We start from the raw sequence: 55,068 nt of genomic DNA, 5'->3' as shown, positions 1-55,068 counted from the left end.
GGCCTCTAACCCGCCGGACTTGATCAGGCACTGAACCTCGATGTCTTCATAATTGGCTTCGGTCCTGAAATCACCGCCGAAGTCAGTTTCGGGATAGAACCTGAAAATCGGCGTATACAGCTCGCCGCGATAACTGGCGACGATCGGTTTGTCGTTGGCCAGAAACTCAGCCATCAAAGACAAGCCGAAGAGGATGCAAAATAGGATCAGCGACCAAAAGGAACGGCGGTTTTTACGAAAGTTACGCCAGCGCCGTTGGTTAAGAGGTGACATCGCCATGATCAGACCTCGCGCCCTTCAAAGTCGATCCGCGGATCGACATAGACATACATGAGGTCGGACAGGATGCCGACGATCAAACCGATTAACCCAAAGACAAAGAGCGTGCCGAAAATAACCGGGTAGTCGCGTTGCAGGGCGGCTTCAAAGCCCAGTCGACCCAGCCCATCAAGCGAGAACAACGTCTCGATGATGACCGAACTTCCGAAGAACACGCCCAGAAAAACGGCCGGAAATCCTGCGATCACGATCAACATTGCATTACGGAATACATGGCCATAAAGAACGCGGTTCTCGGACAAACCCTTGGCGCGCGCTGTCACCACATATTGCTTTTTGATCTCATCCAGAAAACTGTTCTTGGTCAAAAGAGTCAGCGTCGCAAAGCTCGCGATGGTCGATGCCAGAACCGGAAGTGCGATGTGCCACAGATAGTCGGTGATCTTGCTCCAGAACGGCAACTCATCCCAGTTATCCGATGTCAGGCCTCGAAGTGGGAACCATTGAAGATAGGACCCACCCGCAAAAATCACCAACAGCATGATGGCGAACAGGAAGCCTGGGATTGCATAAGCCACAATGATCGTGCCTGACGTCCAAGTGTCAAAGCTTGTCCCGTCGTGAACCGCCTTGCGAATGCCCAGCGGGATCGAGATCATGTAGGCAATCACAGTCGACCACAGCCCCAGAGTGATCGAAACCGGCAGCTTCTCGGCCACCAATTCGAAGACGCCTATAGATCGGAAGTAACTTTCGCCAAAGTCGAAACGCAAGTAGTTCCAAAGCATTGAGAAGAAACGCTCGATCGGGGGCTTGTCGAAGCCAAACTCCTTTTCAAGCTCGGCGATGAAGTCGGGTGGCAAACCCCGCGCACCCAAATAGTTGTCCTCTCCGCCGCCGCCATCAATACCCGCGTCACCTCCGCTGCCCGCGATGGTTTCAAACACATCACCACCGCCCTCCATCTGGGCAATGATCTGTTCGATCGGGCCGCCGGGGACAAACTGTGTCAGCGAAAAATTGATCACCATGATCCCGAACAGCGTCGGGATGATCAACAGCAGCCTGCGCAGGATATATGCGCCCATATGGGTTTCCTTCGTGCTCTTTCGGCGGGGTTGGCCCGCCGGCTCTTATTATTTTATCGCGCCGGATGCTTTAAGTGCTTCGGCCTTTTCTTCGTTAACCCACCAGAATGACAGCTCGCCCAGCGATAACGGAGGCAAGTTTTCCGGGTGTTCCAGCATGTCGTAATAAGCAACCGTGTGCACGTTCTTGTACCATTGTGGCACGGTAAAGCCGATAGAGCGCAGGACGCGATCTAGGGCGTGCACGGCCGTTGTAAGTTCTTCAAGGTTGCTGGCTTCGACAACTCTGGGAATCAACGCGTCAACCGCGGGGTTGCGAAGACGCATGAGGTTGCGTGAGCTGTCATCCGCGGTGCTGGAATCGAACCATTGCTTAAGCCCGGCACCGGGTTCATACCCCAGTCGGATCGAGTGGGTGGTGACGTCGAAGTCACCCTCGCGTTCGCGTTCAACATATTGCGCGCTGTCGACCCGTTCCAGCCGAGCTTGGACCCCAAGTCGTTGAAGGTTCTCGATAAACGGGTTGATCACGCGGTCAAACGAGGGTTGGAAGCTTAGGAAAACGAGCTCAAGTGGTTTACCGTCTTTGCGTCGAACACCATCATCTCCGATGACCCATCCGGCTTCGTCAAGGAGTTTGCCAGCGGCCCGCAAGGCCCGCCGCTCTGGCTGATTGCGCTTTTCGTCGCTGACAGGCGGCAGAGCCGCGTCATCTGTCAAGATAGAAGCGTTCAGCAACCCTTGATCCACCAGCGGCTTCAGAAGCGCCGCTTCCCCATCGCTGGGGGGGCCAGACGCAGCAAGCTCAGAGCCGGGCCAGAAGCTGTCCACGCGACTGTAAATGCCATAGAATAGCGCCTTGTTGGACCATTCGAAATTGAACATCAATCGGACGGCTTCACGCACATCCGGATTTTGCCATGTCGGACGATCCATGTTGAAGATGAAGCTCTGGGCCAAACCAACAGAGCCGTTTGGCAATTCCGCCTTGATCACGTCCCCGCGTTGAATGGCTGGAAAATCGTAGCCGGTCGCCCATTGTTTCGACGTGTTTTCAGTTCTGAACGTGTATTCGCCGGCCTTGAATCCTTCGAAGGCTGCAGAGCTGTCGGCGAAATAGACCACGCGGATCAGGTCATAGTTGTTTTGACCAATGGACAATGGCTGGTCGGCGCCCCAGTAGTCAGGATTGCGCTTGTATTCGACGTATCGGTTATATTCGAAATCATCCAGAACATAGGGACCTGTGGACATGAAGGGGGCATCGTTGCGTTCATCCAAGCGGACGTTATTTTCTTCGAACCAGTTTTTGGACAGGGCCAGTGTACCTCCAGCGAAGCCAATGCGTTCGCGCAGTGGGGCGTCGTCATTAAACTCGAACTTGATACGATGGTCGCCGAGAACTTCGACTGATTTCAGATAGGCCGACACCACCGCGCGATATTCGGCAATACCCTGTTCAAGCACGATACTGTTGCTGAACGCGATGTCTTCGGCCGTCAGCGGGGACCCGTCCTGAAAGGTTACGTCATCTCGCAAGTTAAAGATGACCCATGACAGGTCGTCCGGGTACTCCATGGTTGTGCACAGAAAACAATACAGGCCGTAGGGGTCATCGGCGGTCGATACAAGGATACGTTCCATCCCAATGGTGGTCAGCGCCGCCGGGTTTCCTTTGCGGGTAAACAGGTTGAAACTGTCAAAGTTGCCGATGGAAGACAGCGATATTTTGCCCCCTTTCGGAGCGTCCGGGTTGACGTAGTCAAGATGTGCAAAACCCTCCGAATATTTCAGGTCGCCAAAGTTTGAAAAGCCGTGGCTAATAGTTGTCTCTGCACGCGCGGCAAAAGGTGTCAGTAGCAATGCGACACTCGTTGCCAGCCCCAAGGCAAACATCTGCGGTCGGCGATCCCGTTGATCGATAACACCGGTCTTTGCACTGTTCATTCGTGTAACCTCCGTCCGCGAGTGATCTATCGTTACCCGCAAGCTAATGGCCCCAAGCGATAAACTGCAAGGCGCGATTTGGTGATCGGTTCGTGCGATGTGCGCCGATTTGGGGTGAAATCAACAAAAAAGGGCCGCCCCGGTGTCGGAGCGGCCCTGAAATGCGGTCGACTTAGCGCTTAGCCGCCGATTGTCTGCAAATAGGCAATCAGGTTTGCGCGATCAGTTTCTTTCTTCAGGCCCGAGAACGTCATTTTGTTACCTGGTGCGAACTCTTTGGGCTTATGCAGCCATTCGTTCAGTGCATCGATGTCCCAGCTTTCACTGCTTAGACCGGCCAAAGCGTCCGAATAGTTGAACCCCTGAACGCTTGCGATTGGGCGATCCACAATGGCATAGAGGTTCGGGCCTGTACCGTTCGCGCCGTCCTCAAGCTTGTGACAGGCCTTACACTTGCCCCAGACCTTTTCGCCCTTCGCTACGTCGGCGCTGGCCAGAAGTTCGGTGAACGGGATGATATCTTCTTTGTTCTCTTCGCCGCCATGGCTGTCTCCGCCGGTTTCGATCAGATAGGCTGTCTCGGCGTGTTCTTCACCGGCATGGCTTTCGCCTGCGGTATAAAGGATATCTGCCGCCCAATTGCCGAGCATGAAGATTAGCAGGGCGCCGATTGCAGCGGCGCTGGCTTTAGTCATAGTCATTGTGTCGAACATGTCGCGTTCCGTCTCATCCAAAGTCAAAAGCCTTCTAGCCGCTTCCATTGCCATGTTTCAAGCGATATGAGGCGCGACCAATTGCACTTTAGCGCTATTCGGCGGAAAGGGTCAGTGAAATGTCCAAACGTATCGCCTTTCAGGGGGAGCTTGGCGCCTATTCCCACGAGGCTTGTCTTGCGTCCCGTCCAGACTTTGATCCGATGCCATGTGATTCTTTCGAAGAGGTGATCGAGGCGGCGCGCTCTGGTCAGGCTGAACTGGCCATGCTGCCGATAGAAAACACGACCTATGGACGGGTGGCGGACATTCACAGGTTGTTGCCCGAAAGTGGTCTGCACATTTTGGACGAGGCCTTCGTGCGGGTGCGGATCAGCTTGTTGGGACTTCCCGGGGCGCAGATATCTGACATCGACGTTGTGCGCGCGCATTTGGTTTTGCTCCCGCAGTCTGCGACATTTTTGAACAAACATGGAATTCGTGGCATCGCTGCGGCTGATAGTGCCGGAGCCGCAAACACGCTGTCACAGACCAAGACAGTGGGCGAGGGCGTGTTGGCTTCGTCCCTGGCTGGCGAAATCTATGGGTTGGATGTCTTGGCTGAAGACGTTGAGGATCACGGCCACAACACCACCCGCTTTGTGATCATGGGGCGCGAGCCCAATCACACCCGCCGTGGTGATCATGGGATGATGACCACGTTCGTATTCGAGGTGCGCAACATCCCCGCCGCGCTTTACAAGGCCATGGGGGGCTTCGCGACCAATGGTGTGAACATGACCAAGCTGGAAAGCTATATGGTTGATGGGTCTTTCAGTGCCACCCGCTTTTATGCGGATATCGAAGGGCATCCGGATGATCGCAGTGTGCAGTTGGCGTTGGAAGAACTGGGTTATTTCACATCGACGTTGGATATCATTGGTGTTTACCCACGCGATCCAGCGCGGGACTAAGGCTCACATCATCGGGTGTTTGCCCGGACCAAAACGGTCTTCGATGCTTTCCGCGTACTTGGCCACTCGTTTTCGAAATTTGCGCACCAGTGACGCGCGCGCCAACTTCATTGATTGCAGCAGCAGCCGTGCTGGGATGGTTTTTGGACGCATGTCCACGCTTAGGTTCATCCGCGTGCGGTTGCGCGATAGTGACAGAAGCTCGATTTCTACGGTTGCTTCGATCCCCGATACTTTTGTGAACAGCTCCAACTGGTGCGGTGCCTCGTAAGAAATCAGCTCCATATCCGCGCTACGGGTGCGGTTGCGATAAGGGAATTTTGCATTCCAACGCATGCCCGGACCGGGCTGGCTGAGCGAATCTAACCGCGAGACATCGGCCCCACGGCGCAGGGCTGCGCGTTCCATCCCGTCGAAATCAGACACGGCCTCAAAAACCTGCTCTATCGTGGCTTCGATGTCTTCGCGGGTTTTGAATTTCATGCGTGATCTCGTTCTTTGGCGTTGGGCCAGACTTTTGTGGTCTTAATCAAGCCGATCTGCAAGCCAGTTTGAAAGCAGAAACTGCGCAATTGACCCTTTTCGAGCCGGGAAAACATCGCGATTGCGCCCTGCAAACACGTCCAGCATGTCTTCGCGGGTCATCCAGATCGCATCTTGCAGCTCGTTTGGGTCGAGCCGAATGTCCGTCGTAAGAGCTTCACCCCACGTGCCGATCATCAAGGATGACGGATAGGGCCACGGCTGAGAGGCAAGATAGCCCACACGCCCGACCGCGACGCCGGTTTCCTCAACCACTTCGCGTCGAGTGGCGGCTTCAATGGTTTCGCCGGGTTCCATAAATCCTGCCAAAAGCGAATACATGCCCTCGGGCCAACCTACGCCACGACCGACGAGGACCGAGTTTCCATGGGTGATCAGCATGATCACAACCGGATCGGTGCGCGGGAAATGCATACGTTCGCAGCTTGGGCAATTGCGCTGCCACCCTGCTTGTGCCTGCACGCTTTTTTCACCGCAGTTGGCACAAAAGCCGTGAATTCGGTGCCACTCAAGAATAGCGCGGGCGGTGGCCGCAATCTCGGCGTTCAGGGGAGAAAGCAGCGACATAATACCCCGAATCTCCGCAAATCCGTGATTTTCGGGCGTGCCCGGCAGATGCTGCCAGGTGGTGTCCAAAAAATGCGCGGGGTCGGGAATATCCCCGTCTGGCTGCCAGCTGGATATGTCTACCGCAAAAGTGGGCTCATCCTCGCACACGCCAAGGAAAACAAATCTATCCCGGCGGTCCCGGAGCACCTCGTGCCCTGATGAAAGGTAGGCAAGCCGTAAGTCGTTGTTTGGAAGACGCTCTACCATCGGCTTGCCGCGCCAAACGGGCAAAATGCGGGCGGCATCGACCATGTCTGCGATCTTGGTCTGATCTCCACGCAACTCCGCCGCTCGGTTCAGAAGCCCGGCGCCAAAGGTAACTTGCTCTGCGATTTTCATGGTGTTTCGGCCTGTTTTTCTCCGCGCGAACGCTAGCAGGATGGGTGGCGAATACCACCCGCATTTGTACATTGAATAAAAAACACGCTAAAGTTGCATGAAAATACTTCAAAAATACTTTTGAATGATTTTCACTGGAGCACAGGGGAGAAAGGATTCTCAGCGGTGTCGGATCAAGGAAGGTACTGGTGCTAAAAATACTGGAGCAAAAAGACGCAGTCGCGGTGTCGGTAACGGCTTCGTTGCGTATATTGGCAACCACTGACTTGCATATGCACATCCTTCCCTATGACTACCTGTCAGATCAACCGGTCGAAGGATGGGGTCTGACCAATACGGCCCGTCTGATCCGAGAAGCACGTGCCGAGGTCGAAAATACACTCCTTCTGGATAACGGGGACTTCTTGCACGGCACCGCAATGGGCGATCTGGTGGTTGAACAGTACCGTGCTGCGGATACAGGCGGGCTGCCTGCCATTCACCCTATGATCGCGGCTATGGACCATCTTGGCTACGATGCAGGAAATATCGGCAATCACGACTTTGATCGCGGGGTCGACGTGCTTTTAACTGCCGTCGAGCAGGCTCGGTTTCCGATCGTGTCTTCCAACACAATCACCAAACGCGCGGACAGCCCCACGCGAGATGCGACTTTGGTGCCTCCGTTTGCAATCCTGAACCGCGACATTCGCGATGAAAACGGAGATATTCGACTGATTAGAATTGGTGTGGTCGGCTTCTTGCCACCCGGTTCGCTGAACTTCGGCGCGCGCGTTGGGGAACAGCCTGAAACACGTGACATCGTCGAGGCGGCCGAGGCCTTCGTGCCCCATATCCGTGCCCTTGGGGCCGATATTGTGGTTGCTTTGGCACATTCAGGTATCGGGGGTTGCGCACATGTGGACGGGATGGAGAACGCGCTAATTCCGTTATCGCATGTGGCGGGCATCGATGCGATCGTGGGTGGGCACTCCCACCAAGTGTATCCAATTTCGGGCGAAACGCAGCAGGCATTGAACGGTGTACCGACAGTGGTGCCGGGCTTTTGGGGCTCGCATCTCGGGGTGGTTGATCTAAAGCTAACGCATGATGGAAAGTCATGGAGCGTCCGGTCTGATCGCGCGTCCTTACGCAAAGTTCAAGGTGTTGAGCATTCACAACCAGCTCCGCAGCGCACGCGACGCCAGGTTGGGGCGAATTTTCCGACATGGTTTGAGAGCCTTCATAGGGACACGCTGGCACACATGCGTACACCGATTGCGCGATGTACGCAGGATTTGGAAAACTATCTTGCCTTGGTCGGTGCAGATCGGGCCACGCGTTTGGTTCAGCAGGCCATGATTGCCCATGCCAGCCGACACCAGTCGGATGTTCTGGGCACGCAGTTGCCGGTGTTGGCCTCAAGCGCGCCGTTTAAGTCGGGGGGGTTGGCCGGGCCGGGGTATTATACCCATGTACAGACGGGTGAAATGACGATGCGGTCGCTATCTGACCTCTATGTATTCCCAAATGAACTCGCTTTGATGACCGTTACGGGCGCATTCCTGATGGACTGGCTGGAGCGCTCAGCAAGCGTCTTTAACCAGGTCGGGCCGGGCGAGCGAGCGGTGTCACTCAAAGAAGACAGCACCCCCGGCTATCTGTTGGAATCCGTCCTTGGGCTGACTTACCAGATCGATCTCAGCCAGCCTGCACGGTTCACCCCAGCAGGTTCGATTGCCGGGCTTGGCCGTGGACGCATTATGAATTTGCGACACCAAGGCGTGCCGGTGACCGCGGATCGGCAATTCATTCTGGCCACCAGTGATTTTCGCGCTCAGGGCGGCGGTGGCTATCCCGTTGCCGCGGAAAACTGTCGGGTCGATATGCCGAATGCTTCGATTCGCGGCGTTCTGAAGGGTTATTTGTCGAGCAAACCTTCAGTCGAAGTCGATAATCGACCAATTTGGACATTCGCGGATGTGTCCGGCGCAAGCGTCGCTTTCAAGTCCTCGCCGCGCGCGGTCGATGTATGTAATGCCTATCCGTGGCTCAGCGTGACGCAAGCGAGGGCCGGTGGGGCAGATGGGTTTGCGTTGTATCATATGGAACTGAGAGACTTGCATCGCGGGTTTTGCCCTCATATATGAGGGGCGAGAGGTTGGCGCGGGCAGGCGCCTCGCCAACCTGGTCAGATCCGGAAGGAAGCAGCCACAACGAGCCCCGCTTGGGTCGTGTTCAGCCTCTCACCCAGTTTCAAATTCGCAAAATTTGAAACCCCGACAGGTGAAACGAAGTTTTGCCGAGAGGGACACCAACCCAAGGGCCGCCACACGGTTTCGCCCGCATCGAAACGGAGGGATTTCATGAATGTCGTCATCACCCTTCGGGCAGGAATTTGCTAAACGGGATTTCCCCTTTTCTGCCTGAGCACGCACACCCCAAGCAGCAATTGCGCGCGGGGCGTTCCGTTATGCTGAAACAGGCAGATCAATGACATATACTCTTTCGGACCTTGGATGGTCCTCTTCTTTTCAGATGCAGCTTGATGAGGCTGCTGACCTGACACCTTATCGACTTACTGAAATTCACCGTAGCCAGATGAGCGCGCTGGGCGAGGAAGGGTCGGTTGTCCTGACTTCTCCACGCATCGTCGCGGGCGAATTGGCGGTTGGAGATTGGGTTCTTGCCGACCCTGAAATGCGCATTCAGGATTGTCTGGATCGTAAGTCCATGCTGCAACGACGCGGCGCCGGCACCGATGCGCATGTCCAGCTAATTGCGGCCAATGTGGATACGCTTTTCATCGTGACGTCGTGTAATGATGATTTCAACATTGCACGGATTGAACGGTTTTTGGCCCTGGCACACGAAGCGGGGTGTTATCCGGTTCTGGTGCTGACCAAAGCGGATTTATGCGATGATACAAGCGTCTATGAGGCCGAAGCCCGCACGCTTGACCCAATGTTGACCACGCTGACGGTCAATGCGCGTGAAGCGGACAGTGCGGCGGCGGTTTCAGACTGGTGTAAAGCGCCGCAAACCGCGGCATTCATTGGTTCGTCTGGTGTGGGTAAGACCACGCTGACCAATGCGCTAACTGGTGGAGACGCAGCGACCGGAGGTGTCCGTGAAGACGATGCCAAAGGGCGGCATGTCACGACGTCGCGCAGTATGCGGCCCATGTTGAAAGGCGGCTGGATCATCGACATGCCCGGTATGCGGGCTTTGCGATTGCTGGACACGCGTGACGGCATCGACAGCGTTTTTGACGATCTTGCAGAGCTGGAAACGCAATGTCGCTTTTCAGATTGCGCCCATGAGACCGAACCGGGATGTGCGGTGCGCAAAGCGATAGAGGCTGGCGAACTGGACCTTGATCGCCTTGAACGCTGGCGCAAACTGCGCGCGGGCGAGGCGAAAAACACCGAGACAGTGGCAGAAAGCCGGGCGCGGGAACGAAAATTCTCGAAAATGGTGAAGGGGGTCGTAAAAGGCTCCTCCAAGCGAAAAGGGCGCTGAGGAAAGGTTGTTAGCGTGAAGTTGATGCGCCCCACTGCCTTTGAGCGTCGGTTTCGACAGCACAAGGGCGCTGGGTGCGCAGGCGCTGGAGCGCCGCTTCTGCAGGCTCACCCATCTCGACCATCAGTTTGAGCAGCACCATTCCGGACCGCCCGCAGCCCCCTTTGCAATGCGCCAATACTTTGCCACCGTTACGCAAGGCCCGCCGTGCGGCTTCAGAGATTTCAGGCCATACATCAAGAGCTTCGGCCGGAGGGGCTCCAAAATCCTTTATCGGGAAGTGGCGCCATTCGATCCCGGCTTGTTTCAGAAGGTTGCCAAAGTCCTTGGCGCCGTGTGCAACCATTTCTGGTGTTTCTGTCATCGATAAAACGAGCGTAGGTCGCCAGATCAAGACGGCGGTTAGGTCGTCATTGAAAGTCCCCCAGCGACCGGGCAGCGGGCAAATGCCCAACCAGCCATGACCGGCCTTCAGCTCTGATATAGAAAACGCCTCCCGCATGTCGGGGAACTAGCATGGTGTAGAGTGTACTCCAACCCAGACTTCGGTAGACGCGGCCCATCGCCCGCCCTAATCTGAGCCGGATACGAATCCGGTCCGAAGGAACTCCATGTCCGAGACAGAATCCACAGCCCCCGCCTATCAGGTTTTGGCCCGTAAATACCGGCCCGAGACCTTTGCTGATTTGGTTGGGCAGGAAGCGATGGTACGCACGCTGAAAAATGCGTTTGAGGCTGACCGGATAGCACAAGCCTTTGTGATGACGGGTATTCGCGGTGTGGGTAAGACTACAACGGCGCGGATCATCGCCAAGGGGATGAATTGCATTGGGCCGGATGGGCAGGGTGGACCGACGGTCGAGCCTTGCGGGCAATGCGAGCCCTGCGTTGCTATTGCCGAGGGGCGCCATGTCGATGTGATGGAGATGGATGCGGCGTCGCGCACCGGCGTGGGTGACATCCGCGAGATCATTGAAAGCGTGCATTACCGGGCGGCCTCGGCACGCTACAAGATATACATCATCGACGAGGTTCACATGCTGTCGACCAGTGCGTTCAACGCGCTGTTGAAGACGTTGGAAGAGCCGCCAGCGCATGTGAAATTCATCTTTGCAACCACCGAAATTCGCAAGGTGCCCGTGACAGTGCTGAGCCGCTGTCAGAGGTTTGATCTTCGCCGGATCGAACCTGAAGACATGCTGGCCATGCTGCGACGGATTGCAGATGCAGAAGGTGCGCAGATTGCCGAGGATGCGCTGGCGCTAATCACGCGCGCTGCCGAAGGGTCTGCACGGGATGCGCAATCTCTGTTGGATCAGGCGATCAGCCATGGCGCTGGTGAAACCACCGCCGACCAAGTACGGGCCATGTTGGGTCTGGCGGATCGTGGCCGGGTACTCGACCTGATTGATTTGATTTTGAAAGGTGATGCAGCCGGGGCGCTGACTGAGTTGGGTGCTCAGTATGCGGACGGGGCTGACCCGATGGCCGTGTTGCGTGATCTGGCAGAGGTTTCTCATTGGATCAGCGTGATCAAAATCACGCCCGAGGCGGTTGAAGACCCCACTGTCTCACCTGATGAACGCACGCGTGGGCAAGCGATGGCGCAGGCTTTGCCGATGCGGGTTTTGTCGCGCATGTGGCAGATGCTTTTGAAATCGATTGAAGAAGTGGCGGCGGCGCCGAATTCGATGATGGCGGCAGAGATGGCTGTCATCCGGTTGACCCATGTGGCCGACCTTCCGACACCCGAGGAGTTAGTGCGTAAGTTGAAGGACCAACCCCAGCCGCCTGCGGGTCCGGCAGGTGGTGCCCCAGCCCCGGCTGGCGGCGGCGGTGGACATAGCACCTCGTATGGCGCGAAGTCGGGCGGTGGCACGGTCCCTGGCGGCGGGGCGACGGCTCTTGCCGTGTCGCAGGCCCCTGAAAATGCGCTGGCCCGGTACGCCCGGTTTGAAGATGTCGTCGAACTAATCCGGGCAAACCGGGATGTGAAGCTTTTGGTCGAAGTCGAAGGCGGTGTGCGTTTGGCGTCGTATCAACCTGGACGGATCGAGTTCACGCCGTCGGGCAATGCGCCATCTGATTTAGCCGCGCGACTTGCACAGCGTTTGCAAGGGTGGACGGGCGTGCGTTGGGGGGTCACCCTTGTGAATGGGTGCGAGGCCGCAACGATCACCGAAACCCGTGATGGCGAGAAGCTGGCATTAGAAGAAGAAGCGGTCGCGCATCCACTGGTGCAGGCCGTCATTTCAAACTTTCCGAAAGCTCGGATCACCGAGATACGGACCGCTGACGATATGGTGCAGGAGGCCGCGGTAGAGGCTTTGCCCGAGGTCGAAGATGAATGGGATCCGTTCGAAGACGAATAGGTAACGCAGCGTCTGCGCCTTGTAACCAAGGCCGCGCGACCGTATCTAAAGCGAAACGGACCTGACGATATTGAGGAGCAGAATATGCTAAAGGGACTGGGTGGTCTTGGCGATATGACCAAGATGATGAAAGCCGCGCAAGAAATGCAGACCAAGATGGCGGAGATGCAGGAAAGCCTGGCGACTATGACTGTCGTTGGTGAAAGCGGCGCTGGTCTTGTTCGGGCAACTGCAACGGCCAAAGGTGTGTTGACCGGGTTGGACATCGATCCAACGATTTTCAATCCAGATGAAAAGGAAGTGGTCGAGGATTTGATCCTTGCCGCGATCAAGGATGCGCAGGCCAAGGCGCAGGCACGCAGCGAAAGCGAGATGTCGCGCCTGACAGAAGAGCTTGGACTTCCCAAGGATATGAACCTGCCATTCTAAGGCAGGCCCACCGCATGTCAGAAGCCCCGCGCGATATCGAAAATCTGATCGAGCTTATGGCAAAGCTGCCAGGGCTCGGTCCCCGCTCGGCCCGTCGGGCGGTGTTGTATCTGATCCGCAAGCGCGCACTTGTGCTGACACCTTTGGCGGATGCGATGCAGGCAGTGGCTGAAACTGCGCGGGAATGCGTGATCTGTGGCAATGTCTCAACGGCGGATCGTTGCGATATTTGTGCTTCGGAGAAACGCGCCACGGGCGAGCTTTGTGTGGTCGAGGATGTGGCCGATCTGTGGGCGATGGAACGTGCGGCTTTGTTCAAGGGGCGGTACCATGTGCTCGGCGGGACCTTGTCCGCTTTGGATGCTGTCGGCCCGGAAGACCTTGGCATCCCGCGGCTAGTCCAACGCGTGATCGACGACGAAATCACTGAGGTGATTTTGGCCTTGAACGCCACTGTCGATGGTCAAACCACGGCACACTACATTGCGGAAGAGTTGGAGGGGCGGTGCACCGTTTCCTCGCTTGCGCAGGGTGTGCCAATTGGGGGCGAGCTGGATTATCTTGATGAAGGGACGATCTCGGCGGCTTTGGCGGCTCGTAAGCGCTTTTGAAGGATTTTATGCCTTCGGCGAGAATGTTTTTAACAAGAAAAAGCTGATGCTCAGAACTGGTCGAGTAAGCGTTTGAGGTAATCACGCTCAAGGTCGGGGCGGTCTCCGTCGCCTGAACGGCGGCGCAGTTCATTCATCAATTCCTGAGCACGGCGATAAACCTCGTCACGGTTTTCAAGGGGGCTGTCTGTTCCGATAGCGCCTCTGCTCCCATCTTGATTTCGGCCAAGAGGATCGCGTTGGCTTGATCGTTGGCCTTCGCCGGGGCTGCTGCCTTGTTCACCTTCGCGTTGGGCTTGTTGGCTTTGCATCGCTTCGTCGAACTGCCTAAGCCCTTCGCGAAGGGCCTCCATCGCGTCGGCCTGTCGTCCAAGGGCCTCGGGCAGGTCACCTTGTTCCAGAGCGTCGGCTGCGTCGCCCATGGCGCGTCCGGCGTCATCCAGCGCCTCGCGTGCGGCTTGACCTGCTTCGTCACCTGCACCGGGCAGGTTGCGGCGTTGGGCGTCGAGCTGTTGTTGCAGGGTGCGCTGTTGCCCGGCCAAATCATCGCCCGGACCTGCGCCACCTTGTTGTCCCCCTTGCTGGTCGTCGCCTTCGCCCTGTCCGTTCTGACCTTCTTGTCCGCCAGCACCGTCATGGCTTTGTCCGCGCCCTTGGCCGCCATCGCGACCTTCGTTTCCTTGGGATTCACCGGCTTGATTGCCCTGACCTTCTTCTTGCAGGTCGCGGAAAGCTTGATCGGACAGGCCTTGTTGTTGGCGCAATGTGTCCTGTAACCCTTGCCGCGCTTCGTCGCCGGGTTGGTTGGACGAACCGTTTTGCGCCATTTGCATGTTTTCCATCATCTGGCGCATCTGATCGAGCATTTGCATTGCTTCATCCTCGCGCCCTTCTCGCATCAGTTCCTCGATACGGTCCATCATGGCATCCAGATCGGCTTGGCTCATCTCGATCGTATTTTCGGATTGTTGCTGGTCAGAGGGCGGAGCGTTCTCCTGATTCTGAGCGAGTTGCTCCATGTAGTCGCGCATGGCGTCGCGGAATTCCTGCATCAGTTCGGCCAGCTCTTCTGCAGTGGCCCCATCGCGCATTGCTTGTTCCAAGCGCTCTTGTGCTTGTTGCATCCGTTCCAACGCATCACCGAGCTGACCGTCTTCAAGCTCAACCGCGATGTCCCACAACAGAATTGCAATCTCATCGCGAATAGACGTGGGAAGCTGGGATTGACTAATTCCCAATTCAAGCTGGCGGATGCCGCCGCGCAGGCGAAGATATGTGCCCGATGGCAATTCAAGCTCGTCAGGGCGGTTCAGCACTGTGCGCAGAAGTTGTCCGGTCCGTTTGCCGTTCTCACGTGACCATAGAAGATCGCGGCGCTGTTCGATTAGCGCCTTTGCGACAGGGTGCAGGAACCGACGGGCGGGTAGGACGATGGCGCGCGCGGGCGCTGTTCCGGTTTGTCCGGCGCCATCTTCGACCTTTAGGGTCAGGTCAACGGGAAGGCCGGCCCATGGGTGCTCAATCAGGTTTTCTTCCAATATGCCTTCGACGTCCGTCCGGGGACCGAGAAAGGGGAGCGGAAGGTCGACGGTGATTGTGTCGCGCGGTTCGGGATCGGTAGCCAATCCATAGCGCCGGTCGACACGATCCAGATCTAGCGCAAGTTCGGCCGCGCCAAGCGTCACCGCGTAGTCATCGGTTGCTGAAAACTCCAGCGAGAAATCGCCTGACAGCCAGCGTGTCAGGTCACCTTTGGTTGTCACTGTGGGCGGGGTGTCGCCGATGGCGGTGATGTCCCAGGATGCGCCACCCGGCCCGTCAATCTTAAGCGGGCCGTCCCTGGTGATGATTTGAAGATAGCTTTGCTGAGACTGATCCGGGATCGGCGTGTCGGACAGGTCGGCGGTGACAGACAGGGCGTCCAGATCACCATAAAGCCTGAGGGTTAGGCGGCTGCCTATGGGCACCGACAGGGCACCGGCGGGCTGGTCGGAAAGGTACAGGCTCGGTCGGCCGGTGTAGCCGGGCGGCTCGATCCAACCTTCCCAACTGGTAGTTGCGATTGTCTGGGCTTGCGTGGCAATGGCCACGCCTTTGCCGCTGGCAAGCTCGATCCACGGTGTGAAAAACAGGGCGAGAGCTGCCCCCGTCGCGGCGATCAGGCGCAGCGCGTAGGGGTCACTCCTTGCCACTTTCAGATCGGGCGGAATAGGCTTCACGCCCTTGATACGCTGGCTCATGCGGTGCCGGTGGGCGTCCCATAAACTGCGTGATGCGTCATTCTCTCGCCCGGCACCCTGTTCATCCATCAGGGTCGCGATCGGGTGGCCGGACAGGCTGTTATCTAGTCGGGAAACGCGGTCTGTTTCGCGTGGCCATTCGAGCCGACGGGCGCCCCAGATTAAGGCGGCAAGCGCAGCGAAGCTGGCAATGAGGATAAAACCTAACAAGCCTTGTGGGACAGTCCATGCCCAAAAGCTCCAGATCGCGAACGTCGCCAAAAGGACCGATACAAGCGGCCAAAACGCCAACCAGAGCCGTTCCAAAACCAACCCAGCCCCAGTCAAACGCAAGGGCCATTTGAGGTGCGATTGCACCTCGTCAGGTAGGTTTTGGCGGGTCATCTGGCCCGCGTTGATATCACAGCCATGCGGGGATGGTATCGCGTCCAAGCATCTCTTCATAGGTCGGACGGGGTCGGATGACAGCATATTGATCGCCCATCACCAAAACCTCGGGGATCAGGGGGCGAGAATTATACTCGGATGCCATAACCGCGCCGTAGGCACCAGCAGAGCGGAAGGCGATCAGGTCGCTGGGATTGAGAGCGTCCAGATCGCGCCCTTTGGCGAAGGTGTCGCCGGTTTCACAGATTGGGCCGACGATGTCGTAACGCGTCTTTTCTTCGCCGGGTGCGACCTCAGAAACCGGAATGATGTCGTGATGGGCCTCGTACATTGCGGGACGGACCAGATCGTTCATCGCGGCGTCGACGATCAGGAAGTCTTGCCCTTCGCCCTCTTTCACATAGATGACCGAGGTAACCATCAGTCCCGCATTTCCGGAAACCAAACGCCCCGGTTCGATCTCGATCTCGCAGCCCAGATGGCCAACGGTTTCCCTGACCATTTGCCCGTACTCAATCGGCAAGGGCGGGGCATCATTGGAGCGTTCGTAGGGGATGCCCAGACCGCCGCCCAGATCAAGGCGAGTGATGTCGTGACCATCTTCGCGCAGTGCCTCGGTCAACTCCGCGACCTTGGAATAGGCTTCGCGGAATGGGGCCAGCTCGGTCAGCTGTGATCCGATATGTACGTCGATCCCGACGGCTTTCAGACCGGGAAGGGATGCGATTTCCGCATAAACTTCGCGGGCGCGGGCAATTGGGATGCCGAACTTGTTTTCAGATTTCCCGGTCGAGATTTTGGCGTGCGTTTTTGCATCCACATCCGGGTTCACGCGGACGGTGACAGGGGCGATTACGCCCAACTCCGATGCGACCTCGGACAGCACGCGCATCTCGGGTTCGCTTTCAAGATTGAACTGGCGGATGCCGCCGGTCAGGGCCAACCGCATTTCGTCGCGGGTTTTTCCGACGCCTGAAAAGACAATCCGTTCGCCCGGCACACCCGCGGCGATTGCGCGGCGATATTCCCCGCCCGACACCACGTCCATACCGGCGCCCAGATCACCGATCAGTCTCAAAACAGCGAGGTTGGAGTTCGATTTCACTGCGAAACACACAAGATGATCAGCCCAACTTAGCGCTTCGTTGAACAGGCCGATATGGCGCGTCAGCGTCGCGGCAGAGTAAACGTAGAACGGCGTGCCGACCGTTGCGGCAATATCGTTGATCGATACGTCTTCGGCATGCAGAACGCCGTCACGGTAAAGGAAATGGTCCATCTGGGCCTCGTCTGTCGGTAGTGGGAGCGCCTACATGGCGTCGGCTTCTGCGCGGGCTTGTTGTTCTGCAATGTCCTCGGCGCTGCCGGGGCGGATGGGCTCACCGTCGGCGCCACAGGCGGCAAGGCCGAGAAGGGCGATGACCAGAACGGTGCGGATCATGATAATACCTCTTTCCAGCGGGTTATTTGTTTTCGCACTTCCGATGGGGCCGTGCCGCCGTACGACGTGCGCGACGCGACGGAGTTGTGCACGCCTAAGACGCCGAATACATCATTGGTGATCTCGGGATTGACCGATTGCATATCGGCGAGGCTCAGGTCTGGAAGATCGCAGCCCTTGCTCTCGGCCATCGCGACCAGCGAACCGGTTACATGGTGCGCATCGCGAAACGGCATGTTCAGCGTGCGCACGCACCAATCGGCCAAGTCAGTCGCAGTCGAGAAGCCGGAGGACGCGGCGGCCTCTAGGCTTTCGGTGTTTGCGGTCATGTCCGACACCATGCCGGTCATCGCGGCCAATGCCAGCATCAGATTGTCGGCAGCATCAAAGACTTGCTCTTTGTCTTCTTGCATGTCCTTGGAATAGGTCAGCGGAAGCCCCTTCATGACCGTCATCAAGCCGATATTAGCGCCCATGATCCGGCCAATCTTGGCACGGATCAGTTCAGCGGCATCCGGGTTGCGCTTCTGGGGCATGATGGACGATCCTGTGGACCATTTGTCTGACATGCGCACAAATCGGAACTGGGCCGACGACCAAATCACCAGCTCTTCCGCAAACCGGCTAAGGTGCATGGCGCAGATGGTGGCGGAGGACAGGAACTCCAGCGCGAAGTCGCGGTCAGCGACGGCATCCAGAGAGTTTGCGCAAGGACGATCAAAACCCAGAGCCTCTGCCGTCATGTGACGATCAATTGGGAAAGACGTCCCTGCCAATGCCGCAGCGCCGAGCGGGCTTTCGTTCATCCGGGTACGTGCATCACGGAAACGGGACATATCGCGGCCAAACATTTCAACATAGGCCATCATGTGGTGACCCCACGTGACGGGTTGGGCGGTTTGCAGGTGGGTAAAGCCGGGCATCACCCAGTCGGCGCCAGCTTCTGCCTGACCAAGAAGCGCGCGGATCAGGGCCTCTAGCCCGTCAATCGCGACGTCCATTTGGTCGCGTACCCACAGGCGGAAGTCCGTGGCCACTTGGTCGTTACGTGAACGGCCCGTATGCAGGCGTCCAGCGGGTTCGCCCACAACCTCTTTCAGGCGGGCTTCCACGTTCATGTGGATGTCTTCCAGCGCGGTCGAGAAGGCGAATTTTCCGCCCTCAATCTCGGCCAGAACGGTCAACAGCCCTTCGCGGATGACCTTGGCGTCATCCGCGGTAATCACTCCCGTTGCCGCCAACATCGCCGCATGCGCACGCGAGCCTTCGATGTCCTGCTTCGCCATGCGCTGGTCATATCCGATCGAGGCGTTGATCGCCTCCATGATGGCATCCGGACCTGCCGAGAAGCGGCCCCCCCACATGGTATTGGCAGATTTGGTCGTCTCGCTCATCGTGAACCTTTCGCGGCGTCGTTCTTTCAATGTCTGCTATACGCGGCGCGGCGCTTCGGTGCAATTGCCCTGCACAAGGCAATGAAGAGAGCCAATGAAGAAAGCCGATGGGCCAAATGTTGCCGAGCAATTTACTCAGCGTCAGCGCCAGATTGCCGATCCGCGACAGGACACTTTGAGGACCATCAGAACAAGCGTATTGTATGCTTCCGGCGCAAGGGGTGTTGCGTTGGAATATGCTGCAACGGTTGGGGTGTCGACAGGCATGACGTGCGAACTGTATTCACGGCGGCGGGTGGCTGGATTGCTTCTTGCATCAAGCCTAGTACCGCAATTGGCATGGGCAAACGACGGGTTTGACGCCTGGCGCAAGGGCTTTCGCGCCCGAGCGGCGGCAAGAGGCATCCCTGAAAACGCCCTCCGGTCCCTTGATAAGGTGACGTTCCTGCCCAAGGTCGTTCAGTCAGACAAATCCCCGGCCGAGACCAGCCGATCCCTTGGCGACTACCTAGCTTCTGCGGCGTCGCCACAACGGATCAAGGGTGGGCAGGTTGTCATGTCCCGCTATCCAACGCTGCTTGGCCGGATCGAGCAGCGCTACGGCGTTCCGCGCGAAGTTATCGTTGCCATTTGGGGCATGGAAAGCAGCTTTGGCGCTGTCCGTGGTTCCGCCCCGGTCTTATCCACGCTCGCTTCGCTGGCTTATGAAGGCCGCCGCCGCGACCTTTTTGAAGCCGAGCTGATGGCTGCACTAGAGATACTTGCCTCAGGGGACACATCTGTTGGTCGCATGAGGGGCTCGTATGCAGGTGCCATGGGACACACGCAGTTCATGCCAAGCTCGTATCTACAATACGCAGTTGATTTCAACCGCGACGGCCGACGAGACATTTGGGCCGATGATCCAACAGATGCGCTGGCATCGACCGCCGCATATCTGCGCGCAAAAGGCTGGCAGCAGGGTCAGAAATGGGCCGTTGAGGTGAAGCTACCGAAAGGGTTTGATTTGTCGCGGACAGGCCGCGTGTACAGTCGACGGCTACGCTATTGGGCGCAACAGGGCGTAACACACGCGAACGGAGAGACGCTTCGCGGGTCGCAGAAGGGCGCATTGATCCTTCCCGCAGGTCCAACTGGTCCGGTATTCATGATTTTCGACAATTTCCATGTTCTGAAGACCTACAATTATGCCGACAGCTACGTTATCGGCGTTGGCCACCTGTCCGATCGCCTTGCGGGGCAGTCTGCTATTCAGGCCAATTTCCCCGGCGATCCGTGGGGAATGACCAATGAAGAACGACAAGAACTTCAGAAACGGTTGAACGATCTAGGGTTTGGTGCCGGGCGCCCTGATGGGGTGATCGGAGAGATGGGGCGCGCAGCGATTCGATCATACGAAGATGCACGTGGCATTCCAGTCACCGGCGTTCCCAGCCGGGAGTTGCTGGTGGGACTTCGCTAGCCACCTGATCAAATCGAAAACAACCGGTGACATGGTTGTTGAAAAGACCACACGCCTCCATCCATGCATAAACGATGGTTGGTCCGCAGAACTTGAACCCCGCCTTTTTCAGATCCTTGGACATCTGGAGGGTCAAAGCGCTGGATGTGGGAACGTCCGCCAATGAGGTGTAGGCACCTATAAGGGGCTTGCCGTCGACATAGCTCCAAATCCAATCAGCAAAGGCCTGTGACCCACCACGATCCAAGTAGGCCTGCGCATTGCCAATCGTTGCTTCAATCTTTCCGCGATGGCGCACGATACCGGGGTTGTCCAGCAGACGCAGAACATCGGCTTCCTGCCAAGTTGCAATGATCTTGGGATCGAATCCTTCAAATGCCTCTCGAAACGCATCCCGTTTCCTAAGGATGGTAATCCAGCTCAAGCCAGCCTGGAATCCGTCGAGAATGAGCTTTTCCCACAGGGCGCGGCCGTCATATTCAGGTACGCCCCATTCCGTGTCGTGGTAGGCGATATAAAGCGGATCGTCCTCACCGCACCAGGTGCATCTGTGCATGATTAGTTTCTCCCTTGCTCGGATCTCAGTAAAATTCTCATGAAATTGAGTATTTTACTGCTTGTTAGCATATCTGCCGCAAGACTGTCTCTGCGTTGCGACGGAGATATTGGATCATGCAAAGTTTGAAGCGAAACGAAAGCCCGGACACGGCGGTCGCAAGTGATCCGCTGACCGTCGCCGTCGAGTTGCGTGATAGCGAAGCATTGGCGTTGGTCGATTATGCCCTGCGTCACAAGCAGGTTCAGCTTGCCTTCCAGCCTGTGGTCCAAACTGCCAACCCTGATCGAATGGCGTTCTATGAAGGATTGTTGCGCGTGCACGACAGATCGGGTCGGGTGATTCCCGCCGCCAGTTTTATTGATGCAGTTGAAGATACTGAAAAAGGGCGCGTGCTTGATGCGCTAGCTCTGGAAAAAGGGTTGGAGGTATTGGCCGCCGAGCCAAGTGTTCGTCTTGCCATCAACATGTCGGCGCGCTCCATCGGCTATCCCGGTTGGCGGCAAGTACTGGAACGCGGTCTTGCGGATAACCCAACAATTGGTGAACGTCTGATCCTCGAGATTACAGAACGTACAGCGATCACCATGCCTGATTTGGTACAGGTATTCATGAGCGAAATGCAGCAAAAAGGCGTCAGCTTCGCATTGGACGATTTCGGTGCGGGTTACACTTCCTTCAAGTATCTCAAAGACTTCTATTTTGACATCTTGAAAGTCGACGGAGAGTTCATCCGGGGAATACACGCCGACCCCGACAACCAAATACTTGCCGAGGCGATGCTGTCGCTTGCCCGGCATTTTGATATGTTCACCGTTGCCGAGAGCGTCGAAAATCACTTGGACGCTGAATATCTTGCATCGATCGGAGTGGATTGCATGCAAGGCTATTATTTCGGAGCACCAACACTTAACCCTTATTGGCAAAGGGCGGGCTAGCCGGTTCCTCAAAATCCGGATGACCACACGACTTGATTTTCTCTGCGGCGCAGCACAGGATAAGTGCAACCGTGGATCGTGGGTTGCGTATTCCAGCATGAATGCCGCTTCCGCCTGCGACCCCTGATAGGAGGAAAAGGAACAATCATGACCAATGTTGTAATCGTCTCGGCTGGGCGCACCGCTGTCGGTAGTTTTGCTGGCTCATTCGCAAATACGCCCGCTCACGATCTTGGAGCCGCAGTGCTTGAGGGCGTCGTCGCGCGCGCTGGTATCGACAAAAGTGAAGTGAGTGAGACAATTCTTGGTCAGGTTCTGCAAGCCGGGCAGGGGCAAAACCCAGCCCGTCAGGCACATATCAATGCCGGTCTGCCCAAGGAAAGCTCCGCATGGGGCATCAATCAGGTCTGTGGCTCTGGTCTGCGCACAGTGGCGCTTGGCGCACAGCATGTGATGTTGGGTGATGCGGCGATCGTGGCTGCGGGTGGTCAAGAGAACATGTCCCTCAGCCCCCATGTCGCAAATCTACGCGCCGGTCATAAAATGGGTGATATGAAGTTCATCGATTCGATGATCAGAGACGGGCTGTGGGACGCGTTCAACGGTTACCACATGGGCCAAACCGCAGAAAACGTCGCAGAGCAGTGGCAGATCACACGTGATATGCAGGACGAATTTGCAGTTGCATCGCAAAATAAGGCCGAAGCCGCACAAAAGGCGGGTAAATTCGCCGACGAGATCATCCCTTTCACCGTGAAAACCCGCAAGGGCGAGAATGTTGTCGATCAAGACGAGTACATTCGTCACGGTGCGACTATGGAAGCAATGCAAAAGCTGCGCCCCGCCTTCGCCAAAGACGGCTCGGTCACTGCGGCGAATGCATCGGGTATCAATGATGGCGCCGCCGCAGTGCTATTGATGAGCGCTGAAGAAGCCGAAAAACGGGGCCTGGAACCACTTGCCCGAATCGCGTCCTATGCGACGGCTGGTCTGGACCCATCGATTATGGGTGTTGGCCCAATCCATGCGTCGAATAAGGCACTTGAGAAAGCAGGCTGGAAGGCTCAAGATCTGGATCTGGTAGAGGCCAACGAAGCATTTGCGGCTCAGGCCTGTGCTGTGAACAAGGATATGGACTGGAACCCCGAGGTCGTGAACGTGAACGGTGGGGCCATTGCAATTGGCCACCCGATCGGCGCGTCTGGTTGCCGTATCCTGAATACATTGCTGTTCGAGATGAAGCGTCGAGACGCGAAAAAAGGATTGGCGACTTTGTGTATTGGTGGCGGCATGGGCGTTGCCATGTGTCTGGAACGCCCATAAGTTGTACATCGACGGATATGAAAAGGCGCCTTCGGGCGCCTTTTTTGTTAAGAATATGTCATATGCGGCAAATAAACTCTGCAATGCAGAAAATTCTTTGCGCAACAATATTGCGCATCCGGACTAAAATAGGTAACAGAGTTTCGAAGCTTAATTACGAGAACGGAGGACTACATGGCTCGAGTTGCACTGGTCACAGGTGGATCGCGCGGTATTGGCGCGGCGATTTCTAAGGCCCTGAAAGCGGAAGGCTATGACGTGGCCGCGACCTATGCTGGCAATGACGAGAAAGCCGCGGCGTTCTCGGATGAAACCGGCATTAAGACGTACAAATGGAATGTGGCTGATTACGAGGCCTCGAAAGCTGGCTTGTCGCAAGTCGAAGCTGACCTTGGACCGATTGATGTGGTTGTCGCCAATGCGGGCATCACCCGTGATGCGCCTTTCCACAAAATGACCCCTGAACAATGGCAAGAGGTGATCGACACCAACCTGACCGGCGTGTTCAACACAGTTCACCCGATCTGGCCCGGCATGCGGGAACGCAAGTTTGGGCGTATCATCGTGATCAGCTCGATCAACGGTCAGAAGGGCCAATTTGCACAAGTGAACTATGCCGCGACCAAGGCCGGAGACCTTGGGATTGTAAAGTCGCTGGCACAGGAAGGCGCACGGGCCGGCATCACAGCCAACGCTGTCTGCCCCGGTTATATCGCAACGGAAATGGTGATGGCTGTACCGGAGAAAGTGCGCGATTCGATTATTTCGGGTATTCCGGCGGGCCGCCTAGGTGAACCAGAAGAAATTGCGCGCTGCGTGACGTTCTTGGCCTCGGATGACGCTCAATTCATCAACGGCTCGACTATTTCTGCAAATGGCGCACAGTTCTTCGTCTAATCAGGCGGGGCAATTAGATGCGAGGGGCCGCCTGATTAAGGCGGCCTCTTTTCTTTTCGGTCGGGTAAACGCGAAAATCCGGCCAAGAAATTTCGTGAACACAGCAGCTCGCTCCTTGCGCACGCGGATGTATATCAGTCTAAGTTGCTCGTCCGTGGTCGCTGTTTCCAACATAACTGAAGTCCTTACAAGTTATTCTGTTCTGAACAAGATATGTGATGCCAAAGACCATTGTACAAACGAGACTTTCCATGCCTTCAGTATAGTGATACTTAACTGAAATGACTGACCGACTGCCCCCGCTGACCGCACTTCGTGCATTTGACGCCGCTGCGCGGCACATGTCGTTTCAGCGTGCCGCAGCAGAGCTGAATGTGACCCCAGCCGCGCTTTCTTTTCAGATCAAGTCGTTAGAGGACCACTTTGGCGCGCCATTGTTCAAACGTTTGAACAGAGCCGTTGAATTGACCGAAGCTGGCAAAGTGCTTGCGCCCGGAGCTGCCGACGGCTTTGAGGCACTGACCGGCGCATGGCGGGCCGCGTGCCGCAGCATCCAGAGCAATGTTCTGACTGTGACGGCAGGTCCGGCATTCACGGCTAAGTGGCTGGCACCTCGGCTTTTTGCGTTTGCTCAAGCCCACCCCGATATTGAACTTCGGTTCGCCGCTGGACTTCGTTTCGTAGACTTACAAAAGGAAGATGTCGATGTCGCCATCCGTTTTGGATACGGACCGGATGATGGCCTGTTTGCTCAACCATTGGAACAAGAGTGGCTTACGCCGATCATGCTGCCGGAAATTGCCAAGACCATGACTTCTCCTGAAGATCTTTTGGATGCACCGCTTATTCACAATGGCTCTGATGATTTCCTGAAGCCGCACTGTGATTGGCCAGCATGGTTTCGCTTGATGGGGATAGAGACACAACCGCGCATTGCCTCGACGTTCTCTCAGCCGGACCATGCACTGGATGCCGCATTGGCCGGGGCGGGGGTTGTGCTTGGTCGCCGCACTTTTGTAGCTCGATACCTGTCTGAGGGTCGATTGGTCGCGCCGTTCAAAACCGCATTGGCAACGGATGCCAGATTTCGGTTTCTGTGTCGCTTGGGGCAAGAGGATCGTCCAGACATCGCAGCGTTTCGCGCTTGGGTGTTAACTGAAATGCGCAAGACCTCGTCGTGCGTCAACGACATGCAGATCATACCAGTGGAGGCACAAATATGAGCCGCAGAAAAGCAACTTTGGTGGGCTTTGTCGCCGTGCTGTTGTGGGCACTTTTGGCGCTGTTTACTGTTGGCACGGTCCCCGTACCTCCGTTTCAGTTAACCGCGATGGCCTTCACAATTGGGGGAGGGCTCGGACTGATATGGATTATCTGGAGCGGCGAACTTGGGGTGCTGCGCCAAATTTCATGGCGTGTGTATCTGTTTGGCACGTTTGGGCTATTTGGCTATCACGCGCTCTATTTCTCGGCATTGCGCATGGCACCAGCGGCTGAAGCGGGGCTGATTGCCTACCTCTGGCCGCTTCTGATCGTTCTGTTTTCTGGCATGTTGCCGGGTGAGCAGCTTAGGCCATTGCACATTATCGGAGCCCTAGTGTCCTTCGTCGGTGCAGCGCTGATCGTGCTTGGCGGGGCCGAGGGGTTTGACGCGGCCGCACTGCCTGGTTTTGGGCTGGCGCTTCTATGTGCGCTGACGTGGTCTGGGTATTCGGTGTTGTCGCGTCGATTGGGGGATACACCAACTGCTTCGGTCGTCGTATTTTGCGCGGCGACCGCCGTTCTTTCTGCTGTCGCCCATGTTCTCTTTGAAACGACAGCGTGGCCGACGTCGACAATCGGGTGGGGTTCGGTTTTGGCGCTGGGACTTGGACCCGTCGGCGCAGCATTTTATGTGTGGGATATCGGGGTCAAGCGCGGTGACATCCAGCTTCTGGGCGTCGCTAGCTACAGTGCGCCGCTGTTGTCCACGCTGGTCTTAATCGCCGCTGGAGTCGCTGTGGCCAAACCAACACTTTTGCTGGCAGGTTTGCTCATCACAGCGGGGGCATTGATGGCTGCACGGGCCAGTTCGACACAAAGCGCCCACAACTGACCCGATCTGATAGGCCTTTAGGCGGTTGCGAGGCGCTCAATTTCTTCCTTGAGCTGCAGTTTCTGCTTCTTAAGTTCAGAAATCTCATGATCGCTGCTGCCGGGCGCACGTTGTATGGCCTCGACCTTTTCAGAGAGAACCTCGTGTTTCCTCCGCAGCTCCTCAAGATGCGAACTCATGCTCATGGGCGTATCTCCTCTGATGTGATTGAACAGATCAAGTGCACCACAGATTTTTGGGTTTGTCACGAAATCGTTGCAGGAGCGCGTCAGTTTTTCGCGATCAATTTGTCTTACGCCAGCGGCAAAGCGGCGCCGTCGCGCAATATGGCGGCCACCTGTGGAGTGTAATGATCACGGTCGGTCTCGTGTGTCATGCCCTGATGAAGGATCAACGGTGCGGCAAGGCGAAGCGCGCCGCGCGCACCTTTGCGAGCCTGTACAATCACGAGCGATGCGTCGCGATTAATGCGTGGGGACAGGGGCTTCACGATGACGCTTCCGACTCGGTCATCCAGTGCGTTCAAAACAGCCGGCAAGCGCTCTGCCTGCTGGATAATAGTCAGATACCCACGGGGGATAAGCCGTCGGGTGGCTTGGTCGATCCAAGTGGACAAGGGCGTATCTTCGCCCAAAGCTTCCTCGCGCGCAGCATCCGGCGAGGCTGTGCCGCGGTCTCGAAGAAAGTAGGGCGGGTTCATAATAACGTGATCGAAGCTTTCGCTTCGAAGTGATTCCGGCATGTTTGCCAGATCACCATGATGGACTGTCATGGCGATATTGTTGTCGTGTGCATTCTGTCGCGCAAGATCAGCATAAGCCGCCTGCCGCTCCAGCCCTACCAGAGTTAATCCCAGGACGCGTCGGCCCAGGCACAGTGATGCTGCACCGGCGCCGCAGCCAAGCTCTAACACTGAATGTCCTTGTTTTGCTGGTACAGAGGCTGCCAATAGCACGGGATCCACCCCCGCCCGATACCCCAGTTTGGGTTGGGCCAGCGTAAGCTTGCCTCCTAAGAAGGCGTCATATGTTAAGGCTCGGTCGTCGTTGGCCATTGCTTAGCTGTCAAATTCAACGCCATTGTCGCGCAAGATTGCACGCGCGATGAACAGATCCTTCTCGCGCACCATTAGCCGACGGGGTAAAATTCCAATGGAACCTTCCAGCGCGCTCATATGGACGTCCATCGCAAAGCAGTCTATATCCTCGCCCTGAAGCAGGGCTGTGACAAACGGTATCAAAGTTGGGTCTGTTGTTCGAAGAAGCTCTTTCATAATCTCGGACTTAACGGCAGGTCGATTGATTTGTCGACCCGGAAGACAGACAAGTTGACGCGAAGGTGATCATGCTGATCGAAACTGCACATAAACCGCATGAACGGCTGGCCGAACATCTAGTGGCCGAGATGGATGCCGTTAACGTTTTGATTCGTGATCGAATGGCATCAAAAAACGCCCCGCGTATTCCGGAAGTGACAGCGCATTTGGTTGATGCGGGCGGCAAACGGTTACGGCCTATGTTGACGTTGGCGGCGGCAAAGCTGTGTGGCTATCAGGGTCCGTATCACATCCACCTAGCAGCAACGGTTGAGTTTATTCACACCGCGACGCTGTTGCATGATGACGTGGTTGATGAAAGCGGCCAAAGGCGCGGGCGCCCGACAGCAAATCTGCTCTGGGACAACAAGTCCAGCGTTTTGGTCGGTGACTATCTGTTTTCGCGTAGTTTCCAGCTGATGGTCGAAACCGGCAGCTTGCGGGTGCTGGATATCTTGTCCAATGCCTCGGCAACGATAGCCGAAGGCGAGGTGCTGCAACTTACCGCCGCGCAGGATTTAGCAACTGATGAAGCGGTGTATTTGCAAGTTGTGCGTGGGAAAACTGCAGCATTGTTCTCGGCAGCGACCGAGGTGGGCGGTGTGATTGCGGGCGCCAGCGCAGAGCAGGTCAAAGCTCTTTACGATTTTGGCGATGCGTTGGGTGTTTCTTTCCAGATCGTGGATGACCTGCTGGATTTCACTGGTGGCGATGCGATCGGCAAGAATATCGGCGATGATTTCCGCGAACGCAAATTGACGCTTCCGTTGATCAAAGCCATCGCGAAAGCTGATCCCGAAGAACGTGCCTTCTGGTCCCGCACAATCGAGAAGGGACGCCAGCATGATGGCGATCTGGACTATGCGCTTGGTCTTCTGAACAAGCACAACGCGCTTGAAGAAACCCGGGTTGAGGCCATGGCTTGGGCCGACAAGGCCAAGGCCGCATTGACCGTTTTGCCAGACGACCCAATCCGCGAAATGTTGCATGACATCGCGGATTACGTGGTCGCGCGGATCAACTAAGCTTTGTTGGGGTGACCCACCAATTCGGGTTTTGTTCTGCCAACAGTTTTGCGGCGTTTTGCGCTTCAGCTTCTGAACCGAACAACCCGAAACAGGTCGCTCCTGACCCTGACATGCGCGAAAGTCTCACGTTGGGTAGACGCCGGATTGCATCCAGTACGTTTGCGATCACAGGCGATAGGGCGACGGCTGGTGCTTCCAGATCGTTTCTTTGGGCGGCGAGCCATTCCACGAACGCGACGGTTTTCAAGCCCTGAGGAATACGCTTAGGCATCGGCGCATTTGCTTTCTTCGCCAGCTTTCCAAACACCTTGGGGGTCGCGACCTCGACCCCTGGGTTAACCAAGACCGCAAAGAGCGGCGGCAGGCCGGGGCAGGGTGAAACATCGTCGCCAATGCCACGCATGCGTGCCGCTTGTCTTAGCAAACAAACCCGCACATCTGCACCCAGATCTGTTACGCCTGCTGGCAAGCGCGTGTCGCCGGTAATCTCGGACAAGGCCAGAATGGTCGCAGCGGCATCCGAACTGCCGCCTCCGATGCCCGCCGCTGAAGGCAAGTGTTTGGACAGGATAATACGCACCGGAAGGTCAAACAGGCTTGCAGCTTTCGCAACAAGATTTGTGCCATCAGTCGGGACACCTTCAGCGCGCGGGCCAGTAACCTCTAACGACGGCTCGCTTGCGGGCGAGACGGTGATCCGATCACCGACATCGGCAAAGACCACAAGACTGTCCAGAAGGTGGTAGCCGTCTTTGCGTTGACCAGTGACATGTAGCGAGAGATTCACCTTTGCCGGGGCAAAGACCTTGCTGATCGTCATTCGGCGGGCCTTAGGGGCGCTGCCCCCTCTTCTTCCAGAACCACGTCAAGCCCGACCTCTAGTTTGCGGCGCACGCGGTCCGGGTTCATCTCTTCTAGGTCCGTGTCATCGGTAATGAAGCTCAAGGCACGGCGCCACTGAAACTCGGCCTCGCGTTTGCGTCCGACGGCCCAATAGGTGTCGCCCAAATGATCGTTCAAGATGGGCTCAATGGGGATTAATTCCACGGCGCGCTCCATTTGAACAACCGCCTCCTCATAGCGTCCGGTGCGGAAAAAACCCCAACCAAGACTGTCGACGATGGCACCACTGTTGGGACGGGCTGCAACTGCGCGTTCGATCATTCCGAGCGCTTCGTCGAAATTGATGCCTTTCTCAAGATAGGTGTAGCCAAGATAGTTCAGCACACTTGGCTCTTCTGGGCTAAGTTCCAACGCCTTTCGGAAGTCCTTTTCTGCGGCTGGCCAGTCGTCGGTTTTCGACAGCGCAATCGCGCGCTGAAAATAGGTGCGCCACTGGCCGGGCAGGTCTTCGGTGAAGCCCTCAATGGCTAGATCGTAAGCTGCACGAGCATTGTCGAATTGCTGTTGCTGCATATAGGTGTCGCCAAGCGCGACACGGAACCGCAAGGTTTCCGGGAATTTCTCGGCCAGCGCGTTCAACTCGGCGATCGCCTCATCAAACTGTTCAGACCGCCGCAAAACATCGGTCCGCCCCAACGCGGCCTGCTGATAGATCAGGCTGTCTTCGGGGATCTTTCCATAGGTTTCGACCGACAGATCATAAAGTGACATCTGTTCAAGCAACTGCGCCGACAATAGCAACGCTGCTGGGTAGTCTGGGTCCAGATGCTCGGCCAGCCGACTAAACAGAAGTGCGATGGTAGGGTCTGGACCGTTTACGCGCGTTTCCGCCACGAAATAAAGAAGCTCGGCGATCCCGTCCTTGTATGACGTAATACCCGTAAAGGGCAGCACCTCACCGGCTTCTAGCTGCGCTTTCATGGTGTCGACCTCGGGGTCGACCTGTCCGGTATCATGAGTTTCCAGAAGTGCTAGGGCGTCGTCATGCCGATCCAGCTGGCTTAGCACCTGTGCGTAGGACAAGATGCCCAAGCGGTTTAGATGCAGCGGACCGTCTTCGCCCCCAAAAATGTGCGCCGCCCCTTCAAAATCGCCCGCATTTGCCAACGCCAACGCCTTTTGAAATTGGGCAAAGGGCTTGGTGCCTTCATCCTCGGACAGCGTGTCAAACACAGCAATTGCATCCGACATCTGCCCTTGCGCGAGGTTAACCCAGGCCTGAACCATCTGATCGACAACCCCGCCGAACGAAGCACCGTTTTCCATCAACTTGGATGCCTCGTCCCAGTTTTCCTGGGTAAGTGCATCGCTGAGCAAGGTCAGCCCGGCAAGCTGGTTACCATCGTCGACAGACGACAAGCGTCGCGCGAATGGCAGAGCCTTGTCGACCTCACCCAAAGCCGTATGTGCAACTAACAGACTCTCCAAAAGGTTTGAGTCGTCGGGATTATCAGAAAGTGCACGAGGGCCAAATTTAACAACACTACTGAAGTCGCGTGCTAGTTCGGCTTGCCGGGTCATCAGATATGATCCCGAAGCATTGTCTGCTTGAGACGGAAAAGGAGTGCTGATCGCAAGAACGCCAGCCGTCATCAAAGCGAACGCAATGTGACGAGGCTTGAGGTTGGTTTGGGGCAATGTCAGGGGCAACGCTTGCAACTTTCTTTTTGATGGCCCCGCATTTGGGGGTGATGTCTTGGAACCTAGTCGGCGTGTGCGCTGAAAACAATGAGGGGCGGCACATGGCCACCCCTCTTTGTCGAAAAATTGATCTGCTGCGATCACATATTCGGATAGTTCGGCCCATCGCCACCCTGAGGGACCGTCCAAGTAATGTTCTGGCTTGGATCCTTGATATCGCAGGTTTTGCAGTGAACGCAGTTCTGGAAGTTGATGACAAAGCGTGGGTCCTTGCCTTCTTCCTCTACCACCTCATAGACGCCTGCGGGGCAGTAACGCTGTGCGGGCTCCGCGAATTCAGGCAAGTTGACGCTGATCGGGATGTTCGGGTCGGTCAGTTTCAAATGGCAAGGCTGGCTTTCTTCGTGGTTCGTGGCCGCGAAGCTAACGTTAGTCAAACGGTCAAAACTGATTTTTCCATCCGGTTTGGGATAGTCAATAACCGGATAGTCAGAGGCCTTGCCAGTTGCTTGTGCGTCGTTCTTGCCGTGTTTTACGGTGCCAAACGGTGAGAACTTGAGCAGCGACTGCACCCACATATCAAACCCGCCCAGCATCAATGATGCGGTCAAACCAAACTTGGACCAAAGCGGTTTTACGTTGCGTACTTTCTTAAGGTCATTAGCGACCTCGCCCGTGCGCAGTTCTTCTTCATAGTCGGCCAATTCGTCGCCCGAGCGGTCGGCGGCAATGGCCTTCACAGCGGCATCCGCCGCCGCGATGCCCGACAGCATGGCGTTGTGGTTGCCCTTAATGCGCGGGACGTTGACCAGCCCGACAGAACATCCCAAAAGCGCACCACCAGGGAACGAGGCCTTCGGCATTGACTGGTAGCCACCCTCGGAAATCGCGCGCGCGCCATAGGCTACACGTTTACCGCCCTCCAAAAGCTTCGCGATCTCTGGGTGATGCTTGAAGCGTTGGAACTCCATATAGGGGTAAAGGTGTGGGTTTTTGTAGTTCAGGTGAACCACAAAACCGACATAAACTTGATTGTTTTCAAGGTGGTATATGAATGATCCGCCGCCTGCGTTGCTGCCCAACGGCCAACCCATCGTGTGCGTTACGGTGCCTTCATGGTGCTTGTCTGGGTCGATCTCCCAGATCTCTTTCATGCCAAGACCAAACTTCGGCGCATCGCGTCCGGCTTGCAGATCGTACTTGCCGATGATCTCTTTTGCCAGCGATCCGCGTACTCCTTCCGAGATGAAGACGTACTTGCCGTGCAACTCCATGCCGGGTTCGGTGTTCGGCCCGTAGGATCCGTCTTGCTCAAGCCCAAAGACACCGGCGACGACGCCTTTGACTTCGCCATTCTCGCCATAGACAAGTTCAGAACAGGCCATGCCGGGGAAGATTTCGACGCCCAACTCTTCGGCCTGTTCGGCCATCCAGCGGCACACATTCGCCATCGAGACGATATAGTTGCCGTGGTTGTTCATCAGGCGCGGCATCGGCCAGTTGGGAATGCGCAAATGACCAGCCGGTCCGAGTACAAGGAAGTTGTCTTTCTTCACAGGCACATTGATCGGCGCGCCTTTATCCTTCCAGTCTGGGATAAGTTTGTCCAAGCCAGACGTGTCCAGAACTGCACCTGACAGGATATGCGCCCCAACTTCCGAGCCTTTTTCGAGCACGACCACATTCAGATCGGCGTTTTGCTGTTTCAAACGAATGGCAGCCGACAGGCCAGCTGGGCCAGCGCCCACGATGACCACATCGTATTCCATGCTTTCGCGTTCAATGTCGCTCATATTCTTTTCCCCGGATGATCCGTTTCGCAAGATCGTTAGCTTGGCATATCCGGCGGGTCAATCAGGACACTGCGTTACATGCGGCCAATCGGGCGTTTTTTCAGCCTTGGCAGCCATGTTTGCGCTGTCATTGTGTAACAATGGCTTCGGTGTTCTTGGAAGCCAATGACCGCACAGCACGGCGACGCAAATATATCCAGTACAACCAAATCAATAGAATCGAGAAATACCCGTCGATGGCGTAGTGCCACCCTTGATAGACGGAGAGAAACTGAAAAATCGCAACAACTATGATGGACGGTATAAGAAGCAGCCGGTGCCTTTCATACATGTAGAGGGCAAACACGGTAGCCATTCCAACATGAACGGACGGGAAAGCGGATATACCGGATCCTATCTTTTGTGCACCACTCTCGTAGGCGTCCCAAAGATGGTTCATTAAATTGCCGATGGCACCAGTGGTGATTCCCGCCCCGTCTAGAGTTTGGATCATAGGTGCGAATAAATTCGTGTCGTATAAACGATCATAATACACCGGGCCTGCGGACATAAAGGCAAGCGCCCATACGTTCCCCAATCCGATCCATGCCACAAAATACAGGATCGTGAACCGTCGGAAACGCGTACAGTCGCTATCAAACATAATGATCAGAACGGGTAAATACATTGCGGGCAAGAGCCACCAGCTAAAATATACTTGGCCAAGCAGGTTAACTGGTATGTGCGGCGTGAGCGCATGGGTGATCCGCCATGGATCAATGCCGAAATGCATCAGATGGTCCACGTCGGCTATCATCGGATCGGCCCAGAATGGCACGATCATCGGCAAGGTCGTTTTTATCATTGTGAAGAACACAAAGAAGGCCGAACATGCAAATGCGCCCAGTACCGCATGGGAAATACGCCTTAAGAAAAGCTGTCGTCGTTTAAAAAAAGCGAAAATCAGAAAAACTGGCACTAACCACCACCCGAGAACTAAGAACCCCTTCAGGCCGTGCGGGATCGTGGCGATCATTTCACCGATCAACGAAATCGGATTGTCTCGGAACACAAGAATAATCAGACCGCCGATTATCAAATAGGCAAACGTCGTTGTCAGGAACAATCGCATTGCAAACCGCTCGATTTTGCTTTTCTTTTGACGTCAAACTAGCGCCGGACCGGTGCAATGCCTATACATTTCCTGAATACGAACTCGCCGAATAGGACCAGTAATACTCGATGGACAAGATACCGCTGACGCGCGCGGGGCATACTGCGCTGAATGACGAACTGAAAACTCTCAAGTCTGAGGAACGCCCGGCGATTATCCGCGCGATCGCGGAAGCCCGCGAACATGGCGATTTGTCCGAGAATGCTGAATATCACTCGGCCCGCGAAAAGCAGAGTTTTATCGAGGGACGTATCAAAGAGCTTGAGGGTGTGTTGTCTTTGGCAGAGGTGATCGATCCAGCCAATCTTTCGGGAACCGTCAAGTTTTCGGCGACCGTCTCGATTGTGGATGAGGATACGGACGAAGAAAAAACCTATCAGATTGTCGGTGAACCCGAGGCAGATATTGAGAATGGAAAGCTCAATATCAAATCTCCACTTGCCCGCGCACTGATTGGCAAGGAAGAAGGCGACAGCGTCGAAGTGCGCACGCCTGGTGGTGAGAAGGCCTACGAAATCCTCAAGATTGAATGGATCTGACCTGACCGTCAGACGCGAGAGGAACACATGAGCGAAGATCAGAAACGTGGCGTTGCCAGTTTAGGAACGGGGCGCTTAAACGCGCTGAATTCCCAGGTGCCGTCACTGAGCGCTGGCGAAGTGATTGGATTGCTTCTGTCGGGCCTCTGGCTTGCGGGCTGCATTCTGTTCTTCATGGTTCTGGGATTTGGCAGTGCGGATGGTCAAGGCCTGTCCGGCCCGCTTCAGTTTTTGATGACTTTAGTGGCGGTGATCATGCCAGTTGCGGTGATCTGGGTCGCCGTCGCGGCACTTAGATCGGCCCGGATCATGCGCGATGAAAGTGCGCGGCTCAGCGTAGCAATCGATGCGATGCGATCTGCTTATATTCAGCAGCAGCAGGGATTTACCGGAACCACAGCGCAAGCTTCGAAGGTCGAGCAGAAGCTGGATGAAATCGCGCAGGTCAGCCGAAAAACCGAAAGCGCTCTGGCGACGTTCACGTCGATCAGGCCGGGCATGCCCAGCTTGACAAATCCGACGCCTCAAAATCCAAGTCCCGCCATACAATCCGAGCCGAGCGATGCTCCCGCAGCCGATCAAACCAGTCTGGCATTGGGCACGCCGCTTGAAGATATGGCTCCGCCGTTGTCTGTCGAGGATTTCGTCCGCGCGCTGCATTTTCCCGAAACCGCCGATGATGCCGAGGGGTTCCGCGCGCTTCGACGGGCCTTGGACGACCGGCAGGTGGCGGGGCTGGTTCAGGCGTCGCAAGACGTTTTGACCTTGCTGTCACAAGACGGGATCTACATGGACGATTTGCGCCCCGATCGCGCCCGACCCGAGATCTGGCGAAAATTCGCTGCCGGAGAGCGTGGTCGCAGTGTGGCTGCGCTGGGGGGCGTGCGCGATCGTTCATCGCTGGCGCTGAGTGCAGGTCGAATGCGGCAGGACCCGATTTTTCGGGATGCCGCCCATCACTTCCTTCGCAAGTTTGACCAGACATTCGCTGGGTTCGAAAAAAATGCGTCTGACGCCGATATTGCTGCGTTGGCGGATACAAGGACCGCGCGGGCATTCATGCTGCTTGGGCGTGTGACCGGGACGTTTGACTAGGTCGATACGCTATCGGCCGCGATGCAAACCCATTGCGCCAACCGCGTAGCTTCCGACCGATATTACACCGCTGATCATCACAAACCGGGCAATGGATTGTGCGTTAAGGCCCCATGCTGCAATGCTTGCTGCGAATGCGATGCTGATCATCAATGTAGTGGTCGCCATCAACAACATTGTGGGGCGTAGGGCCGCGCGCTCGCGCCCGCCCCAAACGCGCTTCAGTGCGCGTAACATCCGGCCGAAATCGGCTTGAATGGCGACCAAAGACGGCACCACCAGCAACACCAGAAGCATTCCGAATGCCAAGCCATAGGTCAGCGTGATGACCGTTGGTTTCAAAAACTGGGCTTGGCGAGATTGCTCGTAGAGCAGGGGCATAAGGCCAAGAACGGTGGTCATCGTTGTCAACATGACGGGTCGCAACCGGTCCGCGGCCCCATCAATGATAGCGGGTACCAATCCGCGTTCGCGTGCGTATTCGTCAATCGTCGTGACCAACACAATTGAATCATTGATGATGATTCCCGTCATTCCAATTAACCCCACAACCGAGAACATGGACAGCGGCACATCCCATTGTACGTGTCCGTAGATAGCACCGACCAACCCAAAGGGGATGATAGCCATCACCACCAAAGGTCGTGACCAGCTAGAGAATATCCACGCAAGCGTTAGGAAGATGCTCAAAAGGACAAGGATCAGCCCGGTTTGCGCGTCGGCCAGAAAGGACTGCTGTTGTTCGGCCAGCCCGCCGATCTGATATGCGATGCCAAATTCTTGTGCCAGTTCAGGTAATATCTCGGCTTCGATCGTGCGTTGGATTTCTTCGGCGCGGGCTGCATCTCCCTCATCGATATCGCCGGTGACATTGACCAAACGGATGCCGTTTTCGCGCTGTACGCTTGCGAAGCCGGTGCGAGACGAAACCGACACCAGATCGGCAAGGCTGGCATAGGCGCCCGTACTGGTGCGCAATTGGGTACGTTCCAAGAAGTCCGAGGTCAGCTCGTCCGGCGGAAGTTCTACCCGGATTTCTGCCGAGCGGGTGCCGTCGGGATAGCTCGCGGCTTCGATCCCGTTCAGACGGTTACGCAAGACGCGCCCCAGATCCTCGATGGAGAACCCTAGGGCCTGACCTTGGGCAGTTAGATCAAGGATCAGCTCTTCCTTGTCATAGGTTAGGCTGTCTTCTAGTGCCGAGATTTCGGGGAATGCAGCCAACTTTGTCTGGAATGCCTCTGACGCGGCCTTCAATTGCTCGGATGTCGCGCCATAAAGTTCGACATCCAAGCTGTCACCGCCGGGTCCGAACCGGTTGCCGCGAAAGGACAGAACCTCAAGCCGGGGGTGATTGTCCACTGCATCCTGGAGGGCACCGACGAAGGCAAAGGCGCTGTAAGGGCGCAGGTCTGCATCTATCAGCTCGACCGAAACAGAACCGAGCAGGTCGTTGTCTTTGGTCTCGGCCCCGGCCAACCCACGTCCGGCATTCCCACCGATCTGAGATAATGCGTGGACGACGGGATTGCGGCCATGCTCGGCCTCAAACTCCGCCGCCGTTTCCTCAACCGCCCGTTGGACAAGGCGCATCATTTCGAATGTATCTTCTTTAGTCGCCCCCGAGACCATTGCGAAATTGCCTGTCACCGATGACCGCTCTGGTGCGTTGAAGAAGCGAAATGTCAAATCGCCGCGGATAAAGATAGATGCCTGACTTGCTAGGATCAAAAGTGTCAGCGCGATTACCGGGTAACGTGCCCTGATCACCAGACCCATGAACGGACGGAAGGCCTTGTCACGGACCAATCGAAACCCTCGGTTAACCTGTCGCGACGGCCAGTCATACCAGTGTTCCTTGGCCGTATGTTTCAATGCATGGGCCATGTGGTGGGGCAGAATCAGGAAACATTCGACCAATGACGCGGCCAACACGACGATCACGGTAAAGGGAATGTCCGCGATCAAATCGCCAAACCGCCCGCCAATAGCGGTTAGGCCGAAAAAAGCGATGATTGTGGTCAAGGTTGCAGAAAAAACCGGTGGAAACATGCGTTTTGCGGCGTTTTCGGCGGCCTCGACCGGGCTTTCGCCCAATCGGCGGGCGCGGAAATCTGCGTGCTCTCCGACCACGATAGCGTCGTCAACGACAATCCCCAGCGTAATGATCAGCGCAAAAAGGGATACCATGTTGATCGTCAGGCCCGACATATACATCAGGAATATTGCGGTTGTCATAGCAACGGGAATACCGGCGGCCACCCAAAACGCGGTGCGGGCATTCAAGAAGAGGAACAGTAGCAGCGATACAAGCGCCAGCCCTTGCAAACCGTTCTTCATCAGCATCTGGAGTCTGGCGGTGATCAGTTCGGACCGGGTGCGAACAAGATCAATCTCAACGCCGGCGGGCAAGGTTTGCAGAAGTTCGGTGCGAACCTCTTCGACGATCTCTTGCATCTGAATCGCATCACCACGCGCCGAACGGGATACGTTTAAAGCAATCGCGGGATCATCTCCGACGAAGTATGACCGGTCGCGATCGACGCCATCGACCCGGACCTGTGCCACATCACCCACTTGAAGCTTCGACCCATCAGCGTTCGATCTGATCACGATGGCCTCGATCTGATCGGCGCTGCGTTTTGCGATCCCAGTGCGGACCCGTGCTGCACCCGAGGCGACGTCTCCAGCAGGGTCGGTGGTGACCTCGCCTGCTATGGCCGCGGCGATCTCGGACATGGTGACATCATGTTCAATCAGCGACAGGGATGTGACTTCGACAATAGTTTGCGGGGCGACGAAGCCCCGGATGCCGGTTCGTGTCACGCCGCGTTCAAACAGGCGCACGATCATCTCGTCCGCGAAGCGTCCCAATTGCTCAACCCCAACGGGGCCAGAGATCACGACGTCAGTCACGCTGTCGCGCCATGCGCCGCGTCGGACCTGCGGGGTGTCGGCGTCTTCTGGAAGGTCTGACAACTCGTCGACTGCCGTTTGCACATCATCGGCTGCGCGAGCGACGTCCCAATCTGGTTCGAATTCTATGGTGATGTTCGCGCGTCCTTCGAAGGCGCGCGAGCTGACGCTTTCGACGCCTTCCACGGCCAGCAAGACTGGCTCCATGATCTGGACAATGGCCGCGTCAACGTCTTCGGCTCCCGCGCCCTGCCACGACGTCGAGACTGAGACGCTTTCGACCACCACATCGGGAAAGAACTGCGCGCGCATCTTGGGGTAGGCCAGCAGGCCGAGCGCGACCAAGATTACCAAAAGTAAATTGGCGACCGTCGCGTGCCGGGTGAAATAGGACAAGATATTTGACCCGCGCACCATCGGTCAGTTGCCCATGCGCTTTTCAAGCCGGTCAAGCGTATCGGCGGGCAGTTTGCCGTCGTCAAGCTGGCTTAGGATGCGGTTGCGGGCGGCATCCGGCATTCGTTTGTTGCCTTCAACAAAGCTGCGCAAGGCAGCGATGCGGGTTGGCGTAAGCGTGATCAGTTCGGCCTGCGGTTCTGGCGTGACAACGCCTTCACGCACGGGCTTGATACGAATTCCGCCGCCCAGAGCAGGGTTGCGTTCGGCAATAACCTCGCGCCCTTCCAGACCCAAGGCATCGACGATCACGTCATTTCCCTGACGGCGCAGCAATTTGACCTGTGTTGATTCCAGTCGGTCCTCTGGACCAAGAACCAACACCTCACTTTGTGCATTTAGTGCGGATGCCGGCAGTAAGACGACATTGTTCAGAACCGGTTCGGCGACCTCGACCGTTACGAAATCACCGGGGCGCATTCCCGCCGCAGGGGCGAGCGAGGCAAAAAGCTGGCGCCCGGTCAGGCCTTCCCCAACGGCGGCACTTTCGCGGTCGATGCGCCCCTCTGAGGTCAGGTTTACACCGTTGGCATCCAGCCTCACGTTGACAGTGGTATTCGTTAGATCGCCAGTGTCGTTCAGGAGCCTGGCATATTGCGCGGCTGAGATACGGAAAGCCACCTCGAGCGCTGATGGATCGACGATCCTGCCAAGTTTTTCATTGGCGGTCACGATGCCGCCACGCAGAACTGAAACTTCTGAAAGTGTTCCGTCGATCTCGGCGATAATCCGTGTCTCGTCCAGTCGAAGCTGGGCCTCATCTAACCCAATCTCACGGCGGGTTAGGGTGGCCTCGGCCGTGGCGACGCGTGCTTGCGCTGCAATCACAGCCTGTCGTTTGGACAGCACCGCCTGTTGGGCAGAGGATGCGGCCAGCGCAGCGGTTTCCACTGCGGCGGTGGTGCCAACGCTGCGCGATACTAAGTCGCGTTGACGGGTCAGAGCAGCTTCGCGTAGGTCAGCTTGGCGGCGGGCATTCTCCAGATCGTCCTGCGCCAGATCGAGAGCTGCAGCGGCATCGCGCAACTCTGCCTGCGCTTGTGTGAAATCGGTCTGGGCTAGACGCAGGCTTCGTTCAAAGTCAGTTGGATCGATGCGCAACAAAAGATCGCCAGCCGACACCACGCCCCCGGTTTCGAAATTCGGAGCGATCTCGACCACCGTTCCGCCCGTCAGTGTCCGAATATCGAGCGCGCGGCGCGATGACAGTTCGCCAAATGTGGTCAAAACCGGTGTCAGGGTTTGCTGTGATACCTTGATGACATTGGCCGAAAACATGCGCTCGCGTGCTGTCGGCTGGGCATTGTCACGCTCGGCCCGTGCTTTGAAGGCAGAATTAACCATACCAGCGGCCATGGCCAACAACCCTAGGGTCGTTGCCAGCAGGAAAAGCCCAGTCAGGCTGCGGCCAAGAAATCGCATTTAGGTTCTCCGCATCGCACTGTCGCATCCTGTCCTGCAACGGGAACACAACGCAAGGGGCGTACAGTCACAGTTCCGGCAAGACATTCGGCGACAGAATGGTTACGCGTTATACGGATGGACGGATCATTTCCGTCGCTTGTGTTCGTCCAATCGTGGAAATATTTCGACGAAGTTGCATGGGTGGTGGCGGTAGTCTAGCTGAGCTTCCAGAATGTCGTCCCATGCGTCTTTGCATGCGCCCGGGCTGCCGGGTAGGGCAAACAGATATGTTCCGTTCGCAACGCCACCGGTTGCCCGGCTCTGCACCGCTGATGTGCCAATCTTTTTCATCGAGACCATGGTGAAGACGGTGCCAAACGCCTCGATTTCTTTCTCATAGACATCCCTGTGTGCCTCGACCGAGATGTCGCGCCCAGTCAACCCTGTGCCGCCAGTGGAAATTACCACGTCAATTTCTGGGTCGAGGGTCCAAGCCCTCAGTTGATCGGCAATCTCACCACGTTCGTCGCGGATGATTTTGCGATCCGCCAATTCGTGCCCAGCATTTTCCAAACGCGCAACCAACGTGTCACCGGACCGGTCATCGTCCAGCTTGCGGGTGTCAGAGACTGTTAGAATGGCGATGCGGACGGGAATAAATTCGCGTTTGGTGTCGGCGGGGATATGGGACATTATGTGTCTTTCGTCGTTTTAGAAAGCAGCAAAGGAACGTTAGATTGGTAATGGTTCGATCACGCGTTATCTCGCAGTTTCGACTGTATCTCCAAAAGGTCGGTCCACGCCTCGCGTTTTGCCGCCGGATTTCTGAGTAAATAGGCCGGGTGGGTCATTGGCATAGCGGGTTTGCCCCAACCCTGATCCCAGTTGCCGCGCATCCGCAAAATGCCTTTGCGTCCCAAGACGGCCAAACAGGGTGTGTTGCCCATCAAAACCAGAAGTTCTGGCGCGACCAATTGCACGTGACGTTCAAGAAACGGCACCATCATTGCCATTTCCTCGGGCGATGGGTCGCGATTGCTGGGTGGGCGCCACGGCATCACGTTGGTGATGTAGACAGAATCCTTTGACATTGTCGCGTCGCGCCCCATGCCGATGGCTGCAAACATCTTGTCCAAAAGCTGCCCTGCACGACCGACGAAGGGCTTACCTTCGATATCCTCGTCACGGCCCGGGGCTTCGCCGATGATCATAACACGCGCGGCGGGATTGCCGTCTGCGATCACCGTGTTGCGTGCTCCTTTCTTTAATTCGCAGCCATCAAACGCTTTGATCGCGGCTTTCAAGCCATCAAGGTCCTTTGCCCCAGCCGCCGCTTGCTTGGCCAAAGCGACATAGTCGATCTGCGGTACGACCGCAGGCGGCGTTGGCGCCGCGCGATTAGGCGCATCGACCTTGGCCTGAGCAGGTTTCTCGGCCTTTGGCTTTGTTGGTTCCAACGCATACCGGTCCACTGGCGTGTCACCGATCGCGTCCACCGCGCCCAGTTCAATGTGCCACTCCAAAAGCGCCTTCGCGCTATGCCAGTCTTGTCCCGATTCCATGACCCGTAGCCTATGCGTGACCGGCCTGAAGGTAAACGCCTGACACGGTGTGGTCACAAGGGATGGACGTAGCCTTCACCCGATCTTATAAGCGCTTGGAAACAGGACGGAGGCCCGTATGACATTCCGCCAACGCCATCTTCTGGGGATTGAACCACTTCACCCTGAGGAGATTAAATCCGTTCTTGATCTAGCAGACAGTTATGTGGACCTGAATAGGTCGGCGCAAAAGCGGTCTGACGTCCTTGCCGGGCTTACCCAAATCAACATGTTTTTCGAGAACTCGACCCGCACACAGGCGTCGTTCGAGATCGCTGGAAAGCGCTTGGGTGCTGATGTGATGAACATGGCGATGCAAGCGAGCTCAATCAAAAAAGGTGAGACGCTGATTGATACAGCCCTGACGCTGAATGCGATGCACCCTGATCTGCTGGTCGTGCGCCATCCGCATTCCGGGGCTGTGAACCTGCTGGCCGAGAAAGTGAATTGTGCAGTGTTGAACGCCGGCGACGGCAAACATGAGCATCCCACGCAGGCGTTGTTGGATGCGCTGACCATTCGGCGAGAGAAGGGGCGGCTGCACCGCCTGACCGTCGCGATCTGTGGCGACATCGCCCACAGTCGTGTCGCGCGGTCGAACCTGATCCTTTTGGGGAAAATGGAAAACCGCGTCCGTCTTGTTGGTCCGCCCACGCTGATGCCCAGCCAGATCGATCAGTTTGGGGTCGAGGTTTATGACGACATGGAGGAAGGTCTGAAAGACGCCGATGTCGTCATGATGTTGCGCCTTCAGCGTGAACGCATGGATGGCGGGTTCATCCCATCGGAACGTGAATACTATCACCGGTTTGGGCTGGACGCAGAAAAGTTGGCGCACGCGAAGGATGATGCCATCGTCATGCACCCGGGTCCAATGAACCGCGGGGTCGAGATCGACGGCACCATCGCCGACGACATCAACCGGTCGGTCATTCAGGAACAAGTCGAAATGGGCGTCGCTGTGCGAATGGCCGCTATGGACTTGTTGGCGCGCAATTTGAAGGCAGAGCGAGAGAACACGCCGGAGGGCGTCTATGTCTGAGATCCAGTTGGAACCCCGGTTGGAGGATCAGAAAGCACCCGACCTTGAACCGGGTGAGCAGCTATTAGAGAGCTTCTCGGGTAATCTTCGAACCTATGTGAAAGAACATGTACTTCTCGCTGCATTGGGATCGGTGCTAATGTCAGGCATCCTGATATTCATGGGCAACCCACACGCGTGGACGGGGGTGGTTGGCGCCGTTGCGGCCATTGCTGTACGCGGACTTTATGTGGCCAAAGAGCAGCTTGGGTTTACGTGGTATCTGACCAACATACGTGTGATTGGACCCGGTGATCGCTCGATCGTGCTGGAAAATATCGACAAGGTGAACGTGATCTTCACCGCCGCCCAAATCGTCACCCGCACGGGCGACAAATACATGCTGAAATATCAAGCAGACGCGAAAGCGACGCAGACCGCGATAGGCAAAGCGCGGGGCCGCGCATGACGGATCAACGCCATTCATCTGCTTGGGCCGGTATTCTGGAGCCCGGCGAAAGTATCATCTGGCAAGGCCACCCTCGGCGCGAGTTTGTTTTGGCGGACATAAAACTGTCGGCTCTTGTGTTTGGATTTGTGTTTGTCGGATTTTCAACGGCGTGGATGATTGTTGCCTCGCGCGAAGGCGGATTTATCTGGATGTTTGGCCTGATCTTTACGGGTTTAGGTTTGCGTTTGATTTACCGAAACGCGCTTGAACCAACCGTCCGCCGATACAAAACCCACTACACATTGACCAATCGACGCGCGTTCATAGCGACAAACATGCCTTTCGAACGCCGCAAGCTCGCCAGCTATCCGATTGACGACATGACGACCTTCACCCTTGGCCTCGAAGCGTCCCCTTCGGTGTATTTCGACACTGAAAGGCAACGAAGCGGCGTGACCGATATCAGAACTGAAAGTCAGGAAGGTTTCATGTTTATCGATGATGGCGAACGGGTCTATCAAATGATCCGCGATATTCAGACCGGCGCGCAGGCAGGAGAATTTCAATGACCACAACCTTCACCAATGCCCGTCTGATAGACCCAGAGGCTGGCACCGATGCGCTGGGTAGCCTGACCATCGAAGATGGCGTGATTGCGGGTGTGAACACGGGTGAAACGGGTGACATCATTGATTGTGGCGGGAAATATCTTGCCCCCGGCATTGTGGACATCGGGGTTAAGATCGGTGAGCCCGGCGAACGCCACAAAGAAAGCTTCCGCACGGCTGGGCAGGCGGCCGCTGCTGGTGGCGTGACCACGATGGTCATTCGCCCCGATACAACGCCTGCGGTCGACACGCCCGAGACTTTGGCCTTTGTTGCGCGCCGCGCGTCGCAGGTTGCCCCCGTGAACGTGCATTCGATGGGTGCGCTGACCAAGGCCCGCGACGGTCGCGAGATGGTCGAGATGGGGTTTATGCTGGACGCGGGTGCCGTTGCCTTCACGGATTGCGATCACGTTGTCACAAACAACAAGGTCTATTCGCGGGCCATGACATATGCCCGTTCGCTTGGCGCTTTGATCATCGGACACCCGCAGGATCCGGTGTTGTCGAAAGGGGCGGCAGTGACCTCGGGCAAGTTTGCGTCATTGCGCGGCCTACCCGCTGTCAGCCCAATGGCCGAGCGGATGGGGCTGGAGCGCGACCTTGCATTAGTTGAGATGACGGGTGTTGCCTATCACGCCGACAGCCTGTCCACCGCGAAATCGTTGTCCGCGCTGGAACGGGCCAAGGCCTCGGGTCTTGATGTGACCGCTGGTGTGAACATCCACCACCTGACACTGAACGAATTTGACGTGGGCGATTACCGCACCTTTTTTAAGGTTAAGCCGCCGCTGCGCTCGGAAGACGATCGGCTTGCGATGGTCGAGGCTGTCGCATCGGGCCTGATCGATGTTATTTCATCCATGCACACACCGCAGGATGAAGAAAGCAAACGCCTGCCCTTCGAAGAGGCTGCTTCGGGTGCTGTGGCGCTGGAAACTCTTTTGCCCGCCGCGATGCGACTGGTCCATGCCGGACTGATCGATCTGCCCGCACTTTGGCGGGCGCTGTCCCTCCATCCAGCGCGTCGCTTTGGTTTGCCGGGTGGAGAGCTTACCCAAGGCACACCTGCTGATCTGGTCCTGCTCGATCCTGATGCTCCTTTCGTGCTGGACCGGTTCAAACTGACTTCCAAATCCAAGAACACGCCCTTTGACGGAGCCCGGATGCAGGGTCGCGTGCTGGGCACTTGGGTTGCGGGCGAACGCGTTTATGGAGGTGGCGATGCCTGAGTTTGTGACTTCTCCTATGATCTTAGTCCTCGTCGCCATTGTGGGCTATCTGTTGGGCTCGGTGCCCTTCGGCATCGTGATGGCCCGGCTCTTCGGACTGGGTGACTTGCGCCAGATCGGGTCCGGCAATATTGGCGCGACCAATGTGCTGCGTACCGGAAGCAAACCCGCCGCATTTCTGACCCTGATCGGGGACGCGGGTAAAGGTGGTGCCGCCGTGCTGATCGCGCGGGCTTTGTTTGCCGAGGATGCCGCCCAAATCGCGGGCTTTGCGGCCTTTTTGGGCCATTGCTTCCCTATTTACCTTGGGTTCAAGGGTGGCAAAGGTGTGGCGACTTGGTTGGGCACGATGCTGGCGTTGGCCTTCCCGCTGGGGCTTGCGGCCTGTGCGACATGGTTGGTCACTGCGTTGATCTTCCGCATCTCGTCCCTTGCGGCGCTGGTTGCGGCTGCATTGTCGCCCGTTGTGGCACTTTTGCTAGGATTGCCTCAACTGGTGTTGTTGTCCATCGCGCTTGCGCTGTTGATTTTCTTTCGCCATCGCGCAAACATTAGCCGACTGATTGCCGGGGATGAACCTCGCATTGCGTTAAAAAAATGACCTGAAAAGGGGACAGATATGAGTTTTATGGAGTCCATTCGGACCTGTTTATCAAAGTATGTTGATTTTACCGGTCGCGCTGCGCGGAGCGAATTTTGGTTCTTCGCCCTGTTCACGACACTTGGAAGCATCGTGCTTGGCATCGTAGATACGGTGATCTTCGGCGCAGGCAACGATTTTTCACCGCTCAGTTCGATCTTCAGCCTTGCAGTGCTTCTGCCGAGCCTAGCTGTTGCCGCTCGCCGTCTGCACGATATCGATCGTACTGCATGGTGGCTACTGTTGGTGCTGGTGCCGATCGTTGGCTGGCTGGTGCTTCTGTACTTCCACGTCCTGAAGGGCACCGATGGTCCCAACCGCTTTGGAAACGACCCGTTGGGTGGTGCCGGGCACGGTGGCATGGATGATGGAGATTATGCTGCATCATCGATCCCACGTTCGGGCAGTTAAACCCTAGTCGATCTGAATAACTTTATCTCGCGATGTCGCGCCTTGTGTCAAAACGAGGCGCGATTTTGCTATCCCAAGGACGTTGGACAGCAACTTCACGACGGCCTTGTTGGCTTTCCCATCCTCGGGGGCGGTGGTGATATAGATGCGAAGCTTGCCCTCCCGTTCTTCAATCGCGTTACGCGTGGCTTTGGGCGTCACCTTTACGCTTAGGCTGGCCCCCGAAACAGCCAAATGAGAAAGTGCACCTTTTTTCATACGCGCAGACTTTCCAAAAGGGCTGGACGATGCAAACGCTCTGGACCAATTTGGCGATAAAGGAGAGCACATCATGCGCAAGACGGGATTTTTCTGGGACGAAAAGTGTTTTTGGCATTCGGGCGGGAATTATGCGGGCAATCTGCCGGTTGGTGGGTTGGTGCAGCCCTTGGCTGCCGGCGGCTTGCCGGAAAATCCCGAGACCAAGCGGCGGCTGAAAAACCTGATGGATGTGACGGGGCTGACGGGCGCGCTGGATGCTAGAACAGCGCCCGAGGCCGACCGTGAAACGCTGTCACGCGTGCATCCTGCGGCGTTTCTGGACGAATTTCAGCGCACTTCGGATGCCGGCGGTGGTGAGCTTGGTTTGCGCACTCCGTTTGGGCAGGGAGGCTATGAAATCGCAGCTCTGTCAGCGGGTCTGTCTGTAGGCGCTCTCGAGGCCGTTCTAAAAGGCGAAGTCGACAACGCCTACGCCTTGTCGCGCCCTCCCGGTCATCACTGTTTACCCGATTTTCCAAATGGGTTCTGCCTCTTGGCCAACCTTGCCATCGCGATCCGAAATGCGCAGGCTAAGGGGCTTGCGAAACGGTTCGTCGTGCTTGATTGGGATGTGCACCACGGCAATGGGACCGAGGCGATCTTTATCGACGACGCGGATGTGCTGACGATCTCGATCCATCAGGAGCGAAACTATCCGATTGATACCGGTGATGCTGACGTCCGTGGAGACGGCGCGGGGCAGGGTGCGAACATGAACATCCCACTACCGCCCGGTGGTGGCCATGCAACCTATCTTGAAGCGATGGAGAGGTTGGTGTTACCGGCCATTCGTGCCCATGAACCCGAGGTGATCGTGATCGCCAATGGCTATGACGCGGCGTTGATTGATCCCTTGTCCTGCATGCTCGCTACGGCCGATACGTTTCGCCAAATGACTCGAATGGTGGTCGAATTGGCGGACGAATTGTGCGCTGGGCGGCTGATGATGGCGCATGAAGGCGGCTATTCCGAGGTCTATGTTCCGTTCTGCGGCCATGCCGTGTTGGAGGAGATGTCGGGCGTGAATATTCAGGCGCCAGATCCTTTGGCGGAAACTTATGCGGCCCGCCAACCCAATCAGAAAGCAGAAGCGTTCTTTTCATCCCAACTGACAGAGCTTGCAGATTTCTTCGATGTAAAGTGAGTTAACATCTTGACCTCCGCGGCCTGAGACACGACATAACCCAAAGCCAACCGTCTTTGCGGCGGTCAAGCAAGTTGATGCTTACTAAAGGACACACATATGCCTGACCGCAACCAAGCCGCACTTGATTTCCTGCTCACCCGCCGCTCGCGCCCCGCAAAAACGCTTACTGGTCCGGGACCTGATCTAGATACGCTCGAGGTGATGTTGACTGCGGCGGCCCGTACGCCTGATCACGGAAAACTAGAACCTTGGCGCTTCGTCGTGCTGGGGAAACCGGCTCTGACGCGGGCGCATGCACTTGTTTCCGAACGCGGAGCAGCGCTGGGCTACGATGCGGCCAAGATTGAAAAAGAGCAGCTGGCCTATGACCGTAGCCCCTTGGCCGTGGTCGTCGTAGAAAGCCCGGTAGCTTCTGAGAAAGTGCCGATGATCGAGCAAACCTACTCGGCCGGGGCGGTTTGTCTGGCGCTTTTGAATGCCGCGCTGGCGTCTGGCTGGGGGGCAAACTGGTTGTCCGGCTGGGCAAGTTTCGACCGAGGCTTTGTGCGTGACGCTTTTGGTCTTGAGGATCACGAGGTCGTCGCTGGCATCATCCATATCGGCACCGAGACTGTGGCCCCGCCCGAGCGCCCGCGCCCGGATATGAACGCCATCACCACATGGATAGACGTATGATATTTGATGATTTCTTCCGCTCGGTCGGACAGCTTTCAGACCCGCGTTTCCGCAACGTACTGCTGAAAGGTCTGGCATTGACCATTGGCCTGCTGATCGCCGTTACGATCGCCATGACGTGGCTGGTTGGCTTTCTGGTGCCCGACACGCTGAGCCTGCCGTTTATCGGTGAGGTCACTTGGGTTGACGGCATTGCCGGGTGGGCGGCGTTTCTGGTGATGATGGTTCTGTCAGTGGTCCTGATGGTACCGGTCGCTGGTGCGTTCACAGGCATTTTTCTGGATGAGGTCGCAGACGCCGTCGAAGAGCGTCATTACCCCGAACTTGCCCCCGCACCGCATGTGCCGATGGGGGAAACGATCCGCGACAGCATTGGGTTTCTTGGTGTCATCGTTGGAGTCAACTTGATCGCACTTATCTTGTTTTTCTTCGTGGGACCGTTCGCGCCGATGCTGTTTTGGGTGGTGAACGGGTACCTGCTGGGGCGTGAGTATTTCCAGATGGCGGCTATGCGACGTGTGGGCCGGACGCAGGCCAAGCAACTTCGTTCGCGCCACAACCTGCAAATCTGGACCGCAGGGACGCTGATGGCCATCCCACTGTCGATCCCATTTGTGAACCTGCTGATCCCAATCCTTGGCGCGGCCACATTCACGCATTTGTTTCACCGGATCGCTGGTCGTTAAAACTATTCCGCTCTGCCTTTTCAGGCCGCAGTAAGAAATTTCGCACTGAATGTGATCCGCTTTACATAACGCCTCGTAATGAGGTTATGTTGACACTAGATCTTGAACCTCCGAGCACCCGGCCGACAGCGCCACCCGTGCTTCGTCACAAAGGAAAACCGGTGTCCCAGACCAAGTCAGAAGTTTCTGAGCAAACGGTTTGGATGCTCGCGGTGAGGGACAATCGCGATCGGGATGCATTCTGTGCATTGTTCGATCATTTCGCGCCGCGCCTGAAAGGGTTCATAATGCGGTCGGGCTGCGCGGCCCATCAGGCGGAAGAGATTGTTCAAGACGTGATGTTGACGGTCTGGCGCAAGGCGGCGTTGTTTGATCCCCATCGTGCGCAAGTGTCGGCGTGGGTGTATCAGATCGCGCGCAACCGCCACATCGATATTGTGCGTAAGGAAGGTCGCCCGCTGCCAGACGAGTTGGCAGAAGATCCGGGGGCCGAACCTGACGCAAGCCAAATACTTGGCGTAGAACAAGAAGCTGGCAAGTTAAGAAAAGCGCTCACGTCGCTCAAACCAGAGCAACGCGAGATCATCGAGAAGGCCTATATGGGCGAGCTGACCCATCAAGAGATCAGTACCCAGATGGGCCTGCCACTCGGAACAATCAAATCCCGTATTCGGCTGGGGCTGGAACGGTTGAGACACGAGCTAAAGGGAATGCGAGAATGACCGCAATTACCCATCATATCCCGGACGCCATTTTGGCGGCCTATGCGTCAGGTAACTTGTCGCATCCCTACGCGTTTGCCGTGGCCAGCCATGTGTCACTTTGTGATGACTGCCGCGCGGCTTTGGAAGCACACCAAAATATTGGCGGCGCGGTGCTGGATGGAACGGACGCCGTTGCTGTATCGGGTGATCTGAAAGCGGCCTTGCTGGCGCAGCTTGATGCGCCTGTGAAAGAAAAACCCGTTTATCGGCGGCAAGGCATCTATCCCCGTCCGGTCGTCGAAGCACTGAAAGGACGGGAGCCGAAGTGGAGGCCCGTTGGAATGGGTGTTCGCCAGACGATCCTGTCCTCAAGCGATGCCGGGACTGTGCGCTTGCTTTATATCCCGCCGGGGCAGGCGGTGCCTGATCATGGGCATAACGGGATGGAGATGACCTTGGTGCTACAGGGCAGCTTTACCGATGAAACCGGTTCTTTCGGTGTCGGTGATATTGAGATTGCGGATGAGGATCTGGATCATACACCCATTGCGGATCAGGGCGAGGCTTGCATTTGCCTTGCAGCCACCGACGCGCCCCTGAGGTTTCGAGCGTTTATGCCACGACTTTTGCAGCCATTTTTTCGGATCTAAACCACCCCTCACGCATACGAATTTGTGGATGCCAAGAACCAGTGCGTTGCGCTGGTTCTTTCTTTTTTATCAGCTAGTTAAGTGTAATCACTCACGATTTCGTGAGGTGGTGAACCAGAGTGAAAACCGCCCCGTACTCCTTGCATAGGTACGACTTAAACTTCGGGCATGTCGCCCACCAACAAGGAGAAAAATTATGAAAACCACAATTAAATCTGTGATCGCCGCACTCGCACTGACAGTGTCTGCAAACGCCACGCAAGCCGACAACATTGTCGAGATTGCAGCCGCCGACGAACGCTTCTCGACGCTCGTAGCTGCCGTTGGTGCTGCTGGTCTGGCCGAGACTTTGTCTGGTCCTGGCCCCTTCACCGTATATGCGCCGGTGAACGATGCATTCGCTGCCCTGCCCGAGGGCACAGTCGAGACTCTTCTGAAGCCAGAAAACAAGGGTCAACTGACCGACGTGCTGCTGTATCACGTTGATGACCGTAAGCTGACTGCAGGTATGATTCCCTCGGGATCGAACTACTTCAAGCCTGCCCTGACAAGTGCGCGTCTTTGCATCTCGAAGGGGTCGGACGGGGTCATGATTGCTGATGGGACCGGCGAAATGGCAAATGTCGTGATCGCGGATATCATGGCGGATAACGGCGTAATCCATGTTGTCGACAAGGTGTTGTTGCCGGGTAATCGCCCCGCTTGCCACTGATCCCTTAACGATCATTGAAATGGAAATGCCGCCCACGTCGGGCGGCATTATTTGTTGGAAAGGTCAGGATAGTATGATCACCGCCGATCCCTATTTCCCGCGATAGACGATCCAATCGGGTAGGTATTCCAGTACACGCATCATCCAAGAAAACGGAGCGGGGAAATCGGTACGGAAACGGCGACGCCCCATGGCCTTCAGTACGCGCCTCGAAGCGTCCTCTGCAGTCATCAGCATGGGCATTTTGAAGCTGTTTTTCTGTGTTAAGCGCGTCTTGATGAAGCCCGGATTGATCAGGCGAACGACCACACCTGTATCTTTCAAATCGAACCGCATGGTTTCGGCCAGGCTGACAAGCGCGGCCTTGCTGGCGCTGTATCCAATCGCCGAAGGCAGGCCGCGATAGCCTGCTAGTGACCCAATGAGAGTGATGTCACCCCGGTTGCGGCCGACCATTGTCGGCACGACCTCACCCAACACGCGCATCGCGCCCATGAAGTTGACTTCGCACATTGTCAGCGCGGCCTGGCTGTTCCATTTCGTGGCGGGCATGGGGTCGTAGGCACCGGCGATATAGACAACACCGTCGATTTCTCCGACCTCGTCGGTCGCATGTTGAACTTGCGTCATGTCGCTTACGTCGAACGCGACAACGCGCGCGTCTGACAGCTCCTGCGACAGGCTTTCCAGTCGCTCGGCATTGCGGGCCGAGATGACGAGCCGCGCGCCTTCACGGTCCAGATCACGGGCAAGCGCACGGCCCAGTCCTTCGCTTGCGCCGATCAGCCAATAGGTTTTCCCGGTGAACGTCGTCATACGTCGTTTCCACGATAGGTCTGGCTGTCCGAAATAAGCGGCTCCGGGGGTTCTGGCTTGCGCCTGAACGGCGCGCGTTTGGAATACAGGATCAGCGCCTGCCAGTAGATCAACGCCACAACACGGGCGGCGCCAAACGGACGACGTAGCGCGGCCCACGCAAGCGATCTGTTACTGGCCACGCGACGCGGTCCAGCGAGCGTCGCAAGCACGCCTTCGCAGTCGTTTTGATATAGAATGCGGATGTCTACATGTTCCGAGGTCAGGTCGAAGTTGAAAAGGTAACGCCCTTCTACTTTCTGGAAAGGAGAAACATGCATCAGTTTGATCGCCGAGATCTTGTCGGCCTTCTGGATCGGTCTGAAATCATCATGCGCGCAGAAATAACAATGCCGGTGCCCGAAGGTGTTGTTCACTTCCGCAACAAACGCGCGAGGAGTTCCGTCTCTCATCGCGATCCAAAAGCTGACCGGATTGAAGTGAAACCACAGAAAGTTGGGCTGGGTGAGCAGCCAAAGTTGATGATCGTCTGGATCCATCCCGCGTTCGCGCAAGACCTCTTTGAACCAATTGACGCCGCTTCCGGTTCCACGTGGCCCGCCATGATGTTTGTCCCACAGTGACCAAAGGTTGAATCGATTGCGTGAGAACAGGCTCAGCTGTGCGTCCTGCGACAGGTCGCACAGCACGAAATCCACGCCATATGTGAACGAGTTTTTCAACGTTCCGCGACGGGCGTGCAGCGTCTTGGCCTGAATGTGATCTATCATAGTGTCCCTATTACGCATGAAGCGCAGGTTTGGATCACGTCATTTCCGCATCTCGGTTGATTTTTCCCGGGCTCGCCCCAGCCGGCAAGCCCAAATTTTTGCTAGCTTTTTTTGATCCGGGCCGATCTGGTCACCGTAATCAGCCCATGTAGTTCAGGAAAGAGACCTTTATGCTTGACCAACAACGGGGCCAACGACGGAAAATCGCCATCGTAGGGGCGGGAATATCCGGGCTTTCGGCGGCCTATTATCTGTCGGCAAACCATGACGTTACGATCTACGAGGCAGCGCCCCGTTTGGGTGGTCATGCACGTACGGTAATGGCGGGTAAAAATGGGGATCAACCCGTTGATACAGGGTTCATTGTCTTCAACTATGTGACCTATCCCAACCTGACACGCCTCTTTCGGGAGTTGGACGTTCCTGTAACCAAAAGCGAGATGAGCTTTGGCGCCAGCATCGACGATGGCTGGCTGGAATACGGCCTGAACAACCTAAAATGCATCACCGCGCAGAAGCGAAACCTTTTGCGTCCTAAGTTTTACAAGATGATCGCGGATATCGTCCGGTTCGGTAAGCGCGCTGAAGACGCCGCTCAGGATGATGACAAAACCATCGGAGAGTTGGTGGATGAGCTGCGCTTGGGCGAATGGTTTCGCAACAACTACCTGATGCCTATGTGTGGTGCGATTTGGTCCACACCGGTGGATGAGGTCGATCAGTTTCCCGCAAAATCTTTGGTCCGGTTCTTCCGCAACCACGCGCTTCTTGCTGGTTTGGGCGAGCATCAGTGGTGGACAGTGAAAGGCGGAAGCATCGAATACGTTAACCGGCTTGAGGCCGCGTTGCGCGCGCGCGATGTGGATATTCGCACAAGTGCCCCAGTGACGGACGTCGCGCGGATGTCTTATGGCGTCACCGTGCGGACGGACACCACAGAAGACAAAGGCTATGATGACATCATTCTGGCCTGCCACTCTGATCAGGCGCTGGCGATGCTTGGCGATGACGCGACCGAGCTTGAAACCAACGCGCTGGGGGCCATCCGTTATCAGCCCAACAAGGCGGTGCTGCACTGCGATCCCGGCCAGATGCCCAAGCGCCGCGCCTGCTGGTCTAGTTGGGCCTATCGGTCTCAGGGTGGGGATATCGGCGTAACGTATTGGATGAACAAACTTCAGAACATCCCGGAAAGCGATCCGCTTTTCGTGACCTTGAACCCGTCATCAGAGATTGCAGCAGATAAGATTTACGACGAGGTAGAATTTGCCCATCCGGTGTTCGACAAGCCTGCGCTGCGAGCTCAACAAGAGCTGCGTGCGATGCAGGGTATGAACCGCACTTGGTATGCAGGCGCTTATCACCGCCACGGGTTCCACGAAGACGGCATCGCCAGCGCCATGCGCATTGTGCAGATGCTTAACAAAGACCAGCCAACAAGAGGTACCGACATTGCGATTGACGAACAAAGCCCTGAAGTCGGAGTTTCTGTCCACCTGTGAACGTCTGCAGGAGGGGCAGCTGACCTTGCGCACCCCAGAAGGCGACACCTATCACTTTGGCGCATCCGGCCCCGAGGCCGAGATGCAGATCAACGACTGGGCAGCCGTGTCTGCAATGGCCGCGCATGGTCAAGTTGGGCTGGGCGAAACTTATGTGCAAGGTATGTGGGATACGCCTTCAGTCGAGGGGTTGATGTCCATCGCTATGCGCAACCGCGACCATTTGGGGTCGTATGATCAAGCCAGTGTCTTCAATCGGGCAAAATTCCGTCTGGTCGATACCATGCTGCGGGCCAATTCTCGGCGTGGATCACGTAAGAACATCCGGTCGCACTACGATGTCGGAAACGAATTTTATCAGCTTTGGCTGGACGATGGGATGACCTATTCCTCGGGCATCTTTACCGAAGATAGCGACGATCTGTCTGATGCTCAGACCCAGAAAAACACCCGCGCTTTGTCGCGGCTGGGGTCTGGTGATCGGGTGCTTGAAATTGGTTGCGGATGGGGCGGTTTTGCAGAACATGCCACGCGTCGGGGGCGTGACGTCACCGGCGTCACGATCTCGCGCAACCAGCACAGCTATGCGGAATGTCGCCTTGACGGACAGGCGGACATTCAACTGCGCGACTATCGCGATATCGACGAGCGCTTCGACAACATCGTCTCGATCGAAATGATCGAGGCCGTGGGCGAGCGCTACTGGCCCAGCTACTTCGATGTATTGAAACGCAGCCTTGCCGAGGGTGGGCGGGTGCTTTTGCAAGCGATCACCGTTAAAGACA

Annotated in this window: 55 protein-coding genes and 1 other RNA gene (2 of these 56 cut by a window edge); 30 read left to right on the top strand and 26 right to left on the bottom strand. The window is 56.5% G+C overall.

Going from position 1 to position 55,068, the window contains the following annotated elements; all coding sequences use genetic code 11:
• The 4 genes from V6N04_RS07330 to V6N04_RS07315 all read right to left on the bottom strand — a co-directional run.
• Nucleotides 1–279: the 5' portion of an ABC transporter permease gene (locus tag V6N04_RS07330; RefSeq protein WP_371169490.1), read on the bottom strand. Its footprint begins 828 nt before the window's first position; the window shows 279 of its 1,107 coding nt (coding positions 1–279); its start codon is at nucleotides 277–279; its stop codon lies off the left edge, out of view.
• 2 nt (nucleotides 280–281) lie between these two features.
• Nucleotides 282–1,367 (bottom strand): microcin C ABC transporter permease YejB, encoded by a 1,086-nt coding sequence (locus V6N04_RS07325; RefSeq protein ID WP_371169489.1) that lies wholly within the window; start codon nucleotides 1,365–1,367, stop codon nucleotides 282–284.
• A gap of 48 nt (nucleotides 1,368–1,415) precedes the next feature.
• Nucleotides 1,416–3,314 (bottom strand): extracellular solute-binding protein, encoded by a 1,899-nt coding sequence (locus V6N04_RS07320; RefSeq protein ID WP_371169488.1) that lies wholly within the window; start codon nucleotides 3,312–3,314, stop codon nucleotides 1,416–1,418.
• Between the two features lie 179 nt (nucleotides 3,315–3,493).
• A complete protein-coding gene (locus V6N04_RS07315; RefSeq protein ID WP_371169487.1) occupies nucleotides 3,494–4,027 on the bottom strand; it encodes a c-type cytochrome in 534 nt (177 codons plus the stop codon).
• A 119-nt stretch (nucleotides 4,028–4,146) separates the two neighbouring features.
• On the opposite strand from V6N04_RS07315, the gene V6N04_RS07310 reads away from it, so the two are divergent.
• The gene (locus V6N04_RS07310) at nucleotides 4,147–4,980 is read left to right on the top strand and encodes a prephenate dehydratase (protein WP_371169486.1); all 834 of its coding nucleotides are present in this window, start codon (nucleotides 4,147–4,149) and stop codon (nucleotides 4,978–4,980) included.
• Between the two features lie 3 nt (nucleotides 4,981–4,983).
• Here the strand turns inward: V6N04_RS07310 and V6N04_RS07305 are convergent, their stop codons facing one another.
• A complete protein-coding gene (locus V6N04_RS07305; protein WP_371169485.1) occupies nucleotides 4,984–5,463 on the bottom strand; it encodes an SRPBCC family protein in 480 nt (159 codons plus the stop codon).
• A gap of 42 nt (nucleotides 5,464–5,505) precedes the next feature.
• Nucleotides 5,506–6,471: an NAD(+) diphosphatase gene (nudC, locus tag V6N04_RS07300; RefSeq protein ID WP_371169484.1), complete on the bottom strand. Its 966-nt coding sequence runs from the start codon at nucleotides 6,469–6,471 to the stop codon at nucleotides 5,506–5,508.
• 188 nt (nucleotides 6,472–6,659) lie between these two features.
• Between nudC and V6N04_RS07295 the strand changes: the two genes are divergently transcribed.
• The 3 genes from V6N04_RS07295 (at nucleotide 6,660) to rsgA (ending at nucleotide 9,972) form a co-directional block, all read left to right on the top strand.
• Nucleotides 6,660–8,600: a bifunctional 2',3'-cyclic-nucleotide 2'-phosphodiesterase/3'-nucleotidase gene (locus V6N04_RS07295; RefSeq protein WP_371169483.1), complete on the top strand. Its 1,941-nt coding sequence runs from the start codon at nucleotides 6,660–6,662 to the stop codon at nucleotides 8,598–8,600.
• Between the two features lie 4 nt (nucleotides 8,601–8,604).
• Nucleotides 8,605–8,702, top strand: an RNA gene (gene ffs / locus V6N04_RS07290) — signal recognition particle sRNA small type.
• A gap of 241 nt (nucleotides 8,703–8,943) precedes the next feature.
• Entirely contained in the window at nucleotides 8,944–9,972 is a 1,029-nt protein-coding gene (gene rsgA, locus V6N04_RS07285) for a ribosome small subunit-dependent GTPase A (protein ID WP_371169482.1), read from the top strand.
• Nucleotides 9,973–9,982: 10 nt separating this feature from the next.
• Here the strand turns inward: rsgA and V6N04_RS07280 are convergent, their stop codons facing one another.
• A complete protein-coding gene (locus V6N04_RS07280; RefSeq protein ID WP_371169481.1) occupies nucleotides 9,983–10,474 on the bottom strand; it encodes a protein-tyrosine phosphatase family protein in 492 nt (163 codons plus the stop codon).
• A 109-nt stretch (nucleotides 10,475–10,583) separates the two neighbouring features.
• Between V6N04_RS07280 and V6N04_RS07275 the strand changes: the two genes are divergently transcribed.
• The 3 genes from V6N04_RS07275 (at nucleotide 10,584) to recR (ending at nucleotide 13,384) form a co-directional block, all read left to right on the top strand.
• Entirely contained in the window at nucleotides 10,584–12,344 is a 1,761-nt protein-coding gene (locus V6N04_RS07275; protein WP_371169480.1) for a DNA polymerase III subunit gamma/tau, read from the top strand.
• A gap of 84 nt (nucleotides 12,345–12,428) precedes the next feature.
• Nucleotides 12,429–12,773, top strand: a complete 345-nt coding sequence (locus V6N04_RS07270; protein ID WP_371169479.1) for a YbaB/EbfC family nucleoid-associated protein — start codon at nucleotides 12,429–12,431, stop codon at nucleotides 12,771–12,773.
• A 14-nt stretch (nucleotides 12,774–12,787) separates the two neighbouring features.
• Nucleotides 12,788–13,384: a recombination mediator RecR gene (gene recR, locus V6N04_RS07265; protein WP_371169478.1), complete on the top strand. Its 597-nt coding sequence runs from the start codon at nucleotides 12,788–12,790 to the stop codon at nucleotides 13,382–13,384.
• Between the two features lie 50 nt (nucleotides 13,385–13,434).
• On the opposite strand, the gene V6N04_RS07260 is transcribed toward recR, so the two are convergent.
• The 4 genes from V6N04_RS07260 to argH are packed head-to-tail and all read right to left on the bottom strand — an operon-like array spanning nucleotide 13,435 to nucleotide 18,846.
• A complete protein-coding gene (locus V6N04_RS07260) occupies nucleotides 13,435–16,008 on the bottom strand; it encodes a TIGR02302 family protein (RefSeq protein WP_371169477.1) in 2,574 nt (857 codons plus the stop codon).
• A gap of 16 nt (nucleotides 16,009–16,024) precedes the next feature.
• Nucleotides 16,025–17,290 carry a diaminopimelate decarboxylase gene (gene lysA, locus V6N04_RS07255; RefSeq protein ID WP_371169476.1) on the bottom strand — a complete coding sequence of 422 codons (1,266 nt, stop codon included), beginning with the start codon at nucleotides 17,288–17,290 and terminating at the stop codon, nucleotides 16,025–16,027.
• A 30-nt stretch (nucleotides 17,291–17,320) separates the two neighbouring features.
• A complete protein-coding gene (locus V6N04_RS07250) occupies nucleotides 17,321–17,452 on the bottom strand; it encodes a hypothetical protein (RefSeq protein ID WP_371169475.1) in 132 nt (43 codons plus the stop codon).
• Entirely contained in the window at nucleotides 17,449–18,846 is a 1,398-nt protein-coding gene (argH, locus tag V6N04_RS07245) for an argininosuccinate lyase (protein ID WP_371169474.1), read from the bottom strand. The genes V6N04_RS07250 and argH overlap by 4 nt, the downstream gene beginning before the upstream one ends.
• A gap of 94 nt (nucleotides 18,847–18,940) precedes the next feature.
• Here argH and V6N04_RS07240 point away from each other — a divergent pair, with 94 nt between their 5' ends.
• Nucleotides 18,941–20,308, top strand: a complete 1,368-nt coding sequence (locus tag V6N04_RS07240; protein WP_371169473.1) for a lytic murein transglycosylase — start codon at nucleotides 18,941–18,943, stop codon at nucleotides 20,306–20,308.
• Here the strand turns inward: V6N04_RS07240 and V6N04_RS07235 are convergent.
• Nucleotides 20,265–20,864: a DNA-3-methyladenine glycosylase I gene (locus V6N04_RS07235; RefSeq protein WP_371169472.1), complete on the bottom strand. Its 600-nt coding sequence runs from the start codon at nucleotides 20,862–20,864 to the stop codon at nucleotides 20,265–20,267. The genes V6N04_RS07240 and V6N04_RS07235 overlap by 44 nt on opposite strands.
• Before the next feature lie 116 nt (nucleotides 20,865–20,980).
• Between V6N04_RS07235 and V6N04_RS07230 the strand changes: the two genes are divergently transcribed.
• From V6N04_RS07230 to yddG, 5 genes are all read left to right on the top strand, one after another.
• Nucleotides 20,981–21,802: an EAL domain-containing protein gene (locus V6N04_RS07230; RefSeq protein ID WP_371169471.1), complete on the top strand. Its 822-nt coding sequence runs from the start codon at nucleotides 20,981–20,983 to the stop codon at nucleotides 21,800–21,802.
• Nucleotides 21,803–21,949: 147 nt separating this feature from the next.
• The gene (locus V6N04_RS07225; RefSeq protein WP_371169470.1) at nucleotides 21,950–23,125 is read left to right on the top strand and encodes an acetyl-CoA C-acetyltransferase; all 1,176 of its coding nucleotides are present in this window, start codon (nucleotides 21,950–21,952) and stop codon (nucleotides 23,123–23,125) included.
• Nucleotides 23,126–23,299: 174 nt separating this feature from the next.
• Nucleotides 23,300–24,022 carry an acetoacetyl-CoA reductase gene (gene phbB, locus V6N04_RS07220; protein ID WP_371169469.1) on the top strand — a complete coding sequence of 241 codons (723 nt, stop codon included), beginning with the start codon at nucleotides 23,300–23,302 and terminating at the stop codon, nucleotides 24,020–24,022.
• Nucleotides 24,023–24,303: 281 nt separating this feature from the next.
• Nucleotides 24,304–25,245, top strand: coding sequence for a transcriptional regulator GcvA (gene gcvA, locus V6N04_RS07215; protein WP_371169468.1), 942 nt, complete (start codon nucleotides 24,304–24,306; stop codon nucleotides 25,243–25,245).
• Nucleotides 25,242–26,117 carry an aromatic amino acid exporter YddG gene (gene yddG, locus V6N04_RS07210; protein ID WP_371169467.1) on the top strand — a complete coding sequence of 292 codons (876 nt, stop codon included), beginning with the start codon at nucleotides 25,242–25,244 and terminating at the stop codon, nucleotides 26,115–26,117. Before gcvA ends, yddG begins: the two co-directional genes overlap by 4 nt.
• A gap of 17 nt (nucleotides 26,118–26,134) precedes the next feature.
• On the opposite strand, the gene V6N04_RS07205 is transcribed toward yddG, so the two are convergent.
• The 3 genes from V6N04_RS07205 to V6N04_RS07195 form a co-directional block, all read right to left on the bottom strand.
• Nucleotides 26,135–26,302 carry a YdcH family protein gene (locus V6N04_RS07205; RefSeq protein WP_371169466.1) on the bottom strand — a complete coding sequence of 56 codons (168 nt, stop codon included), beginning with the start codon at nucleotides 26,300–26,302 and terminating at the stop codon, nucleotides 26,135–26,137.
• A gap of 107 nt (nucleotides 26,303–26,409) precedes the next feature.
• Entirely contained in the window at nucleotides 26,410–27,171 is a 762-nt protein-coding gene (locus V6N04_RS07200; protein WP_371169465.1) for a tRNA1(Val) (adenine(37)-N6)-methyltransferase, read from the bottom strand.
• Between the two features lie 3 nt (nucleotides 27,172–27,174).
• Nucleotides 27,175–27,390, bottom strand: coding sequence for a putative signal transducing protein (locus V6N04_RS07195; protein WP_371169464.1), 216 nt, complete (start codon nucleotides 27,388–27,390; stop codon nucleotides 27,175–27,177).
• Between the two features lie 71 nt (nucleotides 27,391–27,461).
• Between V6N04_RS07195 and V6N04_RS07190 the strand changes: the two genes are divergently transcribed.
• Nucleotides 27,462–28,457, top strand: a complete 996-nt coding sequence (locus V6N04_RS07190) for a polyprenyl synthetase family protein (RefSeq protein ID WP_371169463.1) — start codon at nucleotides 27,462–27,464, stop codon at nucleotides 28,455–28,457.
• Here V6N04_RS07190 and V6N04_RS07185 read toward each other — a convergent pair.
• From V6N04_RS07185 to V6N04_RS07170, 4 genes are all read right to left on the bottom strand, one after another.
• Nucleotides 28,450–29,280, bottom strand: coding sequence for a 4-(cytidine 5'-diphospho)-2-C-methyl-D-erythritol kinase (locus tag V6N04_RS07185; protein WP_371169462.1), 831 nt, complete (start codon nucleotides 29,278–29,280; stop codon nucleotides 28,450–28,452). The genes V6N04_RS07190 and V6N04_RS07185 overlap by 8 nt on opposite strands.
• Entirely contained in the window at nucleotides 29,277–30,884 is a 1,608-nt protein-coding gene (locus V6N04_RS07180) for a tetratricopeptide repeat protein (RefSeq protein WP_371169461.1), read from the bottom strand. Before V6N04_RS07180 ends, V6N04_RS07185 begins: the two co-directional genes overlap by 4 nt.
• A 260-nt stretch (nucleotides 30,885–31,144) precedes the next feature.
• A complete protein-coding gene (locus tag V6N04_RS07175) occupies nucleotides 31,145–32,797 on the bottom strand; it encodes an electron transfer flavoprotein-ubiquinone oxidoreductase (protein ID WP_371169460.1) in 1,653 nt (550 codons plus the stop codon).
• Between the two features lie 127 nt (nucleotides 32,798–32,924).
• The gene (locus tag V6N04_RS07170; protein WP_371169459.1) at nucleotides 32,925–33,908 is read right to left on the bottom strand and encodes a phosphatase PAP2 family protein; all 984 of its coding nucleotides are present in this window, start codon (nucleotides 33,906–33,908) and stop codon (nucleotides 32,925–32,927) included.
• 110 nt (nucleotides 33,909–34,018) lie between these two features.
• On the opposite strand from V6N04_RS07170, the gene greA reads away from it, so the two are divergent.
• A complete protein-coding gene (gene greA / locus V6N04_RS07165) occupies nucleotides 34,019–34,489 on the top strand; it encodes a transcription elongation factor GreA (RefSeq protein WP_371169458.1) in 471 nt (156 codons plus the stop codon).
• Nucleotides 34,490–34,516: 27 nt separating this feature from the next.
• Nucleotides 34,517–35,584, top strand: coding sequence for a hypothetical protein (locus V6N04_RS07160; protein ID WP_371169457.1), 1,068 nt, complete (start codon nucleotides 34,517–34,519; stop codon nucleotides 35,582–35,584).
• Nucleotides 35,585–35,593: 9 nt separating this feature from the next.
• On the opposite strand, the gene V6N04_RS07155 is transcribed toward V6N04_RS07160, so the two are convergent.
• The 4 genes from V6N04_RS07155 to V6N04_RS07140 all read right to left on the bottom strand — a co-directional run bounded on the left by V6N04_RS07155 (nucleotide 35,594) and on the right by V6N04_RS07140 (nucleotide 41,922).
• Nucleotides 35,594–38,917, bottom strand: coding sequence for an efflux RND transporter permease subunit (locus tag V6N04_RS07155; RefSeq protein WP_371169456.1), 3,324 nt, complete (start codon nucleotides 38,915–38,917; stop codon nucleotides 35,594–35,596).
• Nucleotides 38,918–38,920: 3 nt separating this feature from the next.
• Nucleotides 38,921–40,378 (bottom strand): efflux RND transporter periplasmic adaptor subunit, encoded by a 1,458-nt coding sequence (locus V6N04_RS07150; RefSeq protein WP_371169455.1) that lies wholly within the window; start codon nucleotides 40,376–40,378, stop codon nucleotides 38,921–38,923.
• Nucleotides 40,379–40,504: 126 nt separating this feature from the next.
• The gene (gene moaB, locus V6N04_RS07145; RefSeq protein ID WP_371169454.1) at nucleotides 40,505–41,053 is read right to left on the bottom strand and encodes a molybdenum cofactor biosynthesis protein B; all 549 of its coding nucleotides are present in this window, start codon (nucleotides 41,051–41,053) and stop codon (nucleotides 40,505–40,507) included.
• Nucleotides 41,054–41,112: 59 nt separating this feature from the next.
• Nucleotides 41,113–41,922: a uracil-DNA glycosylase gene (locus tag V6N04_RS07140; protein WP_371169453.1), complete on the bottom strand. Its 810-nt coding sequence runs from the start codon at nucleotides 41,920–41,922 to the stop codon at nucleotides 41,113–41,115.
• A 118-nt stretch (nucleotides 41,923–42,040) separates the two neighbouring features.
• Here V6N04_RS07140 and V6N04_RS07135 point away from each other — a divergent pair, with 118 nt between their 5' ends.
• The 6 genes from V6N04_RS07135 to V6N04_RS07110 are packed head-to-tail and all read left to right on the top strand — an operon-like array spanning nucleotide 42,041 to nucleotide 46,321.
• Nucleotides 42,041–43,003: an aspartate carbamoyltransferase catalytic subunit gene (locus tag V6N04_RS07135; protein ID WP_371169452.1), complete on the top strand. Its 963-nt coding sequence runs from the start codon at nucleotides 42,041–42,043 to the stop codon at nucleotides 43,001–43,003.
• Nucleotides 42,996–43,451, top strand: a complete 456-nt coding sequence (locus tag V6N04_RS07130) for a hypothetical protein (protein WP_371169451.1) — start codon at nucleotides 42,996–42,998, stop codon at nucleotides 43,449–43,451. Before V6N04_RS07135 ends, V6N04_RS07130 begins: the two co-directional genes overlap by 8 nt.
• Nucleotides 43,448–44,002 (top strand): aspartate carbamoyltransferase catalytic subunit, encoded by a 555-nt coding sequence (locus tag V6N04_RS07125; protein ID WP_371169450.1) that lies wholly within the window; start codon nucleotides 43,448–43,450, stop codon nucleotides 44,000–44,002. Before V6N04_RS07130 ends, V6N04_RS07125 begins: the two co-directional genes overlap by 4 nt.
• A complete protein-coding gene (pyrC, locus tag V6N04_RS07120) occupies nucleotides 43,999–45,270 on the top strand; it encodes a dihydroorotase (RefSeq protein WP_371169449.1) in 1,272 nt (423 codons plus the stop codon). The genes V6N04_RS07125 and pyrC overlap by 4 nt, the downstream gene beginning before the upstream one ends.
• On the top strand, nucleotides 45,263–45,871 hold the full coding sequence (gene plsY, locus V6N04_RS07115) for a glycerol-3-phosphate 1-O-acyltransferase PlsY (RefSeq protein WP_371169448.1): 609 nt from the start codon (nucleotides 45,263–45,265) through the stop codon (nucleotides 45,869–45,871). Before pyrC ends, plsY begins: the two co-directional genes overlap by 8 nt.
• Nucleotides 45,872–45,889: 18 nt before the next feature.
• Complete coding sequence (locus V6N04_RS07110; protein ID WP_371169447.1) at nucleotides 45,890–46,321, top strand: DUF805 domain-containing protein; 432 nt, start codon at nucleotides 45,890–45,892, stop codon at nucleotides 46,319–46,321.
• A gap of 3 nt (nucleotides 46,322–46,324) precedes the next feature.
• On the opposite strand, the gene V6N04_RS07105 is transcribed toward V6N04_RS07110, so the two are convergent.
• Nucleotides 46,325–46,579 carry a DUF167 domain-containing protein gene (locus tag V6N04_RS07105; protein ID WP_371169446.1) on the bottom strand — a complete coding sequence of 85 codons (255 nt, stop codon included), beginning with the start codon at nucleotides 46,577–46,579 and terminating at the stop codon, nucleotides 46,325–46,327.
• 73 nt (nucleotides 46,580–46,652) lie between these two features.
• On the opposite strand from V6N04_RS07105, the gene V6N04_RS07100 reads away from it, so the two are divergent.
• From V6N04_RS07100 to V6N04_RS07075, 6 genes are all read left to right on the top strand, one after another.
• Nucleotides 46,653–47,765, top strand: coding sequence for a class II histone deacetylase (locus tag V6N04_RS07100; protein ID WP_371169445.1), 1,113 nt, complete (start codon nucleotides 46,653–46,655; stop codon nucleotides 47,763–47,765).
• Between the two features lie 99 nt (nucleotides 47,766–47,864).
• On the top strand, nucleotides 47,865–48,443 hold the full coding sequence (locus V6N04_RS07095; protein WP_371169444.1) for a nitroreductase family protein: 579 nt from the start codon (nucleotides 47,865–47,867) through the stop codon (nucleotides 48,441–48,443).
• On the top strand, nucleotides 48,440–49,129 hold the full coding sequence (locus tag V6N04_RS07090) for an EI24 domain-containing protein (protein ID WP_371169443.1): 690 nt from the start codon (nucleotides 48,440–48,442) through the stop codon (nucleotides 49,127–49,129). Before V6N04_RS07095 ends, V6N04_RS07090 begins: the two co-directional genes overlap by 4 nt.
• 86 nt (nucleotides 49,130–49,215) lie before the next feature.
• Nucleotides 49,216–49,851, top strand: a complete 636-nt coding sequence (locus V6N04_RS07085; protein WP_371169442.1) for a sigma-70 family RNA polymerase sigma factor — start codon at nucleotides 49,216–49,218, stop codon at nucleotides 49,849–49,851.
• Entirely contained in the window at nucleotides 49,848–50,483 is a 636-nt protein-coding gene (locus V6N04_RS07080; RefSeq protein WP_371169441.1) for a ChrR family anti-sigma-E factor, read from the top strand. Before V6N04_RS07085 ends, V6N04_RS07080 begins: the two co-directional genes overlap by 4 nt.
• Nucleotides 50,484–50,679: 196 nt before the next feature.
• On the top strand, nucleotides 50,680–51,195 hold the full coding sequence (locus tag V6N04_RS07075) for a fasciclin domain-containing protein (RefSeq protein ID WP_371169440.1): 516 nt from the start codon (nucleotides 50,680–50,682) through the stop codon (nucleotides 51,193–51,195).
• Nucleotides 51,196–51,285: 90 nt separating this feature from the next.
• On the opposite strand, the gene V6N04_RS07070 is transcribed toward V6N04_RS07075, so the two are convergent.
• Together V6N04_RS07070 and V6N04_RS07065 are read right to left on the bottom strand one after the other, a co-directional pair.
• Nucleotides 51,286–52,011 (bottom strand): SDR family NAD(P)-dependent oxidoreductase, encoded by a 726-nt coding sequence (locus tag V6N04_RS07070; RefSeq protein WP_371169439.1) that lies wholly within the window; start codon nucleotides 52,009–52,011, stop codon nucleotides 51,286–51,288.
• Nucleotides 52,008–52,781, bottom strand: a complete 774-nt coding sequence (locus V6N04_RS07065) for a DUF1365 domain-containing protein (RefSeq protein WP_371169438.1) — start codon at nucleotides 52,779–52,781, stop codon at nucleotides 52,008–52,010. The genes V6N04_RS07070 and V6N04_RS07065 overlap by 4 nt, the downstream gene beginning before the upstream one ends.
• A 170-nt stretch (nucleotides 52,782–52,951) precedes the next feature.
• Here V6N04_RS07065 and V6N04_RS07060 point away from each other — a divergent pair, with 170 nt between their 5' ends.
• Nucleotides 52,952–54,283, top strand: coding sequence for an NAD(P)/FAD-dependent oxidoreductase (locus tag V6N04_RS07060; protein ID WP_371169437.1), 1,332 nt, complete (start codon nucleotides 52,952–52,954; stop codon nucleotides 54,281–54,283).
• On the top strand, nucleotides 54,234–55,068 hold the 5' portion of the coding sequence (locus V6N04_RS07055) for a class I SAM-dependent methyltransferase (RefSeq protein WP_371169436.1). It continues 329 nt past the right edge of the window; 835 of the gene's 1,164 nt are visible here — the first part of the coding sequence; it begins with the start codon at nucleotides 54,234–54,236; its stop codon lies off the right edge, out of view. Before V6N04_RS07060 ends, V6N04_RS07055 begins: the two co-directional genes overlap by 50 nt.

Source organism: Aliiroseovarius conchicola (genome assembly GCF_041403445.1).
Classification (GTDB): domain Bacteria; phylum Pseudomonadota; class Alphaproteobacteria; order Rhodobacterales; family Rhodobacteraceae; genus Aliiroseovarius; species Aliiroseovarius conchicola.
This window is presented reverse-complemented; position numbering and strand designations above follow the sequence as displayed.

What these genes read in the sequence shown, in the direction of transcription:
- V6N04_RS07325 (WP_371169489.1), bottom strand. Translation starts at nt 1,367, where the DNA reads ATGGGCGCATATATCCTGCGCAGGCTGCTGTTGATCATCCCGACGCTG.
- V6N04_RS07320 (WP_371169488.1), bottom strand. Translation starts at nt 3,314, where the DNA reads ATGAACAGTGCAAAGACCGGTGTTATCGATCAACGGGATCGCCGACCG.
- V6N04_RS07315 (WP_371169487.1), bottom strand. Translation starts at nt 4,027, where the DNA reads ATGTTCGACACAATGACTATGACTAAAGCCAGCGCCGCTGCAATCGGC.
- V6N04_RS07310 (WP_371169486.1), top strand. Translation starts at nt 4,147, where the DNA reads ATGTCCAAACGTATCGCCTTTCAGGGGGAGCTTGGCGCCTATTCCCAC.
- V6N04_RS07305 (WP_371169485.1), bottom strand. Translation starts at nt 5,463, where the DNA reads ATGAAATTCAAAACCCGCGAAGACATCGAAGCCACGATAGAGCAGGTT.
- nudC (WP_371169484.1), bottom strand. Translation starts at nt 6,471, where the DNA reads ATGAAAATCGCAGAGCAAGTTACCTTTGGCGCCGGGCTTCTGAACCGA.
- rsgA (WP_371169482.1), top strand. Translation starts at nt 8,944, where the DNA reads ATGACATATACTCTTTCGGACCTTGGATGGTCCTCTTCTTTTCAGATG.
- V6N04_RS07280 (WP_371169481.1), bottom strand. Translation starts at nt 10,474, where the DNA reads ATGCGGGAGGCGTTTTCTATATCAGAGCTGAAGGCCGGTCATGGCTGG.
- V6N04_RS07275 (WP_371169480.1), top strand. Translation starts at nt 10,584, where the DNA reads ATGTCCGAGACAGAATCCACAGCCCCCGCCTATCAGGTTTTGGCCCGT.
- V6N04_RS07270 (WP_371169479.1), top strand. Translation starts at nt 12,429, where the DNA reads ATGCTAAAGGGACTGGGTGGTCTTGGCGATATGACCAAGATGATGAAA.
- recR (WP_371169478.1), top strand. Translation starts at nt 12,788, where the DNA reads ATGTCAGAAGCCCCGCGCGATATCGAAAATCTGATCGAGCTTATGGCA.
- V6N04_RS07260 (WP_371169477.1), bottom strand. Translation starts at nt 16,008, where the DNA reads ATGACCCGCCAAAACCTACCTGACGAGGTGCAATCGCACCTCAAATGG.
- lysA (WP_371169476.1), bottom strand. Translation starts at nt 17,290, where the DNA reads ATGGACCATTTCCTTTACCGTGACGGCGTTCTGCATGCCGAAGACGTA.
- V6N04_RS07250 (WP_371169475.1), bottom strand. Translation starts at nt 17,452, where the DNA reads ATGATCCGCACCGTTCTGGTCATCGCCCTTCTCGGCCTTGCCGCCTGT.
- argH (WP_371169474.1), bottom strand. Translation starts at nt 18,846, where the DNA reads ATGAGCGAGACGACCAAATCTGCCAATACCATGTGGGGGGGCCGCTTC.
- V6N04_RS07240 (WP_371169473.1), top strand. Translation starts at nt 18,941, where the DNA reads ATGAAGAAAGCCGATGGGCCAAATGTTGCCGAGCAATTTACTCAGCGT.
- V6N04_RS07235 (WP_371169472.1), bottom strand. Translation starts at nt 20,864, where the DNA reads ATGCACAGATGCACCTGGTGCGGTGAGGACGATCCGCTTTATATCGCC.
- V6N04_RS07230 (WP_371169471.1), top strand. Translation starts at nt 20,981, where the DNA reads ATGCAAAGTTTGAAGCGAAACGAAAGCCCGGACACGGCGGTCGCAAGT.
- V6N04_RS07225 (WP_371169470.1), top strand. Translation starts at nt 21,950, where the DNA reads ATGACCAATGTTGTAATCGTCTCGGCTGGGCGCACCGCTGTCGGTAGT.
- phbB (WP_371169469.1), top strand. Translation starts at nt 23,300, where the DNA reads ATGGCTCGAGTTGCACTGGTCACAGGTGGATCGCGCGGTATTGGCGCG.
- gcvA (WP_371169468.1), top strand. Translation starts at nt 24,304, where the DNA reads ATGACTGACCGACTGCCCCCGCTGACCGCACTTCGTGCATTTGACGCC.
- yddG (WP_371169467.1), top strand. Translation starts at nt 25,242, where the DNA reads ATGAGCCGCAGAAAAGCAACTTTGGTGGGCTTTGTCGCCGTGCTGTTG.
- V6N04_RS07205 (WP_371169466.1), bottom strand. Translation starts at nt 26,302, where the DNA reads ATGAGCATGAGTTCGCATCTTGAGGAGCTGCGGAGGAAACACGAGGTT.
- V6N04_RS07200 (WP_371169465.1), bottom strand. Translation starts at nt 27,171, where the DNA reads ATGGCCAACGACGACCGAGCCTTAACATATGACGCCTTCTTAGGAGGC.
- V6N04_RS07195 (WP_371169464.1), bottom strand. Translation starts at nt 27,390, where the DNA reads ATGAAAGAGCTTCTTCGAACAACAGACCCAACTTTGATACCGTTTGTC.
- V6N04_RS07190 (WP_371169463.1), top strand. Translation starts at nt 27,462, where the DNA reads ATGCTGATCGAAACTGCACATAAACCGCATGAACGGCTGGCCGAACAT.
- V6N04_RS07185 (WP_371169462.1), bottom strand. Translation starts at nt 29,280, where the DNA reads ATGACGATCAGCAAGGTCTTTGCCCCGGCAAAGGTGAATCTCTCGCTA.
- V6N04_RS07180 (WP_371169461.1), bottom strand. Translation starts at nt 30,884, where the DNA reads ATGACCCGGCAAGCCGAACTAGCACGCGACTTCAGTAGTGTTGTTAAA.
- V6N04_RS07175 (WP_371169460.1), bottom strand. Translation starts at nt 32,797, where the DNA reads ATGAGCGACATTGAACGCGAAAGCATGGAATACGATGTGGTCATCGTG.
- V6N04_RS07170 (WP_371169459.1), bottom strand. Translation starts at nt 33,908, where the DNA reads ATGCGATTGTTCCTGACAACGACGTTTGCCTATTTGATAATCGGCGGT.
- greA (WP_371169458.1), top strand. Translation starts at nt 34,019, where the DNA reads ATGGACAAGATACCGCTGACGCGCGCGGGGCATACTGCGCTGAATGAC.
- V6N04_RS07160 (WP_371169457.1), top strand. Translation starts at nt 34,517, where the DNA reads ATGAGCGAAGATCAGAAACGTGGCGTTGCCAGTTTAGGAACGGGGCGC.
- V6N04_RS07155 (WP_371169456.1), bottom strand. Translation starts at nt 38,917, where the DNA reads ATGGTGCGCGGGTCAAATATCTTGTCCTATTTCACCCGGCACGCGACG.
- V6N04_RS07150 (WP_371169455.1), bottom strand. Translation starts at nt 40,378, where the DNA reads ATGCGATTTCTTGGCCGCAGCCTGACTGGGCTTTTCCTGCTGGCAACG.
- moaB (WP_371169454.1), bottom strand. Translation starts at nt 41,053, where the DNA reads ATGTCCCATATCCCCGCCGACACCAAACGCGAATTTATTCCCGTCCGC.
- V6N04_RS07140 (WP_371169453.1), bottom strand. Translation starts at nt 41,922, where the DNA reads ATGGAATCGGGACAAGACTGGCATAGCGCGAAGGCGCTTTTGGAGTGG.
- V6N04_RS07135 (WP_371169452.1), top strand. Translation starts at nt 42,041, where the DNA reads ATGACATTCCGCCAACGCCATCTTCTGGGGATTGAACCACTTCACCCT.
- V6N04_RS07130 (WP_371169451.1), top strand. Translation starts at nt 42,996, where the DNA reads ATGTCTGAGATCCAGTTGGAACCCCGGTTGGAGGATCAGAAAGCACCC.
- V6N04_RS07125 (WP_371169450.1), top strand. Translation starts at nt 43,448, where the DNA reads ATGACGGATCAACGCCATTCATCTGCTTGGGCCGGTATTCTGGAGCCC.
- pyrC (WP_371169449.1), top strand. Translation starts at nt 43,999, where the DNA reads ATGACCACAACCTTCACCAATGCCCGTCTGATAGACCCAGAGGCTGGC.
- plsY (WP_371169448.1), top strand. Translation starts at nt 45,263, where the DNA reads ATGCCTGAGTTTGTGACTTCTCCTATGATCTTAGTCCTCGTCGCCATT.
- V6N04_RS07110 (WP_371169447.1), top strand. Translation starts at nt 45,890, where the DNA reads ATGAGTTTTATGGAGTCCATTCGGACCTGTTTATCAAAGTATGTTGAT.
- V6N04_RS07105 (WP_371169446.1), bottom strand. Translation starts at nt 46,579, where the DNA reads ATGAAAAAAGGTGCACTTTCTCATTTGGCTGTTTCGGGGGCCAGCCTA.
- V6N04_RS07100 (WP_371169445.1), top strand. Translation starts at nt 46,653, where the DNA reads ATGCGCAAGACGGGATTTTTCTGGGACGAAAAGTGTTTTTGGCATTCG.
- V6N04_RS07095 (WP_371169444.1), top strand. Translation starts at nt 47,865, where the DNA reads ATGCCTGACCGCAACCAAGCCGCACTTGATTTCCTGCTCACCCGCCGC.
- V6N04_RS07090 (WP_371169443.1), top strand. Translation starts at nt 48,440, where the DNA reads ATGATATTTGATGATTTCTTCCGCTCGGTCGGACAGCTTTCAGACCCG.
- V6N04_RS07085 (WP_371169442.1), top strand. Translation starts at nt 49,216, where the DNA reads ATGTTGACACTAGATCTTGAACCTCCGAGCACCCGGCCGACAGCGCCA.
- V6N04_RS07080 (WP_371169441.1), top strand. Translation starts at nt 49,848, where the DNA reads ATGACCGCAATTACCCATCATATCCCGGACGCCATTTTGGCGGCCTAT.
- V6N04_RS07075 (WP_371169440.1), top strand. Translation starts at nt 50,680, where the DNA reads ATGAAAACCACAATTAAATCTGTGATCGCCGCACTCGCACTGACAGTG.
- V6N04_RS07070 (WP_371169439.1), bottom strand. Translation starts at nt 52,011, where the DNA reads ATGACGACGTTCACCGGGAAAACCTATTGGCTGATCGGCGCAAGCGAA.
- V6N04_RS07065 (WP_371169438.1), bottom strand. Translation starts at nt 52,781, where the DNA reads ATGATAGATCACATTCAGGCCAAGACGCTGCACGCCCGTCGCGGAACG.
- V6N04_RS07060 (WP_371169437.1), top strand. Translation starts at nt 52,952, where the DNA reads ATGCTTGACCAACAACGGGGCCAACGACGGAAAATCGCCATCGTAGGG.